The following is a 57,193-nucleotide window of genomic DNA, read 5'->3' as shown; positions in this document are numbered from 1 at the left end:
TGCGACGCTCGCGATACCGGTATCCAATTCGGCTACCGGATCGGCACTCTCACGCACCTTGGTATCGATACCGGTCGCCTTCACCACCGCGGCATAGATGTGCGCAAGCACCCGATACTGCGGGTCATTTGTGGTCACCACCGTCAAATACGGTGCGGGACCATGATTGTCCGAACACGCGGCGAGTACGGACACCGCAGCCAGCAGCCCCGCTATCCACCCGCGAACCTTGAACATCGACGGCTAGCGGGCTAGTCGCTCTCGTGCGCGACAGCCTGGACCGCGGCGGCCACGGCGGGTCCGACGCGCGGATCGAGCGGGCTCGGCACGATCTTGTTCGGTGCCAGGTCTGGTTCCACGACCGAGAAGATTGCTTCGGCCGCAGCCACTTTCATCCGCTCGGTGATCTTGGTGGCCTCGGCGTCCAGCGCCCCACGGAACACACCGGGGAAGGCCAGCACATTGTTGATCTGATTCGGGAAGTCGCTGCGTCCGGTCGCGACAATGGCGGCGTACTTGGCGGCCACGTGCGGGTGAATCTCGGGATCGGGATTGGAGCACGCGAAGACGATGCTCTCGTCGGCCATGGTCGCGATGAGCGCCTCGTCGACCTTTCCGGCCGAAACGCCCAGGAACACATCGGCACCCGCGAGCGCCTCAGCCTGTCCGCCGGTGAGACCACGCGGGTTGGTGCGCCCGGCAAGGTCTGCCTTGAACTCGTTGAGGTCATCGCGGCTGGAATGCACGATGCCCTTCGAGTCCAGCACCGTCACATCGGTAATGCCGTCGGCCAGCAGGATGTTGGCGCATGCGACGCCGGCCGCACCCGCACCGGAGATCACCACCTTGAGCGACTTCTGATCGCGGCCCAACACACGCGATGCGCCCATGAGCGCCGCCAGCACCACGATGGCGGTGCCGTGCTGGTCGTCATGCATCACCGGACAGTCCAGCGCCTCGATCACGCGCCGCTCGATTTCGAAACAGCGCGGCGCCGAGATGTCCTCCAGGTTGACCGCACCAAAGGTGGGGCGCAGCCGGATGAGCGTCTCGACGATCTCGTCGGGATCCTTGGTGTCGAGCACGATCGGGATGGAGTTGAGCCCGGCGAAGGTCTTGAACAACGCGCTCTTGCCCTCCATGACAGGCAGGGAAGCCGAAGGACCGATATCTCCGAGGCCGAGCACCGCACTGCCGTCGCTGACGACCGCGACCAGGCGATGCGCCCAGGTGTACTTCTTGGCCAGGCTGGGGTCGGCGGCAATGGCCCGCGATACCTGCGCAACACCCGGGGTGTAGGCGATCGACAGTGCGCGCTGTGTGTCCAGCGGCGACTTGAGCTCTACCGACAGCTTCCCGTCGATATGTGCTTCGAAAATCTCTTCATCTGTCACGACAACGTCGGATGCGGTCACAGCGGTGAGACTACTGGCCCCCACGAAAGTCACTCCTGGCGACTCTGGAACTGTGAGCGGCCCGTTACGCGCCTGCCACGAATCCACGCACCGACTCGGCGATCATCTGCACCGCGATGGCGGCCAGTAACAGACCCGCGACCCGGGCCAGGAGCATGATTCCGCCCTCCCGCAGCACCCTGATCAGCACCGTCGAGAACCTCAGCGTCAGATAGAGCACCAGGTGCACGCACAGGATCGCGGCGGCGATGGCCAGATACGTGCCCACCTGCCCCTGCGCTTGACGGACCGCGATGATGGTCGCCGCGATGGCTCCCGGCCCCGCCATCAGCGGGGTGCCCAGCGGGACAAGCGCCACGTTGACCCCGCTATCGGCGTTCTGGCTGGTGGCGCCGCCCATCAAGAGCGATAGGCCTGTGATGAGCAGCAGCAGGCCGCCCGCGCCCTGCAGCGCGGGCACACCTATATGTAGGTAGGTCAGAATCGCCTGGCCGCCGATCGCGAACATCGAGATGACGGTCAACGACACCGCCGGCGCCTGCCAGGCGGCGCGATGCCGTTCGGCGGCGGGCTGTCGGCCCGTCAGCGACAGAAACACCGGTACCGCACCCGGGGGATCCATGATGACGACCAGGGTGATGAACACTGAGGTGAACACCGCAATATCGAATGTCACGATTTCAGTGTCCCAGGCGGTCCCACAGGCTCGCGGGTTACCATCGCGCGGAACGGTTCCGCAGAACGATTGGTTGCGAGCAGGGAGCCCACATCATGGCGCGATTTCCGTCGGTCAATCCGTCGTCGTTGCGTTCACCTATCCGCGGCCGCGAACCCGAGACCGATGCCAAGCGCATCCCGGTCCCCCTCGCCCGCGCCATTGTCGACTGTGGTGTGTACGTCGACGGGGTCCGGCTGCCGGGCAAGTACACGCCCACCGCCGCGCTGGAGAAGGTGCGCTCGCTGGATCGCGGGTTCGTCTGGGTGGGTCTGCATGAACCCGACGAACATCAGATGGAGGCGGTCGCTCAGCCTTTCGGACTGCATCGGCTGGCCGTCGAGGATGCCGTGCACGCGCATAACCGTCCGAAACTCGAGCGGTACGACGACACTCTGTTCTTGATTCTCAAGACCGTGAATTACGTTGAACACGAATCTATCTCCTCCGCCCGCGAGATCGTGGAGACCGGCGAGATCATGATTTTCGTGGGCGGCGACTTCGTGGTGACGGTGCGCCACGGCGACCACAGCGGGTTGGCGAAGGTGCGCGCCCAGATGGATTCCGATCCCGATCACATGCGGCTGGGCCCGTATGCCGTCATGCATGCCATCGCCGATCGCGTGGTCGACTCGTACATGGAGGTCTCCGACCTCGTCGAAACGGATATCGACGCCATGGAGCAGAACGTCTTCTCGCCCCGCTCCAGCACCGATATCGAGCACATCTACATGCTCAAGCGCGAAGTGGTGGAGCTGCGTCGCGCGATCAGCCCGCTCACTGGAGCACTCAGCAAGCTCACCCAGGACCACAACGATCTGATCACCAAGGAAGTCCGCAGGTATCTGCGTGACGTGCTCGATCATCAGAGCCACGCCGCCGATCAGATAGGAAGCTATGACGAGATGCTCACCTCCCTGGTGAATGCGGCCCTGGGCAAGGTGGCCATGCAGCAGAACACCGACATGCGCAAGATCAGCGCGTGGGTGGGTATCGCCGCGTTTCCGACCATGCTCGCCGGGATCTACGGCATGAACTTCGAGCACATGCCCGAGCTGGCTGAGCCGGCCGCCTATCCGATCGTCCTGCTCGTCATGGTCGTCGTATGCACGCTGCTGTACCGGAACTTCCGAAAGAACGGGTGGCTGTAGCGCACTAGCTCGGCTGCGCGTGGGCGCGCGACGGATCCTTCACATCGATATCGGCCTGCTGCCATGCATCCCTCAACGCATCGGCGCCCTTGAGCCGTACCCAGGCCGCTTCGTTGGCGGTGATGGGTACCGCCACCAGAAAGCGCACCGGCGAGAGCGGTTCGGGTAACGGAAGATCCGGGATATCGCCGGTCTGCAGCAGCACCGCCGTGTACGCCTGCCGTGCCGGATCGTCCCAGAGCGGCTGCCCCAGATCGACCAACGCGTCCTCGGTGAGCACCAGCCCCTCCACCGCAGGCGAGGCGGCCAGCACCGCAAGAGATCGGGCCAGGCCGGGAAAGACATTGCCGCGCAGACTGATCAGCACTTCGGCGCGCGGGCCCAGCTCCTCGGAGGTCAGCATCTCCCCCGGGTCGGCCATGGGATACCGCGAGGCTCCCACGGAGACGAAATGCGATACCCCGGCGTCATCGGGACCGTAGCGCAGCAGCTCATAGGGTTCAGAGCCGAGAAAGGTGACCGAGGCCGAATCCGGTTCGCCCGCACCGATACCCGTGAAGTGATCGGCCAGATGCGCGCGTACCTGACGGACGATCTCGTCCGAATTCATCCCCGCGCCGGTCACTGCCCGGTAGTGCCATTGCCGGGCAGTGAAAGGTTCTCCCCGGATGCGGCATCGAAAACCACCAGCTTGCCGGTGTCGATGATCAGCTCGATGGGCTGCCCCTCCACGGCCTTGGACGCCGCGGAAAGCCTTGCCACGAATTCGTTCTCGTCTGCCCCAGCCGACCCTGCCTCCTGGGCCAGTTCAGCCAGCTCATCCGAATGAGCCGCGCCGCCCTCGGTGGTGAAGTGCACGTACTTGTCCGAACCCAGCGACTCCACCATGTCGGCGTTGACGGTGAGCGTCAGTCCGGTGATGCGCTTGTAGGTGTCGACCAATGTGGCGTCCTCGAACTGCTCGGGCCGAATCCCCACGATCACATCACTACCCAAAACGCCGGCCTTCTTGGCGGAAACGTTGGCGTAGACACTCGCCTCGAGTGTCACCTCGCCGAACGGCAGCTGCACACCGATATCGGTAAGCGTCGCGGGGAAGAAGTTCATCGCAGGAGATCCGATGAAACCGGCGACGAACAGGTTCGCCGGGGTGTCGTAGAGCTCCTGGGGAGCGCCGATCTGTTGCACCTTTCCGGCACGCAGTACCACCACGCGATCCCCGAGCGTCATCGCTTCGGTCTGATCATGCGTGACGTAGACGGTGGTGGTACCCAACCGCTTTTGTAGCCGCGCGATCTCGGTGCGCATCTGTACCCGCAGCTTGGCATCGAGATTGGACAACGGCTCGTCCATGAGAAACGCCTTCGGACTGCGCACGATCGCACGGCCCATCGCCACCCGCTGGCGCTGTCCTCCAGAGAGGTTGGCGGGCTTGCGATCCAGATAGTCGGTCAGATCCAGGATTTTCGCGGCCTCTTCGACCTTCGCGTTCACATCGGCCTTGCTCATCTTCGTCAGGGTCAGCGGAAAGGCAATGTTCTGGCGCACGGTCATATGCGGATACAACGCGTACGACTGGAACACCATGGCGATATCGCGGTCCTTGGGCGCCTTCTCGTTGACCCGCTCACCGGCAATCGTGAGCTCGCCCGAGGAGATGTCCTCGAGTCCGGCGATCATGTTCAACGTCGTCGACTTACCGCACCCCGATGGCCCGACCAGGATGATGAACTCGCCGTCGGCGATGTTCAGGCTGACGTCCTGCACCGCCGCGGAACCGTCCGCGTACGTCTTGGACACCTGGTCCAGCACAATCTCAGCCATCGCTAACCCTTCACTGCACCGGAGGTCAGTCCGGCAACGATCCGTCGTTGGAATATGAGCACGAAGATGATGATCGGCACCGTGATGACGATGGCGCCCGCGGCAATCGATCCGGTGGGCTCCTCGAATTGCGAACTGCCGGTGAAGTTCGCAATGGCGACCGGGGCGGTGATGGATCGGTCCGTGGCGGTCAGCGAGATCGCCAGCAGCAGGTCGTTCCAGGCGAAGATGAACACCAGGATCGCGGACGTGACGATGCCCGGTGTGGCCAACGGCGCGATCACCTTCCAGAAGGCCTGCGCCGGTGTGGCTCCATCCATCTTGGCGGCCTTCTCCAATTCCCAAGGGATCTCACGGAAGAACGCCGACAGCGTGTAGATGGCCAGGGGTAACGCGAAGGTGATGTACGGGATGATCAGTCCTGGCCAGGTGTCGAACAGGCCGACCGAGCGCTCGATGTTGAAGATCGGTGTCACCAGCGAGATCTGCGGGAACATCGCGATGAGCAGTGCCGCGCCGACGAGCGCCTTCTTCCCCGGAAAGTCCAGTCGAGCCACTGCGTACGCGGCCATGGTGCCCACACTGACGGCGATCACCGTCGCGATGAGCCCGATGCCGATGGAGTTCACCAGTGCCGAGGTGAACACGTTTCCGCTGAAGATGCTGCGGTAGTTGTCAAGCGTCACCGGCCATGGGAGGAACTTGCCGTCCTTGACCGTGGAGGTGGGTTTGAGCGACAGGCTCAGCACCCACAGCACCGGCACCAGCGCGTAACACAGCACCAACACATCGGCGATCACCCACCCCGACAGCTGCCGAGCGCGCGACGGACTTGTGCGGCTCACCGTCTTGCCCCTTCGTCATCGGCCGTCGGTGCGGCGGCACCGAAAACCTTGATGAAGATGAACGCGATGATGGCCACGCACAGGAAGATCAGGACACTGATCGCCGAACCAAGCCCGACGTTGAAGGCCTTGAACAGGTTGTCGTACCCCAAAATCGACACCGACCCCGTGTTGTTGCTCCCACCGGTGAGCACGTAGATGTTGTCGAAGATCCGGAAGGCATCCAAGGTTCGGAACAGCAGCGCCACGAGAATCGCCGGTTTCATGATCGGGATGGTGACGCGGATCAGTCTGCTCCAGCCGTTGGCACCGTCGACCTGGGCGGCCTTCAACAAGTCGTCTGGGACCAGCGCCAGGCCGGCCAGCAACAGCAGAGCCATGAACGGCGTGGTCTTCCACACCTCCGCCAATATCACCACCGCAAGCGATGGAATCTGTTGTGTCAGTGGCGCACTACCCGAAGGAAGAAGGTTCGCCAGATATCCCGTACCCGGAGTCCACGCGTAGTACCAGCTGTAAGACGCTGCGACGGTGACGATTCCGTAGGGGATCAGCACGGCGGTGCGCACCACGCCCTTCCCGAAGATCGTTCGATGCATCACCAGCGCGAGGGTCAGGCCGAGAACGAGCTCGATGACCACCGAAATCACCGTGATCGCAAGTGTGACCACCAGGGCGCTCCACCAATATCGGTCGGTCAACACCGTGACGTAGTTGTCGAACCACACCAACTTGCGGTCCTGCGGGCTGGCCAGGCTGTACTTCTGCAGGCTGAGCCAGATGGCATAGCAAATGGGGTACGCGGTAACCGCGAGCATGAGAAGCGCGGCCGGTGCGATCAGTAGGAGACCGAGACGCCGCTCGGACTTCTTCCCCGCCGAGGCGGCCTCTTTGACACCCGAACCGGTCACGGGATCAGCCCCCGTCCATCCACGGCCTTCTGCACCTGATCGGTGAGCAGATCGGCGGTGCGCTCGGGATCGATTCCGGTGATCGGCGCCAGCGCAGCCGAGACTCTTGTCGAGATGGCTTGGTAGTACGGGGACGCCGGACGCACCGCGGCGTTGGCGAGTTGCTCGCGGATGATTGCGTACGCGGGGTACTTGGCCTGGAATTCGGGATCGTCGTAGAGGGAGGAGTCCACCGCGGGGAGGCCGCCCTCGATTGCCGTCGCCTTCTGGTTCTCGCGGCTGCGCAGGCAGTTCAACGCCTCGAAGGCCTGCGCCTTGTAGCGCGTTGTCTTGGCGACCCCGATGTTCAGCCCACCGATGGTGACCCTGGCGGGCTGCCCCGCGACCGCCGCCGGAAACGGTGCGAAACCGAGTGCCGCACTGGTTGCCTCGTACGCGGCCGTGAACTGCTCGTCGTTCGGTTCGAAGCGTCCCGCGCCGCCGATCGCACCGGTCAGATCCGGGCGCCGATCCAGACGCAGGAACGGAACGCCGCCCTTGATCGCGTTCTCCATCATGCTGGCCATCACGAACGGCCAATTGATCTCAAAGGCGGCCTTACCTTGCTCAAAGGCCAAACGCGCTGTGCCCTCATCGGTCTGGGTAATCGAAGGATCGGCACCGTCTGCCGTCGCGATCGATTTGATGATCCGCAATGCGGTGACCGTGGCGGCGCGATGCTCCGGGGTATCGGTCAAGGTGACTCGCTTGCCGTCATCGCCCAGCACCGAGCCGCCTGCGCTGACCAGTAGGGTGTTGAACAACACCACCAGGCCCTCATACTGCTTGCCCTGCAACGCAATCCAACTAGGCCCGCCCGTTCGCGCGAAGCCCTCGGCTTCCTGCACCGTCTGATCCCACGTCTCGGGCGGTTCCGGAACCAAGTCCTTGCGGTACCAGAGCAGTTGGGTGTTGGTACTCAACGGGGCGGCGTACAGCTTGTCCTTCCAGCGGGCGCTGGCCAGCGGACCCGCGAGAGTGTCGCGCTGGGCGTTGGCGTCGGTGACACCCGCCGGATCGTCCGAAAGCGGCAGTGCCCAACCCGCTTCGGCGAACTCCGCGGTCCACACCACGTCCATGCCCATCAGGTCCAGGGTGCGATCGTTACCGGTCAATCGGCGAGCCAGCTGCAGCCGTTGCTCGTCGGCCCGCTTCGGAAGGCTCACCTGCCGGATGGTGAACCGCCCACCCAGTTCCTTGTTGCATCGCTGCGCAGCGGCCGTGAAGGTCCCCGCCTCACTGGACGGCGTGTAGAAGCGGATGACGATCTCGTCGTCGGAGCGAGCGCATCCCGTCAGCGAAGCCAGCGTCAGGCACGTGACGCCCAGCGCCACAGCCTTCCGTCGGAACCATCCGGCCGACGACTCCAACACGACCGCCTCCTGGTTCGTTGACGCGTCTCGGCACCTCCGTGTGCCGGTACGGCGGGCACACCCGTCCCGCGCGGCAACCGTAGAGCTAAAACCAGGTGACATGCAACATGTTCGGTGCGCGCGTCTCACCATCCGGGGCGCGGGCAACGCCGCAGGCCAACGCCATATGGCCCGCAGCCGAGCAGGCTCAGATAGCTAGCTTGGCCAGCATGTCGCGCGCGGCCTCTGCCTGCGCGGGCTCGCACAGCACGTCATAGCGTCCCGCGACCAGCTGCATGGTCGATGCGAAATCCCTTGTGCCCCTCGTCATCGCGTAGGGCACCGCGGCGGTGACCAATCCGAACACCAATCCGACGGTAAGTCCCACGACCAGCGAGCCGGCGAGGTTGGTGCTGAACATCCCCAGCACCAGGCCGATGAACAGGCCCAACCACGCTCCACTGAGCATGCCCCCGCCGAGCACCTTGGGCCAGGACAGTCGGCCGGTCACCCGTTCGACCTGCATCAAGTTCACGCCGACGATGGTGACGTTCTCGACCGGGAATTGCTGATCGGACAAGTAGTCAACGGCGCGCTGAGCCTCCGCGTACGTCGGGTACGAACCGATGGGCCAACCTTGCGGTGGCGTCGGCAAAGACAGGGAAGAAGACAACGGGGAACGCGGTGACGTCGAGCGCTGTGGCTGCCCGGGTGTGAGCGGTTGTCCCACGAGTTCGATCCTCCTGCAGAAGTCGGTAATGCACGGTAACGCGCTAGCTGGCACCCATTTAACGCCCGACGGCACCGGATGGTGCCCCTTTGACCGCGACCTGCGACTTTCCACCCGCAGCTCGGCCAGAAACGTCCTCGATACGCTAGGTTTGCGCCATGACTACCCCGGGCAACGAACCCTCCGGCACCGGCCCCGACGCCTCGTCCGGATACGAGTATCCGCCCCTGGAACAGTCCGCGCCTCCGGCCGATGCCGCTTCCTCGGCCAGCCAGGTGCCTCCGAGCATTCCCCCGGCGTGGGAGACGCCCGGACCTCCCCCGTCCTACCCCGCCTATCCGACCGCTCCTCCCGCTTATCCCACGGCTCCGCCGCCGTATCCGACGGCACCGCCGGCATATCCGCAATACGGCCAGACGTATCCCCCGTATCAGTCGGGACAGCCGGGCCCATACCCGCCGCCGGGTTACCCCGCTGCCGGTGGCTATCCCGGATACCCGGCGCCCGGATACGCCGACCCGTACGGATACGGCGCCTACGGGCAGACCGGTGGCGGTACCAACCCGCTGGCCATCGGTTCGTTGATCGCGTCGATCGTCGGCGTCTTCTGCGGCATCGGATCGATCGCCGGAGTCATCATGGGCTTCATCGCGCTCAATCAGCTGAAGAACTCACCGCAGGACGGCAAGGGTGTCGCCATCGCCGGGATCATCATCGGTGCCGCGGTGATCGTGTTCTGGGTGTTGATCATGATCATCGGCGTCGCCTCGGGCGGCAGTTCGAGTTCGTACTAGCCCGTCGGGGGCTCAAACGGGGGTGCCTGTCGCGCCATACCCGCAGCACGGCCCTTGCCGGCGATTACCAGGGCCATCTTGCGGCTGGCCTCGTCGATCATCTCGTCCCCGAGCATCACCGCGCCACGTGCGCCGCCTGCCACCGAGGTGTGCCACTCGTAGGCGTCCAGGATGAGTTCGGCCCTGTCGTAGTCCTCCTGGCGCGGGCTGAAGATCTCGTTGCCGGCCTCGACCTGGGCGGGGTGCAGCACCCACTTCCCGTCGAAGCCCAGCGCGGCCGAACGACCGGCCGCGACCCGGAAGGCATCGACGTCGCGCACCTTGAGATAGGGGCCGTCGATGGCGTCGACGCCGTGGGCACGCGCGGCAACCAGGATGGTCATCAGCACGTGGTGATACGCCTCGCCGTCATAGCCCGGAGGCTGCTCCCCGACGACCAGGGTGCGCATGCCAAGGCTGGCCATGAAGTCGGCGGGGCCGAAGACCAGCGACTGCACCCGCGGGCTCGCCGATGCGATCGCATCGATGTTGGTGAGTCCTTCGGCGTTCTCGATCTGCGCCTGGATACCGATCGCGCCCACCTCGAGTCCTTGTGAACGCTCAACCTGGGTCAGCAGCAGATCCAACGCCGTCACATGCGAAGCGTCCACCACCTTGGGCAGCAGAATGTTGTCGATGTTGCCGCCGGCCCGCGTGACAACCTCCACCACATCCGCGTAGGTCCACTCGGTGGTCCAGTCATTGACGCGCACCGATCGCAGCTGGCCGGACCATCCCGGCGCATTGAGAGCATCGACGATGCGCTGACGCGCCTCCACCTTGGCCGGTGCCGCCACGGCGTCCTCAAGGTCGAGGAAGATCTCGTCCGCGGGAAGGGTTTTCGCCTTGTCGATCATCTTCTGGCTGCTGCCCGGAACGGCCAGAGTGGTACGGCGCGGACGGTAGGTGGGAGCTGTCACAACTAGCCAGCGTAAAGCGCCACGTTATGCGGTGGCGCGCCTCCCGTACCGCTCCTTGGCTTCGGCGGGAGTGACGGTGACGGGACGCACGGGCGTCTTGCCGGTGTGGAAGTCACGCAGGGTCGTTGCCGTCATGGGTAGCTTGGCGAATCGCGCGATGGAGTCTTCCACCGCGGGAACGCCGGCGATCGACATGGCTGCCGATACCAACGGCCGGTACGCGGCGTCGACGATCCCCGGCTGATCGAATTGACCCAGCTCCCGCATCCAACGCGGCAGTGTCGCGATGGTCGCCGGTGCCATCATTCGACTGACGGCCCAGAACCGCAGATTGCTGCCAGAGCGCGGGGTGCGCAGCAGTTAGTGCATCGCGTGCTGTGCCCGCTCGGAGGTACACAGCGCGGGACGCATCTGAGCGAAGTACTGACGCACCTCGTCACGGGACCGGGGAACGTCGGCCGGGTTGACGGTCTGCAGCTCGGCGGCGATCACGCACTCGGACCAGTAGCGGTCCTCCTCGGCCTGGCTCAACGGTCCAGGACCGAACATCTCGTAGCACTTGAGCACCGAATGCCAGCCGGTGACATGGATCCAGAGCTGCGAGGCCGGATCATTGGCGCTGTACCGCTTGCCGGTCACCGGGTCGGTGCCTTTGGAGCGAGCGTGAACCTTCTGCAGGTGCTCGGAGGCCTCAACGGCGGTTCGTGAATCGGCGGTCGCGACGATGAGGAAGTAGGCCAGGGTTCCATCCATCCGTCCTCGCGGATCCCGATAGATGCCCGCCGAGTCGGCCACGGCGGCGGCCAGATGGGGCTCGAAGTGCTCGAGCACCACCGAGCGCTGAAACCCGATGAGTGCGGTGGGACTGGTCCACACCTTCCACGTCGGTGAATCCGGTCCGAAGAATCCGTAATCCTCGCGGGGACGATCGGAGCCGAGCTCCCAGCGGACGGCGACATCTGGTGAAGCGGTCATACTGCAACGCTATCAATTGATTACTTTTACGTCCAGACACTGACTGTAAGTCAGATTGATCGCGGTCCATGCGGTCCGAGATAGCCACTCGCCCATTTTCGCCTCGGTGCCCGGACCGAACTCGCCATGGTCAGGGGAGATTCGTCGGCGATCCGAAATTCGCTGGGGTTTGCCCATTTTGCAACCGGACCGACATCTCGCCGGTATGGTTGCTCCGGTTCACATCGGTCACATCCGTCACGACTGCATACGTCAGAATGGGTGCCGGCAGATTGGGACCACAGCGAATGAGCAAGGGCCCGAGAGATAGGGGCGCAGTGGAGCTTCCGGGTTGGGTTGCGTCGTCGGTCAAGCATGCCCGTGATGCGGCGCTCCGCGTCGCGGGTGCTCCCGTGCCCTGGCTTCGGGTCGGCGGACTGAGCGCCTTGGTGGTCGTCGGCTCTGCCGTGGCCGCCAGCAGCGCACAGGTCAGCGGGCAGGCCGTGGTGCCCATTCCCGTCCCGCTGGCCTCGGTGGCCGCCGTGCAGGCGGATATGGGTCCGCTGAACCTGGTGACCGTGATGCGCCCGCCGATGCAATACCGGGTGGCGCCGAGCGCTGCGATCGCACCGCCGCCGCCGGGGATCGTGATGGCCCCTGGAGGACTTGGCATCCCGAAGATCGCATTGGACGCCTATCAGAACGCCGAGCGGATGATGGCCAAGGCCACACCCGGTTGCGGAGTGAGCTGGAACCTGCTGGCGGGCATCGGCCGGATCGAATCGGGCCACGCCAACAACGGCGCCACCGACGTGAAAGGCCGCGTGGTCCGGCCCATCTACGGACCGAGCCTGGATGGCACCCTCCCGGGTAACGAGGTCATCGTCGACCACGAGCAGACCCGTACCCAAGGTGCGCAGGTATACGTCCGAGCCATGGGGCCCATGCAGTTCCTGCCGAGCACCTGGAACCATTACGCCTCCGACGGCGACGGCGATGGAAAGGCCGACCCACAGAACGTCTTCGACGCGAGCCTGGCCGCCGCCCGCTATTTATGCAGCGGCGGATTGAATTTGCGGGATCGCTCCCAGGTGATGTCATCCATCCTGCGCTACAACAATTCGGTGGCCTACGCGCAGAATGTGCTCGCCTGGGCCGCTGGTTACGCCACCGGGGTCATCCCTCTCAATCTGCCGGCGCTGACCGCCGCCGATGTCGCACCCGAGCGCAAGGCTCACCTGGGCGGCGGCGAGTCACGTGGGCTTGGGCCGGGCTCGGCGACCGACGTCGCCGGACTGTCCCCCAACGATCCGCTGGCCCAGCTGCCGATCCTCACCCCGCTGACACCGGACCGGGTCGGCGTCGTGGGCCCACCCGCAGCCGTCACGCCGGCACCCGAGGCGCCCCAGGCACCGTGCGTGTTCTTCTGCGCACCGCCCCCGCCGGCCGAGCCTTTCAACCCGTTCGCACCGCCGCCGCCGGCTGAACCCTTCAACCCGTTCGCACCGGCCCCAGCGCCACAACCGTTCAACCCGTTCGCCCCGCCCCCACCGCCGGTGGAGCTCGGGCCGGCCCCCGGACCAGCACCGGGACCGGCAGCGCCAAAGCCGTAAACCGCACGCCCTAGACTCGGGTAGTGACATCCGAGCTCACCACGGCCGTGCGCAGTGCACTCGCCGGGGTTATCGATCCCGAACTTCGCCGCCCCATCACTGAATTGGGGATGGTCAAGGACATCACCTTCGACGACGCCCACAACGTCGAGATCGGGATCTACCTCACCACCTCCGGATGCCCGAAGAAGGCGGAGATCTCCGAGCGGGTAACCCAGGCCGCTGCCGACGTCGATGGCGTGGGCACCGTGCGCGTGCTGCTGGATGTGATGAACGACGAGCAGCGCACCGAACTGCGCAAGCAGCTGCGTGGCGATAGCGCCGAGCCCGTCATTCCCTTCGCCCAGCCCGGGTCGCTTACCCGCGTGTACGCGGTGGCGTCCGGAAAGGGCGGCGTCGGAAAGTCCAGTGTGACCGTCAACCTCGCGGCGGCAATGGCGGCCAAGGGGCTCTCGGTCGGGCTGCTCGACGCCGATATCTATGGCCATTCGGTACCGCGCATGATGGGCACCTCGGATCGCCCCACTCAGGTGGAGCGGATGATCCTGCCCCCGGTCGCCCACGATGTGAAGGTCATCTCCATCGCCCAGTTCACTCAGGGCAACACCCCGGTGGTGTGGCGCGGGCCGATGCTGCATCGCGCCCTGCAGCAGTTCCTGGCCGATGTGTTCTGGGGAGACCTGGATGTGCTGCTGCTGGATCTGCCGCCGGGTACCGGCGACGTGGCGATCTCGGTGGCGCAGCTCATTCCCGGTGCCGAGATTCTGGTGGTCACCACACCACAGCAGGCGGCCGCCGAGGTGGCCGAGCGTGCGGGAGCGATCGCGACCCAGACACGTCAGCGCATCGTCGGCGTCGTGGAGAACATGTCCTGGCTGGTGCTGCCCGACGGCACCCGCATGGAGGTATTCGGATCTGGCGGCGGCGACGCCGTCGCCGAGAGCCTGACCCGGGTGGTGGGTACGAAAGTGCCACTGCTCGGCCAGATTCCGCTGGACCCGGCGGTACGTGAGGGCGGCGACGACGGACTGCCCATCGTGCTCAGTCAACCGGATTCAGCTGCGGGCCAGGCACTTCGGGCGGTCGCCGACAAGCTGTCGACACGTAGCCGTGGACTGGCGGGCATGTCACTGAACATCGACACCGCCCGGCGCAACTAGGTCGCGTCGGCGTCGTAGCGAGTCGGACCGGGCTCTCCCGGCTTGGCGAGATCAGGGTTGACCACGGGCGTCGGCGCCGGTTCCGACACCGCCTTCTTCACGTCTTCAAGCGGCTTGGTCAACGAATCGAGCACCGAATCATCGCCGTCCAGAAGGTGTTTGGTGATGACGGCACGTGGCGTCATACCGCGTAGCTTCTGCAACTCGGCAAGCGGCTTGCGCACGTCGTCGAACTCCGGCCCAAGCTCCTCACGCAGGGAGGCCGTCGCGCCACTGGCGTAGTCACGGACCTTGCGCAGCGACTCAGTGGTCCACTGAATCGCCCCCGGCAGCCGCTCAGGACCAAGCACCACGAGCCCCACGACCAGCAGGACCAACAGCTCCCCCCAGCCGACACTGCCGAACATCAGGAACCGTCTGGGCCGGGAGTAACTTTGAGCTCGACGGGGCGCCCCTGACGCAGCACCGTGATGGTGGCTTCCTGTCCAATCTTCAGCTGCCGCACCGCGACCACGAACTCGTCGGCGTCGGCCACCGTCCGGTTACCCACCTTGACGACGACATCGTTCTCCAGCATGCCGCCCTTCTCGGCTGGACTGCCGGCCTTGACGTTGGCCACCTCGGCGCCGGTAGCGGTCGCATTGCTCACCGTGCGGCTGCTGATGCCCAGCGTCGCGTGCACGATCTTGCCGTCGCGGATCAGCGACTGCGCAACCTCGGCGGCCTCGTTGATCGGGATGGCGAATCCGAGACCACTTGAGCTGTCGCTCAACGACTTTCCGGCTGTGTTGATCCCGATCACCTGGGACTTCATGTCAATGAGCGGACCACCGGAGTTTCCGTGGTTGATGGCGGCGTCGGTCTGAAGCGCATCGATCACGGTGTCGGTATCGCTGCCCTCACCCGAGAGCGGCACCGGGCGGTGCAGCGCGCTGATGATGCCGCTGGTCACCGTGCTGCGCAGACCCAGCGGTGAGCCGAAGGCAATGACCTCGGCACCGACGGCGACCTTGTCCGAGTCGCCCAGACGCGCCACGGTCAGGTTGTCGACGTTGTCCACCTTCAGCACCGCAATGTCCGTCTTGGGGTCACGACCCACAAGGTTGGCGGGCACCTTCTTGCTGTCGTTGAAGATGACCTCGATCTTGAACTTGCCGGGGTTCTTCGCGGCATCGGAGATCACGTGATTGTTGGTGATGACGTAGCCCTTGGGATCGATGACGACCCCCGAACCCTGGGCAACCTCATCGTCAGAGCTGGCCTCGATGGTCACCACTGCGCTCTTGACGGCGTTGGCAACCGCCGTGAAGCGCGACTCATCGGGCTGGGTGCTGTCGTCGGTGGTCAAGGTGACCTTCGAGGTCGTGAAGGCCTGCACCACCTCAGCCGTCTTGCGGCCCACGATGCCGCCGACAAGGCCGATCAGCAGCGCGATCGCCGCAAGGACGGCCAGGGCCGGGATGGACACCCGACCTCCGAAGAGGACCTCGCGGACGCCCAGCTTCGGGGCGGGCGTGCCGTCAAGCGCGACGGGTGCCTTGGTGACCGCGGGCCTGCCCAGTTGGACCTGCGCGGTCGGGTCGCGCCACGGATCCTCAGCGGCATCCGGGCCCTCGTCGACGGCGTTGAGCTTGCCGGCATCGGCGGGATGGCGTTGCAGGGAAGTTGTGGCGTTATCGGGCCGTCCGAAGGCCTGAGCGAGCACGGGGTCGGGCGGACCCACCCGCGGCGTGTACTCCCCCTGGTCTCGATACTTGTCCGCCCCCTGGAACGAACCGGATACCCCCGAAGGACGGCCGAAAGCCCGCTGCGAAGCCGGATCGACGGGCGGCCGGTCAACCGGGCGCGGCGCCAACCGGGGGGCGGTGTCCTGATGTGCGGTCACCGGCCCACCCTACCGGCGCTTACGACGACGACGCACCTCATCACTGGCTAACGCGGGCGGCAAGTCGCCCTCATGTGAAGACGATGAAGGCGGTGCGGCCTCATGCGGGATGTGCGGGATCTGGCTGAGCAACCCGAGCAACGAAACCGGCACCCGGATGCCCCCGGAATCACGCAGTGCGCTGCGTGCTTGGCGCTGCGCGTCGATCTCCAGCGCGCATTCGGCGCACATCGACAGGTGATGCGCCGCGCGTAGGTGCGCGCTCATCCGGAGCTCGCCATCCACGAACGCGGCTATCGCCTCTGTGGACAGATGCTCGGTCGATCCGAACTGGCGCGGGGCACCCACTGGCGCCTCGCTCTGCGAGGCGAATGGGGACGGCAGCCGCGAGAACGAGGAGAAACTCGAGAACGCTCGCCGGAACGAGCCGCTATCCACCACGGCGACGCTCCCTTCGGTCCGGTACGGCCGACGGACTCGTGCCGACCTAACTCGAAGATAGCGCGCGAATGTACTCATTGCGTACCAACCTGCACCAATGGTGTTGCGCTACTCGGCGGCCGCGAGTGCGGACGTCGAGGAGTGCGCAGCCAGATACTCGCGGATGGCCTGGCGGCCGCGGTGGATGCGGCTGCGGACGGTGCCGAGTTTCACATCCAGGGTGGCGCCGATTTCCTCGTAGGACAGACCTTCGATGTCACACAGAACCACTGCGGCACGGAACTCGGGTGCCAGCGAGTCGAGCGCGGCTTGCAGATCGGCACCCAGCTGGGCGTCGTGGTAGATCTGCTCGGGATCCGGGTCGGTCGCCGGGACGCGGTCGTAATCCTCGGGCAGCGCCTCCATACGAATACGGCCACGGCGGCGCACCATGTCGAGGAACAGGTTGGTGGTGATGCGGTGCAGCCAACCCTCGAAGGTGCCGGGCTGGTAGTTCTGCAGCGAGCGGAACACCCGAATGAAGGTCTCCTGAGTCAGATCCTCAGCGTCTTGCTGGTTGCCCGACAACCGGTAGGCCAGCCGGTACACGCGATCGGCATGCTCACGAACCAGCTCGTCCCAAGACGGCATGGCTGCCTGGTCTCCGGTGGCATCGAACACTGCGGTCCCGGACAGTTCGGCGGGATCGGTAGCCTCGACGAAGTCGGTGTATTCGGCCGACTCGCTGATACGCGTAAGGGAAATCGCGTGTTCCTCCTGTTCGCTTGTGGCGGCCTCACCCCCGATGGGGAAGCTGTCAGCCTGCTCAACCCGGATGCCATGGGTGTTATTCCCAGATAGACGCGGGGCACTCGGGCTCTCGTTCAGGATGGATCGCGACATGTGAATGACCTTCTACCACCGAGGTGTGGGCCACTTATGAGCTAACTTAACTCTTCCTGAGAATGCGGTCTCGATCCGATCTCGCCAGGGGATTCGGGACAAGAAACCCGTCACATCCTCGATGAGTTCGGCGTGTCGCGGGACAGATCCACTCCCGCTCGACAGGATCGAACCGTGACCAGCAGCGCAGATCGATCCCGCGTCGAGGCGATGGTCAGCCACGCCGAGGGCGCCATCTCCGAAGACGATATTGTCGCCGCCGCCCGGGAACGTGCCGTTGACCTGGGCGCGGGTCCGGTGACGCCCGCTGTCGGCGCACTTCTCAGTGTCTTCGCACGCCTTTCCGGCGGCAAGGCCGTCGTCGAGGTCGGTACGGGTGCGGGTGTCAGCGGCCTGTGGCTGCTCTCCGGAATGCGCGAGGACGGCGTGCTGACCACCATTGATCTGGAGCCTGAGCACCAGCGCAGTGCCAAACAGGCGTTTTCGGAGGCGGCCATCGCTCCGTCGCGCACCCGGCTGATCGGTGGGCGCGCCCAGGAGGTCTTGCCACGGCTGGCCGACGAGTCGTACGACCTGCTCGTCATCGATGCCGCGCCGGCCGATCAACCCGAGTTCCTGGCCGGTGGCATTCGGTTGCTGCGCCCGGGCGGAGCAGTGGTGATCCACGGGGTATCCGCGGGCGGGCGCGCAGGCGACCCCGCGGCCAACGATCCCGATGTGGTCGGAGTCCGCGAGGCCGCACGCATCATCGCCGATGATGGCCGGTTCACCGCGGTGCTGATCCCACTGGGCGACGGCCTGCTCGCCGCCACCCGCGACTGACACAGAAACCGTAGTTTCGGCGACGCCTTTCGCATCGTTTTCGTCAAAACCCCCATCTCGCACGGGCTAGATCCTTGACGTCAGACTGAACGTGTGTTTAACGTACTAAACATGCGTTCAGTCGATGACCTCACCGCCGCCGCCCGCATCCGGGATGCCGCGATCAAGTTGTGGGGTGAGCAGGGACTGAACACCAGCGTGCGAGCGATCGCCGAAGCCGCTGGAGTGAGCCCCGCACTGGTTATCCATCACTACGGGTCCAAGGACGGGCTCCGACAGGCGGTGGACGAATACCTGCTGGAGTACATCCGCTCGGAGAAGTCGCGCACGCTGACCTCCAACGACCCCAAGGTCTGGCTCGACGCCATCGACGAGATCGAGACGTTCGCGCCGATGGTCAGGTACCTGCTGCTCAGTGTGCAATCGGGCGGCGAGCCCGGCCGCGCATTTCTTCAGCACTCCATCGAGAACGCCGAGGCATACCTGGACGACGGAGTCCGCGCGGGCACGATCAAGCCGAGCCGCGATCCCAAGGGCCGGGCGCTGTGGCTCTCCTTGAACGGCGTGGGCGCGCTATCGATCTACGTACAGATGTACCCCGACGACGACCTGGGCACGATCTTGCGCCGCTACTCCGATGAGCTGATCTTCCCCGCCATCGAGGTCTACACCGAAGGCCTGATGACCGACTCCACCATGCTCGATGCGTTTGCAGCACAACAGGAAAACTCTCGCAACGGAGGAGACTCGAAGTGATGTATTCCAACCTCGCGGTCGAAATACGCGGCCTCTCCATGTCATTCGGGAAGACCAAGGCACTCGACGGACTCGATCTGTCGGTCGCCCACGGCGAGGTGGCGGGCTTCCTCGGCCCCAACGGCGCGGGAAAGTCCACCACCATTCGGGTACTTCTGGGCCTGCTGCGCGCCGACTCCGGCACCGTGCAGCTCCTCGGCGGCGATCCGTGGGTCAACGCCGTCGATCTCCATCGGCTCATCGCCTACGTGCCCGGGGACGTCACGCTGTGGCCCAACCTCACCGGCGGACAGGCGATTGACTTCCTCACCAGAATGCGCGGCACCGAACATATTTCACTACCGAGGCGCAACGAACTCATCGAGCGTTTCGAACTCGACCCCACCAAGAAGGCACGCACCTACTCCAAGGGCAACCGTCAGAAGGTGGCGCTCATCGCGGCGTTCTGCTCCGACGCCGAACTGTTCATACTCGACGAGCCGACGTCCGGCCTGGATCCGCTGATGGAGACGGTCTTCCAGGAGTGTGTGGCCGACGTGGCCGCACGAGGCTGCGCGGTGTTGCTGTCGAGCCACATCCTGGCCGAGGTGGAGAAGCTGTGCCACCGGGTGACCATTGTTCGCGCCGGACGCGCGGTGTTGTCCGGCTCCCTGGCCGAGCTGCGCCATGTCATGCGGACATCCGTGACGGTACGCACACTGGCCAATCCCGCTGGACTCAAGTCTATTCCACAGTTGCGCGACCTCACGATCGGCGGCAATCGAGCCTCGTTCACCGTGGATCGCAGCGATCTGGACCGCACCATGGAACAGCTGGCAAGCCTCGGGATCGTCGACCTCACGGTGGCACCGGCATCACTCGAAGAGCTCTTCATGCGCGAGTATCAGGGCGTACCGCGATGAGAAGCGACTTCGCAACGCTCCCCATACGCCGGCCGATGTCGGACGGCACCCCGAAGCATCCGTTGACCGGAACCGGCACCCTGATCCTGTTGGCACTGCGCCGCGACAGGTTCCGGATCTGCATGTGGGTCGGCTGGCTGACTCTGCTGATGACCTACACCCCACTGGCGTTCGCGTCGATGTATCCGACGTCCGCCGACCGGATGGCCCGCGTCACGATGATGAAGACCCCTGCCGGAATCATCATGGGCGGGCCAAACTTTGGCATCAACGAAACCGATTTCGGCGTCATGGTCGCCAACGAACTGATGACCGTCATGATCGCCGCCGCCGCCATCATGTCCATCCTGACGGTCATCCGGCATACCCGCGCCGAAGAGGAATCCGGCGGCGCCGAGCTGGTCATGTCGGCGGTCGTCGGCCACCAGGCACGCACCTACGCGGCGCTCATCGTGGTGGCCCTGATGAACGCCGTTCTGGCCCTGGCCATGACGATCGCGTTGTCCGCCGCGGGGTTCGACGTCGCCGACAGTCTCGGAATCAGTCTCGGAATCACCGGAGCCTTCATGGTTTTCGCCGGTATCGCGGCGGTCACCTCCCAACTGTGGCGCACCTCCCGAGCCGCCAGCGGTGTCGCGATGGCGTCACTGGCGGCAGCCGTCGTGATCCGCGGACTCGGCGACATCATCGACAACACAGGCAGCACACTGAGTTGGTTCTCGCCCCTGGCATGGGCCCAGCAGATGCGCCCCTTCGTCGATCTGCGCTGGTGGCCCCTCCTCCTACTGGCGGGCACCACCGCGGCCCTGATGCTCGCCGCGCACGCGCTCGAGGGGCACCGCCAATACGACGCAGGGGTGCTGCCCTCACGCGGCGAGAACGCCAATGCCCCCGAGATCAGGTCCGTCTTCGGGCTCAACCTGCAACTGCAACGCGGGCTGATCGCCGGATGGGCGGCCGGAATCTTCTTGAGCGGTATGGCATTCGGGTCGATGGCCAAGAGTCTGCGGGATTCGATCGACACCAACCCGCTGTTGACGCGCGCATTCCAGGCCCACGGACTGGACAGTATCTTCGCCACCTTCAACCAGGTGCTCGCCATCGCGGTCACCGCGTACGTGGTGTCGGCGGTCGTAAGGCTCGCCAAGGATGAACAGAGCGGCATCACCGAAGCCGTGCTGGCGCGTGCCGTATCCCGCTGGAACTGGCTGCTATCGGCGGTCGCGGTGACGCTGGTGGGCAGTGCGATTCTCATGCTGATCGCCGGCCTGGGCAGTGGACTGGGTGCGGCGAGTACGTTGCACAATCCGGATTTGGTGTGGCGCCTCACGCTCGCCGCATTGGCACAGATTCCCGCCCTGCTGGTGATCGCCGGTATCGCCGCTCTATCAGTTGCACTGCAGCACAGCTGGATTGGTTGGTTCGTGGTGGCATTCTCCGTGGGCATGCTGTACGCAGGCATCCTGCAGCTGCCGTCCTGGATTGTGAGGTTCTCACCGGTGATGCGGGTCAGCGCGCCGGTCGAGTATCCGTGGTTGACCATGTTCGTCCTCATTGTCATCGGCGCCGGGCTTATCGCAGCCGCGGGCGAGATGTACCGCCGTCGTGACGCCCTCTGAGAAAGGAAGATCATGAAAACTGGTGCACAAGCTCTTGTCTCGGGAATCATCGCCCTCGCCGTCTTCGGCGCGGCACTGTTCTGGCCCGCGGGAACGTTCGACTACTGGCAGGCCTGGGTGTTTCTGGCGATCTTCGCGATCAGCTCCACGATTTCCTCGGTCTACTTGGCCAGGACGAATCCCGAGGTGCTGCAACGTCGTATGCGTGGCGGTCCCATCGCGGAGACACGCTTGATACAGAAGCTCGCGGTCACGGTGCTGTTGAGCTCCTTCCTGGCCCTGGTCGTGGTCAGCACCTTCGATCACCGGTTCGGCTGGTCTCAGGTACCGACCTGGCTGGTCATCGTCGGGGAGGCGCTGGTCATTGCCGGGTTGGGTGCCGCCACGCTGGTGGTGGCCCAGAACCACTATGCGGGAGCGAGTATCACCGTCGAGTCCGGGCAGACCGTCACCTCAACCGGCCTGTACGCACTGGTGCGCCACCCGATGTACACGGGCTCACTGGTGATGATGGTGGGCATACCGTTGGCCCTGGGTTCGTTCTGGGGCCTGCTCGCGGCGATTCCCGCATTCGGTTCCCTGGTGGTGCGGATTATCGACGAAGAGAAGATGCTGCGCCACGACCTCCCGGGCTACGACGAATACACCGAGAAGGTTCGCAGCCGTCTCGTGCCACTGGTGTGGTGAGAGGCTAGATCCACACACCCTTGCCGACGGCGACCACGCCGCCCGCGCTGACGTTGAAACGCTCTCGGTCGCGCTCGATATCGACGCCAACCTGTTCTCCGACACCGACAACCACGTTCTTGTCCAAAATCGCGTGCCGCACCACCGCACCACGGCCCACCCGCACCCCGGGCATCAGCACGCTGCCCTCCACCACGGCGCCGTCGTCGATGACGACATTCGAGGACAGCACCGAGTTGCGCACGGACCCCGCCGAGATGATGCTGCCGGCACCCACCACCGATTCCTGCGCGGAGCCGCCGTTGACGAACTTGGCAGGCGCCAGGTTCTCCGACTCGCCACGGATGGGCCAGCGCCGGTTGTACAGATTGAACACCGGGTGCACCGACACCAGATCCATGTGTGCGTCGTAGAACGCGTCGAGGGTTCCGACGTCCCGCCAGTACGCGTGATCGCGTTCGGTGGCACCGGGCACCAGGTTGGTGTTGAAGTCGTAGACCGCGGCCCGGCCGTCGGCCACCAGCCGGGGAATGATGTCACCGCCCATGTCGTGGTCGGAATGGTCGTCCTCGGCGTCGGCACGAATGACGTCGATCAATTCCTTGGTGGTGAAGATGTAGTTCCCCATCGACACGAACGCCGCGTCGGGATCATCCGGTGTGCCCGGAGGATCCGCGGGCTTCTCGACGAACTCACGGATGCGGCCGGTGTCGTCGGCGTCGATACAACCGAAGGCGCTCGCCTCGCTACGGGGCACCCGGATACCCGCCACGGTCACCCCGGCACCGCTGTCGATGTGGAAGTCGAGCATCTGCTCGGGATCCATCCGGTACACATGGTCGGCCCCGAACACCACGATGTACTCGGGATCCTCGTCGAAGATCAGGTTCAGCGACTGATGGATGGCATCGGCGCTCCCGGTGTACCAGCGCGGACCGAGGCGCTGCTGGGCAGGAACAGGGGTGATGTACTCCCCCGCCAGACCCGACAGTCGCCAGTTCTGCGAGATGTGCCGGTCCAGCGAGTGCGATTTGTATTGGGTCAGAACGCAAATACGCAAGAACCGCGCGTTGACCAGGTTGCTCAGCACGAAATCGATGAGGCGATAGGCACCGCCGAAGGGCACCGCCGGTTTCGCGCGGTCGGCGGTCAGTGGGTAGAGCCGCTTGCCCTCACCGCCGGCAAGCACGATCCCCAGAACGTGTGGCGATGCCCTCATAGCAATCAACCTATCGGCACTCGGCAGAAGCGGCCAGCGGTACACCCCCGGCGGGCCTGCGGTCGTCGGGGCCACCTACTACGGTCGTGGCTATGACGGAGGGTCTTCACGCGCGCGACTCATCCCCGACGCGGGTGGCAATGATGACGCGGGAGTACCCACCCGAGGTGTATGGCGGGGCCGGTGTTCACGTCACCGAGCTGGTGGCTCAGCTGCGCACACTGTGCGATGTCGAGGTGCACTGCATGGGCGCACCCCGCGAGGGCGCCTTCGTGCACCGGCCCGACCCCGCGCTGGATGGTGCCAATCCCGCCTTGACGACCTTGTCGGCCGATCTGGTGATGGCCGCAGCGGCGGCCGGCGCATCGGTGGTGCATTCACACACCTGGTACACGGGTCTGGCGGGACATCTGGCCAAGCTGCTGCACGGCATCCCACACGTTTTGACCGCACATTCCCTGGAGCCACGTCGCCCGTGGAAGGCCGAACAGCTCGGCGGCGGGTACCGGGTGTCCTCGTGGGTGGAACACACCGCGATACACGCCGCTGACGCCGTCATCGCGGTCAGCAGCGGGATGCGCGAAGACATCATCGCGACCTATCCCGATTTGGACCCAAGTCGGATCCATGTGGTGCGCAACGGAATCGACACCACCACCTGGTACCCGGTTGATCCAGCCGAGGCGATCGCCCAACCGGGCTCGGTTCTCGCCGAACTCGGCGTGGATCTGGACCGCCCGATTGCCGTGTTCGTCGGCCGCATCACCCGGCAAAAGGGTCTCGCGCACCTGGTGTCCGCGGCACACCGCTTCTCCCCCGAGGTGCAGTTGATCTTGTGCGCCGGAGAGCCGGACACTCCCGAGATCGCCGAGCAGATCACCGGTGCCGTGACCGAGTTAGCCGCGGCACGGCCCGGAGTGCACTGGATACGCGAGTTCCTCCCCATCCCCAAACTGCGAGAAATACTTTCCGCGGCAACGGTGTTTGTATGCCCGTCGATCTACGAACCGCTGGGCATCGTCAATCTTGAGGCCATGGCATGTGGCACAGCGGTCGTGGGATCGCGTGTCGGCGGCATCCCCGAGGTGGTGATCGACGGTGTCACCGGAGCGCTGGTGGCATACGAGAGCAGCGAAGCCGCGGCCTTCGAGGCAGGGCTCGCCGATGCGGTCAACGCGTTGGTCGCGGACCCGGCTCGCGCCACCGAGTTTGGAAATGCCGGTAGGGCGCGATGTATCGAAGAGTTCTCGTGGGCGCATATCGCGGACATGACGCTGCAGATCTATCAAAAAGTCTGCGGCTAACGCCCGAGGCAAGGCCTAGCTGGTGACGTTCTTGAGTTCGTCGCCGAGTGCGGCAGCCTCATCGGGGGTCAGCTCGACCACCAGGCGACCGCCACCTTCCAGTGGCACGCGCATAACGATCCCGCGCCCCTCTTTCGTAGCCTCGAGAGGACCGTCGCCGGTTCGGGGCTTCATGGCCGCCATCGTGTGCTCCCTCCAAATTCCAGCCAAGGGTGTTCGGCATCTCCGACCATTGTTCCCTATCTGAGCTGCCGTTTCACTGAACCATTCTTCCCTATCGCGGACATCTGGGGACAGCAGACCCTCAACTGGACCTTCCGGAGGGGGCGGTTTCGACTCGCGGAACCCAGCAGGAGCGCACATGATCGTCGACCATCCCGGTGGCCTGCATCAGGGCATATGCCGTGGTAGGACCCACAAAACGGAACCCCCGACGTTTGAGTTCTTTGGCCATCGCCGTGCTCTCCTCGGTCACTGCGGGCACGTCGGAAAGACGTTGCGGCCGGGCGCGGCGTTTCGGCGCGAACGACCACAACAGGTCCGAAAGATCGGTGTCCAGATCGAGGACGACCCGGGCATTGGATATGGCCGACTCGATCTTGGCGCGGTTCCGCACGATGTCGACGTCGGCCATCAGCCGCGTCACGTCCTTGTCGTCATACCGGGCAACCTTCTCCGGTGTGAAGCCGTCGAACGCACGGCGGAACCCCTCACGTTTGCGCAAGATGGTGATCCACGCCAGGCCGCTCTGGAAGGCCTCCAAGCACAGCCGCTCGAACAACGCGTCACGCCCGTACAGCGGGCGTCCCCACTCGTTGTCGTGATAGTCGGCGTACAACGTCGACCCGGGCGGGTCGGCGGCCCAGGAACAGCGCGAGGGCTCCTTATTCGGCATTGGCTTCGATACCGGGCCGGGCGCCCCGCACCTCGTCGAGCTCGGCACGCAGCTCGTCGATCTGGCGGGCAAGCCGGTCCAACACCCAGTCGACCTCGCTGGCCTTGTACCCGCGGAACACCAACGAGAACTTGACGGCATCCACATCGGCACCGGCCACGTCATCGGCGGGCAGGACTGTCGCGGTGGTGCCCTTGGGCAGCGCAGGCAACTCCTCCCCGCGGCCGAAGAGTATCGAGCCCAGCACGAACAGCACGGCGGCCACCGCGACGAGAACCAGCAGATACGTCAGTGCGAACGTCACGACACTGATCTTGCCAGCGAGGTGTGACATCGCGACCTACCGTGGGGCCATGACCTCCTGGCAAGAGTTCACCGAGCTGGCTCCGAACATCGCCGACGTCTTCACCCGCCGCCACACCGCGACGCACAATCTGTGTTTTCTCTCGACGCTGCGCCGCAGTGGCGCCCCGCGGATCAGCCCGATGGAACCCCGAATCTTCGAGGGCAGGCTGATCGTCGGCGGCATGCCCGCCACCGCCAAGCTCGCGGACCTTGCCCGCGACCCTCGCTTCGAGCTGCACACGGCCACCACCGACACCCGCATCAGCCAGGGTGACGCCAAGGTCTGGGGCACCGTGCACGACGAGCAGGATCTCGACCTGCACGCCGCGTTCGCCGAGCATCTCTACGCCACAATCGGATTCGATCTGCGCGGGCGCCGCTTCGCGCCGTTCTACGTCGCGGACATCGAGGGAGCCTCCGCCGTGCGACTCGACGACGACCACATGATCGTCACCGTCTGGTCCGCCACCGAAGGTGAGCGCGAGGTCCCGAAGACCTGAGACTCAGCGCAGGGTGTTCATCGGTGGACGATCCTCCAGCGACACCGTGGAGCTGCGCGGCGTGAACCCGTCGCCGTCGGCGAAGAACTGGGTGATGCCCACTCCTGAGTCGGGAATCCCGCACCGCGACAGCATGCTGGCCATCACCTGACGACTCATCACCCCGAGCTCGACCAGCGGCCGGTTGCGGTGGCTGCGCACACCCAGGTTCACCTGGGCGATGGCATTGAGTCCCAGGCGGTCGTACGTGTCGATCAGTAGACCGATCTCGACGCCGTATCCGGGTGCGAAGGGCACTGACGACAGCAGCTCCCGGGTGCCGGCGTACTCACCGCCCAGCGGCTGCACCACGCAACTCAGCTCGGGCCGGAGTGCGGCGAGCATGGGCCGGGCCACCAATTCGGTCACCCGCCCACCACCATTGGCATCCTCGGAGCCGCTGACCTTGAGCGGACGCCGGTAGAAGCCCTTGACCAAGTGGACACCCTGACCCAACAACAGCGGGCCGAGCAGGTGCGGCACGAACATCGGATCGGGGTCGATCAGATCGGAGTCGACGAAGGCGATCACGTCGCCGGTGGTCGCGGCCACCGACCGCCACAGCACTTCGCCCTTGCCCGGATTGGGCGGCACCTCAGGCAGCGCCTGTTCGCGGCTGACCACGCGCGCACCCGCGGCCACGGCCCGGATCGCGGTGTCATCGGTGGAGCCCGAGTCGAGGACGATCAGCTCGTCCACCAGACCGCCCAGCAGCGGGCTGATGGTGTCGACGACCGCGGCGACCGTCTCCTGCTCGTTGAGCGCGGGCAGGACCACCGAAACGGTGCGGCCCTTCTTCGCGGCGATGAGCTGCTCGACGGTCCAATCGGGCCGATTCCAACTGTGCGTTTCCAGCCAGCTCGGATCGATACCGACTACTCCGTCTAGTTGATGGGTCATGCCAACCCCCTCACTGTTCGCGCCGGCGGGCGGGTTCCGACGATGGAGCCCACCATTTCCAGCGTGCGGCGTGTGGGGCCGACTTCATGCACCCGGAACATGCGGGCACCGGCCGCCGCCGCCAGCGCGGTGGCGGCGAGAGTGCCTTCGAGTCGTTCCGTCAGTCCCACACCAAGAGTCTCCCCGATGAAATCCTTGTTGCTCAATGCCATCAGCACCGGCCACCCGGTATTAACGAGATCGTTTACGTGGCGCAACAAAGCGAGCCCGTGGAAGGTATTTTTGCCGAAGTCATGCGTCGGATCGATCAGAATCGAGTCCTTCGACACCCCCGCAGCCACCGCGCGTTCGGCGGCCGCGGTCACCTCGGCGATGACCGCATGGACGACACCGTCCACCTCGGTCCCGTAGTTCACCCGATAGGGCCGGGTACGCGGCACCGCGCCACCGGTATGTGAGCAAACCAGTCCGGCGCCATGGGCAGCCGCCACCGCCGGTAGCTCGGGATCGGTGCCGGCCCAGGTGTCATTGATGAGATCGGCGCCTGCCGCGCAGGCCTTCTCCGCAACCTCGGTACGCCAGGTGTCGATGCTGATCAGCAGGTCAGGATGAGCACTGCGCACCCATTCGATGAAGGGCACCACCCGCGCTATCTCGGCCTCCGCGTCGACGTTCTCGCCCGGGCCGGCCTTGACGCCGCCGATGTCCACCACATCGGCGCCGTCGGCCACCGCTTTGTGCACAGCGAACTGGGCGGCTTCGTCGGTGAAGGTGGCACCTCGGTCGTAGAAGGAGTCCGGTGTGCGGTTGACGATCGCCATGATGAGGGCACGATCGGTGCGGACGGGCCGTCCACAAAACGTCTCATGCACGCCCTCATTGTGCAGGCCAGCGCCTCTGCGGCTACACCGAGTGGGACACGTGGGCGAGATTTTCCTCGGTTTCCCGCCCACGTGTCCCACTCGGCGAGCGAAATGACTTGCGGGCCTATGCAGTATGGGCGCATGGGCGCACATCGATTCCTGGTCACCGGATCCTCGGGCCATCTCGGAGAGGCGCTGGTCAGCACACTGCGCCGGGGCGGCGCCGACGTCGTCGGCATCGACATCGCGCCTGGCCCGGTCACGGACATCGTCGGGTCGATCGCCGACCGCGCGGTTATCACAGAGGCGATGGCCGGGGTGACGTCGGTGCTGCACACCGCAACCCTGCACAAACCGCATGTGGGCTCGCACACGCGGGCCGACTTCGTCGAGACCAACATCGACGGCACGCTCGCACTCCTGGAAGAGTCCGTCGCCGCGGGCGTGACCGGATTTGTCTACACAAGCACCACCAGTGCATTCGGACATGCCTTGGTAGGCGCCGAGGTGGCCGCCTGGATCACCGAGGACGTGGCACCGGTACCCAAGAACATCTACGGTGCCACCAAGACCGCCGCGGAAGACATCGCGCATGTGGTGCATCAGGACTGCGGGTTGCCGATCATCGTGCTGCGCACCTCGCGATTCTTCCCCGAGCAGGACGACAACGATGCGGTCCGGGCGCGCTACTCCGATGAGAATGCGAAGGCCAACGAATACCTCTATCGCCGGGTGGATCTGGCCGACGTCGTCGAGGCACACCTCCTGGCGGCCGAACGCGCGCCCGACATCGGCTGGGCTAAGTACGTGGTCTCGGCGACAACGCCTTTCTCGCGCGCCGATATCGCGCGGCTGCATACCGACGCACCGACGGTGGTAGCACAACACTTCCCCGAGCAACCCCATCTGTATGCGGCACACGGCTGGACGATGTTCCCGACGATCGACCGGGTCTACGTCAACACCAGAGCCCGCACCGAACTGGGCTGGACGCCACGCTACGACTACGGACACATCCTCGATTGCCTTTGCCGCAGAGGCGGATTTCCGCAGCCCCTTGGCGCGCGAGATCGGAGCCAAGGGCTACCACAACGAACCGACCGGCGTGTACACCGCGGGCTAGCCTGCTACTGAGATCTCCACGTAGCGACGCAGGAAGGCGCTCTCGTCGAGCCGTTTGCGTCGCATCCAGCTGGTCACCTCCGCATTGCATTTACTCGCATTGCAGGACGGGCAGGCCGGCACCACGTTGGACAGCGTGTACCGGCCACCGCGGGAGATCGCCTGTACGCAGTCACGTTGCAGCGCTGTTCCCGTGGCGCCGCAATAGGCGCAGCCACCCCAGGCTTTCACGAGCGTCAGCCACTGCTCATCGGTGAGGTCGTTGTCGGCAAGCTTCACCCGACGTTGACGGCGCCGCGAGGCGCGCACCCGTCGACTGACTCCCACGGTGGAACAGTAACCCGCCGAAGGGCTATGCCTTGGGACGCTGGCCGCCCGCAACCTCGCCGGCGTACTCCGGGTAGAACGGGACATAGCCCTCGGCGCGACCGGCGAGCACGTACAGCGGATCGGTCACGGCCTCCCCGTATGCCTGCTCACGCAGCTCCACCTTGCGGCTCTTGAAGGTGGTGGTGTGCTCCAGGGTGTCCACGATCCTGACGAAAAGCGGCATCGCATAGGCGGGCAGGTACTGGTACACGATGTCGCTCAATGCCTTTGGATCGAACTCGGCACCGTCGTGCAGCTTGATGGCGGTCATGCCGGCGCGGCCGTCCGTACCCGGAACCTCGACGCCGAACACCGTGGCCTCCTCGATGGCGTCGGCGTGGTCGAGTGCACCTTCCACCTCCGTGGTCGCGACGTTCTCGCCCTTCCACCGGAAGGTATCACCGAGTCGGTCGCCGAAGGCCGCGTGTCCCCAACCCAGGTTGCGCATCAGATCGCCTGTGTTGAACCAGGTGTCGCCCTTCTTGAAGGCGTCACGCACCAGCTTCTTCTCCGAGGCTGTCGGATCGGTGTACCCGTCGAACGGCGCCAGGTTGGTGACCTTGCTGATCAGCAGACCGGCCTCGCCCGCTCCGACCTTCGTCAGATGGCCTTTCGAGTTGCGGAGCGGTTCTCCGGTCTCGATGTCGTACTTGACGTAGGCGATGGGCATCGGGCAGATACCGACGGTGCGGTCGATGTTGAGCGCGTTGACGAACGCGGTGTTGGACTCGCTGGCCGAGTAGAACTCGCAGACCCGCTTGATGCCGAAACGGTGGGTGAACTCGCCCCACAGCTCGGGCCGCAGTCCGTTTCCGATGATGACGCGCACCTTGTGCTGGCGGTCGGTGGGCTTGGGCGGCTGGTTGAGCAGGTAACGGCACAGCTCGCCGATGTAGATGAATGCGGTTGCGCGGCTGGCGATGACCTCGTCCCAGAAGCGCGAGACCGAGAATGACTTGCCGATCGCCAGTGTGGCTCCGGCGTTGATGGTGGTCGATACCGCGAGGGTCAGGGCGTTGTTGTGGTACAGCGGCAGACAGCTGTACAGCACGTCGTTGGGACGCAGCCGCAGTGCCATGTCGCCGACTCCGGACATGCCGCGCAGCCACCGATAGTGCGTCATCACACTGGCTTTGGGCAGGCCGGTGGTTCCGGAGGTGAAGATGTAGAACGCCCGGTCCTTGGTCATCACCGCGTCGGTGGCGGCGGGATTGGTGGTGGGCGCGAGCACCGAGGCCCGGTCCAGCTCGTCGCCGGTGAGCAGGGAGATCACGTTGGCGCCGGATTCGTTGATCGGTTCGACGAAGTCGGCCTCACTGATCAGCAGTTTGGAGTCGAGCAGTCCGATGCTGTGTGCCAGGACGTGTCCGCGCTGGTTGTAGTTGAGCATTCCGGCGATGGCACCGAGCTTCACGGTGGCGAGCATCAGCAGCACGGTCTGCGGCGAGTTGCGCAGCATGATGCCGACGACGTCACCGCGGCCCACGCCGTGCGAGGCCAGCGTGGCGGCGTACCGGTTGGCGGTGGCGTTCGCCTGCGCGTAGGTGATGTCGGTGCCCTCGAACCGCAGGAAGACGCGGTCTGCGTGCTTGGCGGCGCGCTCGGCGAAGAGCGCGCCGATCGACCAACGTCCCTTGGGGTTGGACTTGACACCGCTGATGATGCCGCGCGCCAGAATCGGCAGGTCCCAGGCCATGCCCGGCAGCTGCGCCAATACCTCGGTCAGGTGAACCCGATCCCGGGGATTCGACGGAATGGCGCTGCTTGCGGACATCTAGTTCTCCCTGTTCCTTACCGCCCAGTAGGCAATGGCTCACCGCATTGTTGACGAACGACCCAGCCCCGTCAATCCGTTGGCCTGCATGCGTCGAGGGCGGCGGCGATATCGGTGTGCACCAGCAGCCTGTCCCGCGCGTGTGCAGCCACGTAGCCCTTGTCCTGGAGTTCATCGAGCCAGCGCAGCAGCCCCGTGTAGTGACCGTCGGGGTCCAGCAATACCACCGGCTTCTGGTGCAACCCCAGGTAGCCGGCGGTCCAGGTCTCGAAAACCTCTTCCAGAGTGCCGATCCCGCCGGGCAGGGCGATGAAGGCGTCGGACCGGTCCTCCATGATCTGCTTGCGTTCGCGCATGGTGGTGGTGACGACGAGCTCATCGGCGTCGGTATCGGCGACCTCTCGATGCACGAGTGTCTTGGGGATGACCCCGATGGTGCGTCCGCCGGCGGCTCGCGCCGCCTGCGCCACGGCGCCCATGGCCGAGACGTTGCCGCCCCCGGACACCAGCGTCCATCCGCGTTCGGCGATGGCGGTGCCCAGACGAGTGGCTAGATCCAGCAGTTCCGGGTGGCGGGGGCCCGACGCGCAGTACACACAGACCGACAAGCTCATCGGTGACTTCCCTTCCCGTTGACCGCCTCAGCCTGCACGATGGCCTCCACCGCCTCGTCGACGCTGTCGGTGACCGAGAGCAGTGCGATGTCCTGCTCACCGATCTTGCCCGCGGGCAGCATCGTCCCGCGGATCCAGTCGAGCAGGCCCGACCAGTACTCGGTACCGAGCAGGATGATCGGGAACCGTGTGACCTTGCGGGTCTGCACCAGGGTGAGCGCCTCGAAGAGTTCGTCCAGGGTGCCGAATCCACCGGGCAGACACACGAAGGCCTGCGCGTACTTGACGAACATGGTTTTGCGGACGAAGAAGTAGCGGAAGTTTATGCCCAGGTCCACCCATTCGTTGAGGCCCTGCTCGAACGGCAGCTCGATGCCCAGGCCCACCGAGTAGCCCCCCGATTCGCTCGCACCACGGTTCGCGGCCTCCATGGCGCCCGGTCCGCCGCCGGTGATGACGGCATACCCCGCCTTGACCAGGGCGACACCCAGCTCCCGCCCGAGCTGGTACTCGGGTGAGTCCGGCTTTGTTCTGGCCGAGCCGAAAACCGTTACCGCTTTGGGGGTTTCCGCGAGTGCATCGAATCCCTCCACGAACTCACCCTGAATACGCAGCACGCGCCACGGGTCGGTGTGCGTCCAGGTGGTGGTGTCGCGGGTGTCCAACAGACGTTGATCGGCGGTGGTGTTCTCACACCGATCACGACGCAGTTGAACCGGTCCGTGCAGTTGAGGTTCGGTACTTTCTGGCACGCCGCCAGCCTAGGGGCCGCGGGCAAATCAATTCCCGCGGGACAGCTCACCCAGTAGTGCCAGCGTGCGCGCCTCGTCTTTCGGTCCGCCCAACTCGGTGTGGCTTGCGAACACTTCGGTGGCTCCCGCATCGAAGTATCGCCGCAGCTCGCCGGCCACATGTTCCTCGTCGCCGATGATCGCCAACTCGCCGGTATGCCGAACCCCCTCAGCATCAAGCACTTTCCGATACGACGGGATGCTCTCGTAGAACGCCATGTCCTCGATGGCAAGCGCCCGGACCCGTGCCGCATCGGAGGTGACGACGACGGCGACACCGGCGATGACACGCGGACGTGGCCGCCCGGCCCGCTCGGCGGCCGCATCGATGACGGGAACGATCTCCCGGCTGAGCGCTCGCGGACCGGCATGCAGCGGAATCGTGCCGTCGGCCAGCTCACCGGTGACCCGCAGCGCTTGTGGGGCCATGGCCGCGACCAACACGGGGATGTTCTCGCCGCCTGGCTGCGCCGTGGTGAATCTCGGTGCGACCGTGAGGGTCTCACCGTGAAAATCAGCAGTTCCGGTGTCGAGCAGCTGCCGGAGCGTGGTGAGGTACTCACGTAGGCGGCGTATCGGCTTGTCCACGTGCAGGCCATAGCTCGGCCCCTCGATTACCGGCGCGCCGAGCCCCAGCCCGAGTTGAAATCTCCCGTGGCTGGCGGCCTGGGCGGTCTGCGCGGCCGCCGATACCTCGATGGGGTGACGCGGGTTGATGGGAATCACCGAAACCCCCACAGTGCTGAGCTTTTCCGGGGGTATCGCCTGCCCGATCACCGCGGCCACGGTGATCGCGTCATAGTGATACATCTGCCCCAGCCACAGCGTCCGGACGCCGGCATCGGTGACTTTGCGCCCGTGCGCGAGGAACGCATCGACCAGGTTGGTGTCGGTCTGAACGCTGAGAGGTCGGCCGATCGCCACTCCGAGTTTCACGTCTCGGCCAACCCCGCGCGTTCCGGTGGCTATTCCCCGCAGAATCAGCGCGATGATTTCCCGCGCAGCTGAATTCCGATAAAATCGCATCTTGTGTTGATTAGCCGCCATCTCACCGGAGTGATGTCGCTGAGCGGCGGGCAGCGCATCGACCGCCACTGGCACGAGGTACATCAGATTGTGTATCCAGCCTCCGGTGTCATCGCAGTGACGACGGACGACGGCACCTGGATCGCACCCCCGAACCGCGCGCTGTGGATACCCGCCGGCGCCGGTCACGAACATCGCTTTTACGGCCCCACCGAGTTCCATTCCGTGGCCTTCGATCCGGAGAAATACCCGGTGGAACTGAAAGCTCCGACTGTCATCGCGGTGTCCCCGCTACTGCGGGAGCTGATCATCACGTGTTCGGTTCCCGGCGACCTGCCCCAGGAGGAGGTCACGCGGCTGGAGGTAGTACTCATCGACCAGCTGCGGCGCAGCCCGGAGCAGGCGCTGAAGTTGCCCATCCCGCGTGATCAGCGGCTGGCCGAGGCGTGTGCGCTGGTGGAGGCCGACCTGACACAGGTGTGGACCGTGACCGAACTGGGGCGGCGGGTAGGTGCCAGTGAGCGCACGCTGACCCGGTTGTTCCGCACCGACATGGGCATGACGTACCCGCAGTGGCGCACCCAGATCCGTCTTCATCACGCGTTGCGACTGCTCGCGGAGGATCGGCCCGTCACCTACGTCGCGCACCAGTGCGGTTGGGGCACACCGAGTGCGTTCATCGACGTATACCGGCGCATCCTCGGGCAGACACCGGGAACCTACGCCGCACCCGTCACGCGCTGAGGTAGCGCCGCAGTACCGCGGCCACGTCGGTGATCTGCTGTACCGGAACGTGTTCGCCTCGGGTATGCGCCAGATTCGGGTCACCCGGCCCGTAGTTGACCGCGGCGATCCCTCGTGCCGCGAACCGGGACACATCGGTCCAGCCGTACTTTGCGCGCACCACTCCCCCAGCCGCGCCGATCAATTCGGCCGCGGCCGGGCGGTCCAGGCCAGGCAGTGCCCCGGCCGCGGCGTCGGTCAGTTCGATGTCGACGTCGAGTCCGTCGAAGACCTCCCGCACGTGGACGAGCGCCTGTTCGGGGCTGCGGTCGGGGGCGAACCGGAAATTGACGGTGACGGCGGCCGCGTCCGGGATGACGTTCCCGGCAACTCCACCATCGATCCGCACCGCGGACAGCCCCTCCCGGTATTCGCAGCCGTCGATGTCGACGATGCGCGCCCGATATGCGGCGAGCCGGTCCAGGACGGCACCGAGCTTGTGAATAGCGTTGTCCCCCAGCCAGGATCGCGCTGAATGCGCGCGGGTGCCCGCGGCCCGGATCACCACGCGCAGGGTGCCCTGGCAACCAGCCTCGATCAGACCGGCGGTGGGCTCGCCAAGGATGGCAAGGTCGGCGTCGAGCCACTCGGGTAGTTCGCGTTCGATGCGGCCCAGTCCGTTGGCCGAGGACTCGATTTCCTCGCAGTCGTAGAACACCAGTGTCAGGTCGACGCGGGGCGTCACGGTGGCGGCCAGGTGCAGGAAGACGGCATCACCGGATTTCATGTCCACGGTGCCGCACCCGAACAAGATGTCGCCGTCCTCGCCCCGTTCCCAGTGGCTCGGCACGTTGTCGGCGGCGGGCACAGTGTCGAGGTGTCCGGCCAGCATCACCCGGGTGTTGTGACCGTAATCGGTGCGGGCCAGCACCGCGTTGCCGTTGCGTATGACCTCGAATCCGGTCGTCTGTCCCCGCAGGGCAACCTCGACGGCGTCAGCGATCAGCGCTTCGTGCCGGGACTCACTGGGAATGTCTACCAGGGCAGCCGTCAGGGCTATCGGGTCACCAGCGAGTTCGAGCGCCACCGATTCAGGCTAGCGTGTACCCCGTGAGCGGAGCAGTAGCACTTGGCCTGGCGACCATCGCGGCGGACGGATCGGTACTGGACACCTGGTTCCCGGCGCCCGAGTTGACCGACGCACCCGGCACCCCGGGTACCGAGCGAATCGACGCAGCAGACGCGCCCGCAGAACTGGCAGCGCTGGTCGGGTCCGACACGGACCGCGGCGTGGAGAAGGTGTTGGTACGTACCACCATTGGCTCGCTCGCCGATAAGCCCGCCGACGCCTATGACGCCTACCTGCGCCTGCATCTGTTGTCGCACCGGCTGGTCCCACCGCACGGTGCCAGCATGGACGGGCTCTTCGGTGTACTCACCAACGTGGTGTGGACGAACTTCGGCCCGTGCGCCGTCGAGGGTTTCGAGACGGTGCGCGCGAAGCTGCGTGCCCGCGGTGTGGTGACCGTGTTCGGCGTCGACAAGTTCCCGCGCATGGTCGACTACGTGGTGCCCACCGGCGTGCGTATCGCCGATGCCGACCGGGTGCGGCTGGGTGCGCACCTGGCCTCCGGCACCACCGTCATGCACGAAGGATTTGTGAACTTCAACGCGGGCACTCTGGGCGCGTCGATGGTGGAGGGCCGCATCTCGGCCGGTGTCGTCGTGGGTGACGGCTCGGACGTCGGTGGCGGCGCGTCGATCATGGGCACCCTGTCCGGTGGCGGCAGCCAGGTGATCTCGGTGGGCCAGCGCTCACTGCTGGGCGCCAACTCTGGTGTGGGCATCAGCCTGGGCGACGACTGCATCGTCGAGGCCGGGCTCTATGTCACCGCCGGCACCAAGGTCGCCACCCCCGACGGTAAGACCATCAAGGCACTGGAATTGTCCGGCACCAACAATCTGCTGTTCCGGCGCAACTCGCAGACCGGTGCGGTTGAGGTGGTGTCGCGTGATGGCGGCGCGTTCGAGCTGAACGCGGCGCTGCACGCCAACTAGTTCCGGCGCCGGCCGTACAGATCGCGCAACAGCGCGATCTCCGCGCCGTGGTGCAGCAATTCGCGATTGATGTGCAACGCCAGCGTCAGAAACGGCTTGTCGGCCCACGGGCCTTCGGCCGGCCCGACCGGTAGTGCCATTGCCGCGTCGTCCTTACCGCGCACTCCGTCGAGCCATGCCGCATACAAGACATCAAGGCGCTGCAGGGCGTCGGCCGCGGTGACCGGGTAGTCGTAGGTCAGGTAATCGATGGCCGGTCCGGCCCAACTCTCGGGGAAATGACTGGTGATACGCGCCCCGAGTACGCCCACGAGAATATGACCGAACCGCCAGGAGATGGTGGTGACCGGCGCGGGTTCGGGCGGTGGAGCGGCGAATTCGATCACATAGTCGCCTGATCCGCCCTGCAGCGGAGTCGTCGCGGTGCCGCGTGGCCGCAGACTCCAGCAGCCCTGCACCGGTTCCCAGAAGTATTCGTCGTCGGTGAGCCCGTCGAAGCGGGGCCGCAGCTGGGAGGTCCAGTGCCAGTTGATCTGGTCGACGACTTCCGCGGTCACGTCCATGTGATCAGCTCCTTCTTCAGGACCTTCCCCATGGCATTCCGAGGCAGTGCGTCCACTCGCCGGACCTCGCGGGGACGCTTGTGCACCGAGAGCTGTTGTGCCACGAAGCCGATGACGTCATCTTCCACCACATCACCGACAACGTAGGCCACGATGCGTTGCCCCAGATCGTCATCGGGAACTCCCACCACCGCGACCTCCACGATCCCGGGATGGCCCAGGAGCACGGTTTCGATTTCACCGGCACCTATGCGATAGCCACCCGATTTGATCAGGTCGACCGATTCGCGTCCGACGATCCGGTGCATTCCGTCGGCGTCGACGACGGCGACGTCTCCGGTGCGGTACCAGCCGTCGTCGGTGAGTACCTCGGCCGTCTTCTCCGGCAGGTTGAGATAACCGCTGAACAGCGTGGGGCCCTGAACCTGCAGCTGGCCAACGGTTTCCCCGTCATGAGCGGCAGCGCCGCCGTCCTCTGCCAGCAGCCGAGTCCGCACCCCGGTCAAGGGGTGACCGACCCAACCTGCGCGCCGCTCTCCGTCGACACGCGTGGACAGCGTGATGACAGTCTCGGTGGCGCCGTAGCGTTCGATGGGGGCATGTCCGGTGAGCGAGCGCAGCTCGTCAAAGACGGGCACCGGCAGTGGCGCACTACCGGACACCAGTAGCCGCGCCGAAGACAGTGCACGAGCACAGGATTGGTCGGCCGCTACTCGCGACCAGACCGTCGGCACACCGAAGTACAACGTGCCAGGGGTCGCGGCGTATGCCTCAGGCGTCGGTTTGACGGTGTGTACAAACCGATTTCCCACACGCAACGATCCAAGCAGGCCTAGTACCAACCCGTGCACGTGGAACAGCGGGAGCCCATGCACCAGAACGTCATCGGGTGTCCACGCCCACGCATCGGCCAGTCCGTCCAGGCTGGCCGCCAATGCGCGCCGACTCAGCTGTACGCCTTTCGGCGCACCGGTTGTCCCCGAGGTGTACACGATGAGTGCGGTCGACTCTGGGCGAGGTTCGGAGTATTGATGCCAGGAACGCGCGTGGCGGCGCACCGGCACGTGCGGCAATCCCTCTGGCTCGTCCGGTGTTTCACCCAGCCATGCGATGGCCCCGCTATCGGCCAGGATGTGGCGGCGTTCGGCCACCCCGACGTCTGCCGGCACCGGCACGATGGGGACTCCGGCGATGAGTCCGGCGATGACGGACAGCACCGTATCGATACTCGGACGCGCCAGCACTGCGATCGGACCCGAGGCGCCACCGATGCGTTCGGCTGCTGCCGTTGCCGCACCTACCAGGTCACCGCGACCCCAGCTGTCCTCGCCGATACGAACAGCGTCCGCGAGATCGGGCGACTTGGGGTGAAGGGACGTCAGCAGCATGAGGCCAGCCTAGGACGCGACCCCGCTATGGGGCCGCGAGACATGCCTAGCCCCCGGAAAGCAGCGCGCGCAGGAAGAAGGTCATGTTGGCGGGCCGCTCGGCGATGCGCCGCACAAAGTACCCGTACCACTCCTCACCGAACGGCACGTACACCCGCACGTGGTGTCCCTCACCTGAGAGGCGGCGCTGCTCGGCATCGCGAATCCCGTACAGCATCTGGTATTCGTAATCGCCTGGTCCCCTGCCTGTCTCGCGCGCCATCAGGTTGGCCGCATCGATGATGGCGGGATCGTGTGAGGCCACCATCGGGTAGCCGTCACCCTCCATCAAGACGCGCAGGCAACGCAGGTACGCGACACCGACGTCCTCGGGGTCTCGATACGCAACGGATTCGGGCTCGTCATAGGCGCCCTTGCACAATCGAATGCGCGAGCCCGCACCGGAGAGATCGACACAATCGGCATACGTGCGTTTCAGATAAGACTGCAGCACGGTACCCAGCCACGGGAAGTCGGTGCGCAGCTCACGCACGATACCCAGGGTCGAATCGGTGGTGGTGTGATCCTCGGCATCAACGGTGACCCATACCCCGGCCTGATCGGCCTTGGCACACAACAGCTGTGCGTTTTCCAGGGCTATCTGTTCGCCACCGTGCGGCAACGCCTGCCCCAGCGCGGAGAGTTTCAGAGAGATCTCCAGCGGCCGCACCCCGGTATGCACCGTGTCGCTGCGCTGTGCCAGGGCATCCAGCAGCGAGAGGTACGCCGACACCGTACGGGTGGCCTGCTCTATATCGGTGGTGTCCTCACCCAGGTAATCAATCGAGATGAACCGCCCCGAGTCCAGCAGTGCGGTACCCGCCGCAAGAACATCGTCCTCGGATTCACCGGGGACGAAACGGCGCACCACCTGTCGCGTCAACGGCATACGTTCGGCCGCGTGCCGAAGCCGCGCAGACCTACTGGCCGCCAGAATGGCGGGTCTGGCTGTTTTGCCGAACCACTCAGCCATCCTCACGCTCCATGTGGGGGTATCCGTATTCCGTTGGAGCGTCGAATGTTTCCTTGATGGATCGCGGCAGCAGCCAGCGCTGCAGATTCAGCGGCGATCCGGCCTTGTCGTTGGTACCCGATGCCCTGCCGCCACCGAAGGGCTGCTGGCCGACGACGGCGCCGGTGGGCTTGTCGTTGATGTAGAAGTTACCGGCCGCGAAGCGAAGCCGGTCGCTGGCCGCCTGAACGGCTTGGCGGTCGTCGGCGATGATCGCGCCGGTAAGCGCATAGCGAGAACCGGTGTCGACGGTGTCGAGGATGCGCTCGTAGTCGTCGTCGGGGTAGACGTGCACCGCCAGGATCGGGCCGAAGTACTCGGTGGAGAACGCCTCGTCGGTCGGATCGTCCGAGAGCAACACCGTGGGTCGGATGAAATATCCTTCGCTGTCGTCATATTCGCCGCCCGCCGCGATCGTCACCCCGGCGCTCTTGGCGCGATCGATGGCGGCGGCGTTGCGCTTGAACGACTTCTCGTCGATGACGGCACCGCCGAAGTTGGCGAGGTCGGTGACGTCCCCGTAGGTCAACGCGGAGGTGGCATCGAGGAACTCATCGCCCATCTGGTCCCACACCGACCGGGCCACGAAGGCGCGAGAGGCTGCCGAACACTTCTGCCCCTGATAGTCGAAGGCACCGCGAATAAGTGCGGTACGCAACACGTCTGGACGAGCTGAGGTGTGCGCGACGACGAAGTCCTTGCCGCCCGTCTCACCGACAAGCCGAGGGTAGGTGTTGTACCTGTCGATGTTGGTACCGACCTCACGCCACAGGTGCTGGAACGTGCGGGTGGAGCCGGTGAAATGGATACCCGCCAGACGCGGATCGGCGAGCGTCACATCCGATACCGCGATGCCGTCTCCGTTGAGCAGGTTGATGACACCGGGCGGCAACCCGGCGGCTTCGAGGAGTTCGAGGGTGAAGTGCGCGGCGAAGGCCTGGGTGACGGAAGGCTTCCACACCACCGTGTTACCCAAAAGTGCTGGGGCCGTAGGAAGATTTCCAGCGATAGCGGTGAAGTTGAAGGGAGTGATGGCATAGACGAAGCCCTCGAGGGGGCGGTACTCCATCCGGTTCCACGCGCCACCGCCGCTACTGGGCTGTTCAGCGAGGATGTGCCGGGCGAACTGCACGTTGAACCGCCAGAAGTCGGCCAGCTCGCAGGCCGAGTCGATCTCGGCCTGATAGGCGGTCTTCGACTGCCCGAGCATGGTGGCGGCGTTCAGGGTGGCCCGCCACGGACCGCACAACAGATCGGCTGCCCGCAGGAACACCGCCGCCCTGTCATCGAAAGACAATGCCGCCCAATCATTCTTCGCGGCGACCGCGGCCTCTACCGCGTCAACGGCTTCGGCATGACCTGCGTTGGTGACGGACCCCAGCACGGCACGGTGGTTGTGTGGCTGCACCACATCGATGCGTTCGCCCTCACTCATTCGGCGAACGCCACCGATCACATGCGGCAGATCGATGGGCGAGGCACTCAGCTCACCCAATGCCGTCGTCAATCGGTCGCGTTCGGGAGTGTTCGGGGCGTACGTGAGCACCGGCTCGTTGACGGGCGCCGGCACGTTGGTGATGGCATCCATGCATCAAGCATCGTCCTGTTCCCCCATGACTGTCGAGGAATCTGGACAATGCGCAACGAAACCTCAGGTAACACCGAAATCCGGCGGGACGTTACGTGTGGTAGTTCGGGTCGTCGACGGTCAGTCGGCCAGGCGCGCGATCGCGGCGTCGATCCGCTCATCGGTCGCGGTGAGGGCCACCCGCACATGCTCCTTGCCCCGGGGACCGTAGAACCGTCCGGGGGCCACCAGAATCCCGCGCTGGGCCAGGTATGCCAGCGCGTCGTCACAGGAGTCACCCCGCGTCGACCACAGATACAAGCCGGCCTCGGAGTGGTCGATCCGGAATCCGTTGCCGATCAAAGCCTTCGAAAGCTTGTCGCGGCGAATCTCATAACGGGCGCGCTGATCACGCTGATGCTCGTCCTCGCTCAGCGCCGCGGTCATCGCCGCCTGCACCGGCCCCGGCACCATCATCCCGGCGTGCTTGCGCACTGCGAGCAACTCGCCGACCACCGAAGCGTCACCCAACACGAATCCGGCCCGGTACCCCGCCAGCGATGAGGTCTTGGATAGCGAGTGCACGGCCAACAACCCGGTAACGTCGCCATCGCAGACCCGCGGATCCAGAACCGACACCGGCTCGGCGTCCCATCCAAGGCCGAGGTAGCACTCATCGGACACCACGAGGGCGCCGCGTTCGCGTGCCCACTCGACGACCTTGCGCAGATGCTCCACCGGCAGCACCGCCCCGGTGGGATTGCTGGGCGAGTTGAGGTAGATCAGTGCGGGACGCCGCGGGCCCAGTTGGGTCAGCGAGTCCGCGCGAACCGTGGGCACACCGGCCAGCCGGGCGCCCACTTCATAGGTCGGGTACGCCAACTCGGGGATGACGATCAGGTCGTCGCTGCCCAACCCGAGCAGGGTCGGCAGCCACGCGATGAGTTCCTTGGTGCCGATGACCGGCAGCACGGCGTCGTCGGCAAGCGGAAGCACGCCGTATCGCCGCGACACCGCGTCGCGGATTGCCTGGCGCAACACGGGCGTACCGGCCGTCGCCGGATATCCGGGAAGATCGCCGGCCGCGGCCAATGCCTCGCGAATGACCGGGGCCACACTGTCCACGGGGGTTCCGACGGAAAGGTCAACAATCCCTTCGGGGTGCGCCGCAGCGGTCGCCTTCGCACCGGCGATGGTGTCCCACGGAAACTCCGGAAGCCGGGACGAGACCCGCAGCCGGGACTCAGACGACAAGTTCAGTGTCCCTCACCCATGGGTGGAAGCTCCTTGACCGACGGCGGGTCGTACTCGGTCTTGCCTACCTTCGCGGCACCGCCCGGCGACCCCAGGTCGACGAAGAAGTCGGCGTTGCCCTGGATGTAACCGGTCCACTGATCCGGCACATCGTCCTCATAGAAGATGGCCTCCACAGGGCACACCGGTTCGCAAGCACCGCAGTCGACACATTCGTCGGGGTGGATGTAGAGCATGCGCCCACCCTCGTAGATGCAGTCGACGGGGCATTCCTCAATGCATGCCTTATCCATAACGTCGACGCACGGTTCCGCGATCGTGTAGGTCACGAAGGTTTCCTCATTTCCTGCGCTGATGTCCAGTTCATGGGTTGCGGCAAGTATCCCGGTCCATAGATGTGCCCCGCGACACAGGCTGACCTAACTCGTCAGGGAGATCTAGCCGTATCTGTCGGTTACAGGTACTTAGCTTAACGTTTAACTTGACTTGCCGCCAGCAGCCACGCTCAGGCCCTGGGCAGGAGGCGTGTGTCACGTGGCATGCCGCTGCCGATCGCGCTCATCGGGCGCGTGCCGTTCGGGTGAATCAAGGTCGGCCAAGTGGCCCGTGTCGGCGTGGGCGTGACCACCCGCCCGCCAGGCCCGTTATCGCCGAAGATGACGACACCGCCTGAGGAAATTGCTTCGGGGGCAATGCAATCCGCGTATTCACCGGGGTGGAGGCGACTGGCCTGCACGCCCCCGTCGATGCAGTCGGCGGCATATCGCCCGGTAAACGCTTGATCCGCCGGGCCAGCGCACGGTTCGGCGATCACCCGCATCACGGACAACTCCCCGAAGCGCCGCACCCAACTAGATGTTTAAGACAGTCACCGTTACCGGCCGCGACACTTAACTGGCCAGTTGTATGCAGACTGTTGCACTGCAACAAGTTGCATAGGGGTCAGGTTTCATGTCAGCATGCTGCCGTGGCACTCACCCACGCGATCCTGTTGTCCCTGGCCGAGCAGAACGGGTCAGGTTACGAGCTCACGAGCCGATTCGACCGGTCGATCGGCTACTTCTACAGCGCCACCCACCAGCAGATCTATCGCACCCTGCGCCGCATGGAGGACGACAGCTGGCTGCGCTGCACCGTCGTCGACCAAGAAGGACGGCCCGCGAAGAAGGTCTACGACGTCGCAGAGCTCGGCTTTCGCGAGTTATCCCGGTGGGTCAACAGCTCCGAGGGCACCGATATGCGCGATCTGGCCCTCAAGGTCCGCGCCGGCACCTACGGCGATATCGACATGGTGGTCGAGCACATCCGCGTCCAACGCGATACGCACCTCGTCATGCTCGACAACTACCGCGAAATGGAAAAGCGCCAGTTTCCCGCTCCGGATCAGCTCACCGGCGCGGCCCTGCACCAATATCTCGTCCTACGCGGCGGTGTCCGCATGGAAGAGGGATTCACCGATTGGTGCGACGAAATGATCACTTCCTTGTCCACAGCCCGGACTGAAAGCGAGAATCATGAGTAATCCATATCCAACCCTGTTGTCCCCCTTGGACCTTGGCTTCACAACGTTGAAGAACCGAGTCGTCATGGGATCCATGCACGCAGGACTCGAGGATTTCCCCTGGGATACGCCTGCCCTGGCGGCCTACTTCGCCGAGCGCGCCAAGGGCGGCGTCGGCATGATCATCACCGGCGGATACGCCATCAACCGTGCCGCCTGGCTCAAGCCGCTGGCCGGAAAGCTCACCACTTCCCTTGAGGCTTACCGGCACCGCATTGTCACGAACGCGGTGCACAAGAACGGCGGCAAGATCATCGTCCAGCTCCTGCATGCGGGCCGCTACGGATACCACCCGTTCTCGGTGAGCGCGTCGAACAAGAAGTCCCCCATCACGCCGTTCAAGCCGCGCAAGCTGAGCACCAAGGGTGTCTGGCAGACGATCGAAGACTGGGCACACAGCGCCAAAATGGCCAAGAAGGCCGGTTACGACGGCGTCGAAATCATGGGTAGCGAAGGCTATTTCATCAACCAGTTCCTCGCGCCCTACACCAACAATCGCACCGACGAGTTCGGCGGCAGCCCGAAGAACCGACGCAGACTGGCCGTCGAGGTGGTCAAGGCCGTCCGCAAGGCGGTCGGCCCGGAGTTCATCATCTGCTATCGACTGTCCATGGCCGACTATGTGCCCGATGGCCAGACCTGGGATGAGATTGTGGCTCTGGCCAAGGAGATCGAGGCCGCCGGTGCGACGATCATCAACACCGGCATCGGCTGGCATGAGGCGCGGGTGCCCACCATCGTCACGTCGGTGCCACAGAACGCGTTCGTGGACCTCTCCAACAAGATCGCTCAAGAGGTCCACATCCCGGTGATGGCATCCAACCGGATCAACATGCCGCAGTCCGCCGAACAGATCCTCAACGACGGTCAGGTGCAGTTGATTTCGATGGCCAGGCCGCTGCTGGCCGACCCGGACTGGGTCAACAAGGCCTCGGCCGATCACGCCGATGAGATCAACACCTGCATCGCCTGCAACCAGGCCTGCCTGGATCACTCGTTCGTGAACAAGAAGGCCAGCTGCCTGCTGAACCCTCGTGCCGGCAACGAGACGACACTCAAGCTGCTGCCGACCCGGCATGCCAAGAAGATCGCCGTCGTCGGCGCGGGCCCAGCCGGGCTCGCGGCCGCCGTCACCGCCGCCGGACGCGGACACAAGGTAGTGCTGTTCGAGGCCAACTCCGAGATCGGTGGCCAGTTCGACATGGCACGCAAAATTCCCGGCAAGGAAGAGTTCAATGAGACCATCCGGTACTACACGACGATGCTCAAGAAGTACGGCGTGACCGTACTTTTGAACAAGAAGGTGGATGCGCAGGAGCTGATCGCCGGCAAGTTCGACGATGTCATCCTGGCGACCGGGGTCAAGCCCCGGGTTCCGGCCATCCCCGGTATCGACCACCCGATGGTGCTCTCGTACCCGGAGGTGATCAAGCAAATCAAGCCCGTCGGCAAGCGTGTCGCGGTGGTCGGCGCGGGCGGTATCGGCTTCGATGTGTCCGAGTTCCTGACAATCGATGAGTCACCGACGCTGAACCTCAAGGAATGGCGCGCCGAGTGGGGCATCTCCGAGGAGCGCGACTCCCGCGGTTCGCTCACGAAACCCATTCCGGCTCCGGCGGTTCGCGAGGTCTACCTGTGCCAGCGCAAGAAGGGATCGCTGGGCAAGGGCCTGGGCAAGACCACCGGCTGGGTGCACCGCGCATCGCTCAAGGCCAAGAAGGTCACCGAACTGGCGGGGGTCAACTACGAGCGGATCGACGATGCCGGGCTGCACATCAGTTTCGGTGAGGAGCGCAAAGACCCACGGGTGCTCGAGGTCGACAATGTGGTGATCTGCGCGGGCCAGGAATCGGTGCGCGACCTCGACGACGTGTTGAAGGAAGCCGGGGTCGAAGCCCACGTGATCGGTGGCGCGGCGCTGGCCGGTGAGCTGGACGCCAAGCGTGCGATCAAGCAGGGCACCGAGCTGGCCGCCAAGCTGTAGTCCCCCAACTGCCGACGGGACCTACCGATATCCGTTGCACCAGCGGTGCGGATGCATCTGGCGGCACGCCCTCCAGATGTCGTTCGGGTCCGTCGTGGTGGTACTCGGTGGCGCGTCGGTTGTGGGCGTGATCGCCGGTGCCGGGAGGTAGGTGGTTGCGGTCACCGTTTCCGTGACCGTCTCCGTCGACGAGGTCAGGGGCGAGGACGACGGGGACGGGGACACCGACGCAGACGTCGAGGGTGTCGTCACCGACGTGATGGGGACAAGTGGTGGCGCCGTTGTCTTCTGGGGAACGAGAAGCAGAAACCCCAGAGCGATCAGCGCCAGCACTCCGGCCGCGGCGGCTATCGCAACGATCCAGACCTGACGGGATGTGCCCCGGGACGGCGGGGCCACTGGGAGCAATTGCGTGGGCTCGTCTCCGCCGTCGCTCCAGGCCCGCACCGTGTCTTCGTAGGACGGCATTCCTCGGCACCTCCGTGACTGTCATCGCTCGATCTGCTACCGAGCCGATGGCGCCGGATGCCGCCACGCTAGTGAGCGATTCTGAGGTGCCGCTGAGATGCAGCTGCCAAATACTTGGACGATTCGCGGGGGTCAGCGCGTCGCCGTGCCGGTTGGATTTTCCAGCTTCCCGTCTCCGATTCCAACACCGGGCTTCACTCCACCCGGCACCCCGGCGCCGTCCACTACCCCGGCCGAAATCCTGGGCCCCCGCGCGGGGCCCGACATCAGCACCGGCAGTTGAGTACCGCGCGAGGGACGCAGCGCGGGCAGCTGACCGGGCACGAAGACCGGGTTGTAGGGCGCCGGAATGGGCGGTGGCGGAGCCGCGGCGACAGGCGAGGCAAGGCCAACCGCGATTGCCGCCACAATCGTTGCTACACAAAATATTCGGATCATGGTGTTACTCTTTCAGTCATGCCACGTGGGTCCTCCAGCTGCCCGGCGTTCATACCGGCGCCTATTCGGGCGGTGTACCCGGAGTCGACACCGGCGGAGATCCGGGTGCCACGCGGCGTTGCCGGGGACAGCCCAAAGGGGGGTTGCGCCGCGGTCGCCGCATAGTTGGGTGTCCCACCGGGCACGGCCACCGGCACCGCAGGCATGGGGTTCACCGGCGGCGGGTCCGCCATGACCGGCGGCGCCCACAACAAGGACGTTAATACCGTTGTGGCACAGACGAATTTAATCATCAGATCTTGATCGGATCGCCATAGATCGCGAACTCGGTGTAACCGGTCTCGGTCGACGCGCGCAGCGAGGCGAACGAACGGATCGTCACGTCACCACCGCAGGCATCGGCCTTCACGTGCACGTTATCCAAGTCCAGCGCGCCCGTACCACCGTGGGAGAGAACCATGTTGGCCATCGGAAGATTGACGATGACGCCCGGCTGCACCACGGTTTGAACGAAACCGCCGACTCCCGCGCTACCTCCGACTCCCACCGATGGTGTGGGTGCCACACCAAGACTCACCGACGGTGCGATGCCCGCCGATCCACCAAGCTGCAAGCCCGAGGACACATCCGATTGGCAACCGAGCTGATATCCGATGACAAAGAGGCTGTCGGTGATGGGGTTGGCGCCACCGGAGGCCGTCGCGGTTCCCGACAAGGTGATGAATGCCTCGCGCGAGTTGGTTGCCGCAGCCAGGTTGGGAACCACGTTGACCCGTTCGTTGTCGAGTCTGATCTGCAGTTGCCAGCCATCCCGGGTCGTCCGCGAATATGACTGCGGCGCCATCTCTCTGGGCTCTGCACTAGCCGGGGCTGCGACCATGAACCCAAGCATGGCAACGATGAAAACTTGTCGCTACGAGTCGGATGGTCACGCACATCACGATGCCCAAACCGGCCACCGGAGTTAACCCACCGCGATCCAGTCAGTCAGGTGCGCGCAGAGACCGTCAACTTAGCGGAACCCATCGCAGTCGCGGCGCGGATGCAGTTCGTGACACAACCGGCCTTCTTCCGGACGTGTCGGCACCACTTCTGTCGGCGTCACCTCTGTCGGCGCGACCGGCGCGGGCGTCTCCACCACCACCGTGGTTTCGATAACGGTGGTGACCACCGTCTCCGTCGGCGGCACGACGGGCACCGAACTACTTGGCACACGCGGATGTTCGGTCGTCGAGGTCACCGGGGCCGGGGTCACCGGCTCCTCAACCTTATCCACCTCCAGCAGGGCCAGAACCAGCGCCGCCACAATGGCCAGGCCCGCCGCCGCGCAGACGATCCACACCCAGCGCCACGAGCGATTGCCCACGGAAATCTCGGAGTCGTCCGCCTCGGAGTACGCAGCGGCAGGCGGATCCAACGGCCGCTGGGCAGTCGGCGGCATCGACTCCTCGTCGGGCGGGAATTCGGTCATCAGGGCACGAGGCTACCGCCATCAACGGCGGCCCACTGCCGAAATCCGTACTCGCGCTCAGGCCGCGGACGGCCGCCGTGCGTAGGTGGTGGTGCGTTCCACTGCGGGGCGTCCGATGCCGTCGGCGATTTCTTCCAGCTCGGCAATGGTCTTGGCGGATCCGTGTTCGGAGCCGGCCATCCGGGAGATGGTCTCCTCCATGAGGGTGCCGCCCAGATCGTTGGCGCCACCTTCGAGCATCTCCCGCGTGCCGTCGATACCGAGCTTGACCCAGCTGGTCTGGATGTTGTGGATACGCCCATGCAGCATGATGCGTGCCAGCGCGTGCACCGCCCGGTTGTCGCGGTTGGTGGGCCCGGGGCGCGCGGCACCCGCCAGATACAGCGGTGCGCTCTGATGCACAAACGGCAGCGGTACGAACTCGGTGAATCCGCCTGTACGGTCCTGAATTCCGGCGAGAACACGCAGATGCGCCACCCAATGTTTGGGGGTATCCACGTGCCCGTACATCATGGTGGAGCTGGACCGCAGCCCCACCTCGTGTGCGGTACTGATGACATCGATCCATTCCGACGCGGGCAGCTTGCCCTTGGTCAGCACCCACCGAACCTCGTCGTCGAGGATCTCGGCGGCGGTACCCGGAATGGTGTCCAGACCTGCGGCGCGCAGTTCGGTCAACCACTCACGAACGCTCTGGCCGCCCTTGGACGCACCGTTGACGATCTCCATCGGGCTGAAGGCGTGCACATGCATGCTGGGCACCCGCTTCTTGACCGCGCGCACCAGATCGGCGTACCCGGTGACCGGCAGCTCCGGGTCGATACCGCCCTGCATGCAGACCTCGGTGGCACCGGCGACATACGCCTCCCAGGCGCGGTCCCCCACTTCCTCGGCCGAGAGCGAGAAGGCGTCGGCATCGCCCTTGCGCTGCGCGAAGGCGCAGAAACGGCAGCCGGTGTAGCAGATGTTGGTGAAGTTGATGTTCCTATTCACCACATACGTGACATCGTCGCCGACCACGTCCGCACGGATCGAATCAGCCAGTGCGGCAACAGCATCCATAGCTGGGCCCTCGGCGGTCGCCAACGCCAGGTACTCGTCGTCGCTGCAGCCGGCCGGATCTCTCTCGGCAGAGCGCAGCGCCGCCAACACGTCGCCGCTCACCTTTTCCGGCGCCCGCGCATTCAGCTCACGAACATGTTCGCGGATGGACTCCCAGTCCCCGAAGGCGCTCGCCAGATCGCTACGGGTGTCGGTATTGCGGCCCTCCGAGTCGATGGCCGCGTGCAGGTCTACCCGGCCCGTGGACTCCCAGGTCTCGTCGGGCTCCTGCCAGGGCAATCCCGTCGGCGAAATATCGAGGGCGTAACCGGTTTCCGGGTCGGCCAGGGCCTCCACGTGTCCACGTACCCGCGGGTCGATCCACGCCGCCCCGGCCTGCACGTACTGCGGGTGCGCGGTGAGCCGCTGCACCAGGTCGTATCCGGCCTCGGCGGTCACGTCGGCGAGATCGTCTACCGCGGGCCAGGGGCGTTCGGGGTTGACGTGGTCGGGCGTGAGCGGCGAGACACCGCCCCAGTCGTCCACACCCGCCGCGATAAGCGCGAGGCATTCGCTGCGGGACACCAGGTTTGGCGGCGACTGCACCCGCATCTTCGGGCCGAGCACCAGCCTGGTGACGGCGATGGTGGCCAGGAAGTCGTCGATATCGGCATCGGGAGTCGACTTCATCGCGGTGTCCGGCTTGGCCCGGAAGTTCTGCACAAGCACTTCCTGCACGTGGCCGAACTCTTTGTGCACCTTTCGGATCGCGTGAATGGTCTCGGCCCGTTCGGTCAGGTTCTCCCCGATGCCCACCAGCAGCCCGGTGGTGAAGGGGATGGACAGCCGACCGGCGTCGGTCAGCGTCCGCAGCCGCACCGAGGGGTCCTTGTCGGGGCTGCCGTAGTGCGCCTCGCCCCGCGTCTCGAACAGCCGCCGCGACGTGGTTTCCAGCATCATCCCCATCGACGGCGCCACCGGCTTGAGCCGCGCCAGCTCGGACCACGTCATCACGCCCGGGTTCAGGTGCGGCAGCAGCCCCGTCTCTTCCAGCACCCGGATCGACATGGCCCGCACGTAATCGAGCGTGGTGTCGTATCCACGCTCATCGAGCCACTGCTTGGCCTCCGGCCAACGGTCCTCGGGCCGATCGCCCAGCGTGAACAAGGCCTCTTTGCAACCCAATTCAGCGCCGCGACGGGCAATGTCCAGGATCTCGTCGGGCTCCAGGTACATACCCTGGCCCTGCGCGCGCAGCTTGCCCGGAACCGTCACGAAGGTGCAGTAGTGGCACTTGTCGCGGCACAGATGGGTAACCGGAATGAACACCTTGCGTGAATAGGAGACCGGCAGACGCCCGGCCGCGCCGAGACGCCCGGCCGACTCCAGCCCGGCATCGCGCACGCGCGACGCACTGGCCATCAGATCGACAAGATCGTCTCCCCGCGCGGTCAGCGCGAGAGCGGCCTCATCGACGTTCAGCGTCACGCCGTCGCGGGCGCGGCGCAGCACCCGCCTCAGCGCGGGCGATGAGCCACCTGCGCGAGCGGCATCCGGAACAGAAGATGCCGCTTTCGGCGAGGGAAAGGCGGGATTCGGCAGCGGCGTTACGTCGTCGGGCACGTTTGTACAACCGTCGGTCACCCCCAGATCATCCGCCCGTACCAAAAGCCCCACCACTCGGGGGTTCATCAACGGGACCACGCTGCGAAAACACCCGGGATGGCTAGGCTGATCTTCGTGAGTCTTACGAGAACGCTCAAGCAGAAACTTCCGTTTCTGCGGTATTCGTTTCTGCGTGCGGTGTTCGGCGGGCTGAACGTCATGCGCACTGGTCAGATGGGCGACGGCCGCGAAGAGGCCACCGCCGAGCACGTCATCGCCACCGCCCCGGCCGGGGATGTCGACGCCGCGATCGACGCCATCGACAACTTCGCGTATGACCAATCGATTCTGATGAATGTCGGCGACGAAAAGGGCCAGCTGCTCGACGCAGCCGTCAAACGCGCCAATCCCAAGATCGCGCTGGAGCTGGGCGCGTACTGCGGGTACAGCGGGCTACGGATCGCGCGTGCGGCTCCCGGCGCCAAGTTCTTCTCCATCGAGAAGTCGGGGGCCAACGCCTCGGTGGCACGTCGAGTCTGGGCACACGCCGGGCTGGCCGACCGCACCACCTGCCTCACCGGCACGGCCGACGACGGCACCACCTTGGACACACTGACCAAGGACTACGGGTTCACCGAGGGTTGTCTGGACTTCGTGTTCATCGACCACTGGAAGGACGTCTACCTGGACGACCTGCAGCGGCTGATGGAACGGGGCTGGCTGCATCCGGGGACGATCGTGGTCGCCGACAACGTTGGCTTCCCCGGCTCCCCCAAGTACCGCGCGTACATGAAGGAGCAGCAGGGCAAGCGCTGGCAGACCATCGAGCACGAGACCCACGTCGAGTACCAGACGTTGGTGAAGGACTTGGTCCTCGAGTCGGAGTACTTGGGCTAGACGTTCGCCCTACGTAGGACATACGCCGCGGGCAGCACGCCGAACACCAACAGCAGCACGGGCCCGAACCCGGTGAAAACCACGTCACCGCCGGGCCCGCCGAACAAGAGCAGCGTCGTGGTCGCCACGAATGCCCACAGCGGTGCCCCCGACCATCGCGTCGACGGTGCCCATTGCAGCGCGCACCACACCAGCACCACGTTGAGGACAGCGCTGATGACCAGGCCCAGCGGAACAAGAACCCCGCCAAAGCGCGTGTTGAGCAGGGCAGCGCCGAAAATGGCGCTGATGATGCCGTCGACAATGAGCGCGGTCAGAACGAACGCGCGCAGATAAACGTTCAGACGTCTAAATCGGGACGGAGTCGAGCTGGGCCACGAGTGAGCCGACGACCCATTGGAAGTTGTCCAGCCGGTCTTGCCAATGCTGCTGGTTGGGGTCCAGGTCCGGATCAGGTGGCATGGATCGAGCTTACAACTCGATGCCGGCGAACAGATCTGATTCCCATCCGGTGTCGACACCGGCCACACCACGCACCAGCACAAAATGCTCGATGTCCCCGAGGGGCAACGCGATCAAGTTCGACAGCGCCAGCGAGGTCCCGTCCTCGGAGACGGTGAGCTGGGTGGCATGCGCGCGCAATGCGGCCGCCTTGGCGTCGCGATAGGCCGAGACGTCGATGGCGGCGCTGATCTGCTCGTCGGCATAGGTGGGTATGACGTCGAGGGGGGCGGGCTCACATCCCGGAGGCAGCTGCCTCATCGCGGCGAGTCCCGCGCTTAGCGCATTGGTAGCGATGACGGTCCAGTACAGCTTGGCCACCTGCCAGGAGGCCTGCTCGACCGCGGCGGTGGTCACCGTGTGTGCCTGGATGTGGTCGGGATGCCCATATCCCCCGAAGGGGTCGTAGGTGATGACGACGTGTGGGCGGTGTTCCTCGATCAACCGCGTCAGTTCCGCGACGGCATCGTCGATGTCGGCGCCGGCGAATGCCCGCGGATGCAGCGGCCCGGTGTCGGCCATGCCGGAGTCACGCCAGTGCCCCGCACCGCCGAGGAAAACGGGCTGCTCGATGCCCAGGTGTTTCAACGCGGTAGACAATTCAGCGATCCGGTACCCGCCGAGTTGATCGGCGTGGTCAACGGCGAGCTGTGCCCAGCGGTCGCCGATCACCTCGCCTTCCTCACCGAGGGTGCAGGTGACGACCTTGACGTCCGCACCTTCGGCGGCATACCGCGCGATGGTTCCGCCGGTCGTCAGGGATTCGTCGTCGGGATGGGCGTGGACGAGCATCAGGCGGCGGGTCATGGGCGGGTCTTCTTCCACTCTCCTGCCGTGGCGACGATTCCCACCGGAACCGCACCGGTCAGCTCGACGTTCTGCACGCTGGGCCCGGCGGCGGCGATGGTGGTGTCCTGCATGATCGGCAGCACCGTTGCCATCTTCCACAATTGAGGCTCGGCCTGATCGACGACCTTGCCCACATCGGCCTGCCCGGTGAGCGCGGCGTCGATGCCGGCCTGCAGTCCCTCATCACACAACCCGGTGAGATTGCTTGGGGCGCGAACGGATTCTTCCCGCGACGGTGGCGACGGCGTATTGCTCGCCGGTGGCGGGGGCGGTGTGGTGGTGCGAGTCTCGGGCAGCTTGCTCGATTGCAGCGCCGGACAGCCGTAGCGGGAGGCCAGCACAGTGGCGAGGTCTCCGCCCGACTGGTGCCAGCCGACGATGGCGTCGACGCGGCCGTCCGGAATCGCCTGGCCGTACAGCGTGGGCGGATCGAGGGCCAGGACACTGGCCCGCACTCCCGCGTTGCGCAGTTGGTCGGCGGCGGTGTTGGCGACGGCGACCGATGTCGGATCGTTGGCGGCGGCGCCGATCACCAGGCTCAGCGGTTCGCCGTCCCGGGTGATCTGTGGCGGGCCTGCCGGAGCACCCGGTGCCGGCGGTACCTCGACGGCTTCGTATCCGGCTTCTTTGAGCAACGCGAGGGCCGCGTCGCGGGTGAGAGCGGTAGGCGCGGTGGGCTTGTATCCGGGGTCCGAGGGAGAACGCACCTGTGCCGCCGCCAGAGTGACGGCGTTGTCGTTGCCCGCGGCCACCGCGGCCAGTAGCCCGACATCCAACAGTCCGAGCAGCCCGCGGCGCACCTTGGCATCGGCGAGCGTCGGCTGTCCGGCCCGCAAGGTCAGCTGCAAGGTGCGCGGCGCGACGATGCGTGCGGTGCGCACGCCGGGGATGTTGGACAGCTGAGCGAAGGTCACCGCACTGCCGTGTACCTGGGCTACCTGCGTGTCCCCGTTGCGAATGGAATCGGCAAGCACCGTGGGGGCGCCTGCACGACGGAACAGGATTTCGTCGGGAACCGCGGGCTTGGCCCAATACCGGTCGTTGCGGGCAAGCAGGATCTCGTCCCGCTGGGGGTCGATCGCGTCGACCCGGAAGCGTCCTCCGGACGCGGGCATCGACTTGACCAGGCCGGAGGCGAACCCGCCCGGAATGTCCTTCACGATGTGCGCGGGCAGCAGATCGGTGAACAGCTCGCGCCAGGCCGGGTACTTGTGGTCGAAGGTGACGACCACACGCTTGCCGCCGTCACGCGACTGCACGTCGGTGATGTTTCCGTAGCCCGCCGGGTCGACGGTCCCGGGTTGAACGAGCATCTGCTGCCACAGGTAGGAGAAATCGTCGGCGCCGATGGGTGCGTTATCGGTCCACTGCGCCTCGGGACGGATTGTGTAGGTGACCGTGAAGGGTTCCTGGCTGGTCTCCTCGGCGGATACCAGCAGCGTCGGGTCCAGCTCCCAGCGTGAGCCGGTGGTGGTCGTGGAGTCGGGCACCGGGCGGAAGGCACTGGGCAGCACCAGCGAGCTGATCGCGGAGTTCACCGGCGACTGATCCGACAGCAGGTGCGGATTGAATCCGGCACCGATCGAATCGATACCCACCACGATCTGCTCTTTTTTGGGCGGTGGTGGTGTCGTGGAGCTGGTGGTTTCGCTGCCCTGCACGGCCGGAGGCGCGCTGACGGAGCAGCCTGCGAGCAGCACCACACCGAGTACTGCGCACAGTCGCACGCGCGGTGACTCGATCGGCATGAGGACCAACCTTATCGGTGGGGTGCCGTGCGGTGCCCGCGGCAACCGGTCAGGGGGTCACGATCGCAAAGTCGGGATCGGGCTGATCGAGCACGGCGACCAACCGCGCGAATCCGGTCACGTCGCCCTCCACGGTGATCTCTCCCGAAGCGACAAGCTGTGCCGGGTCCGTGCCGTCCAGCAGAACCTTGATGAGGATGGGCCGAGTAAGCGTGAAGGTCACGTCGGCCGCACTGATGTCTGCGGGCCGGTCATAGTGCACCAACACGCCGTTGCGCAGCTCCACGCGGTGCACGCGATCCTCATCGGTGAAACGCCAGTCGCTGACGACGTGCTCATCCCAGGCCTTGGGGCCGTTGATGCGCAGTGAGAGCGCGTCGAACACCTGATCCACCGTCAGCGCCGCCACCACCGAGGGCGAGCCGACGGCCATCGGAGTCCCGACGTTGCCGTGAGACAGTTCGTAGGCGCCCATCAGATAAAAGTTGCGCCAGGTGGCGTTCTCCGATCCGTAACCGAGCTGTTGAAAACAGCTGGCCTGCAAAGCCTTAGCCGCTTCGTTGGCCGGGTCGGCGAAGATCACGTAGTTGATCACCTGGGCCACCCACCGATAGTCCCCCTCCTCAAAGGCGATGCGGGCCTTGCGTAGTACTTCCTCGGCACCACCCATGAACTCCACGTGCCGCTGCGCGTTCGCGACCGGCGGATGCTCCCAGAGGTGCGCCGGATTGCCGTCGAACCAGCCCATGTAGCGCTGGTAGATCGCCTTGACGTTGTGGCTGACCGAGCCGTAGTAACCGCGCGCGTGCCACGCGTGGGCAAGAGCAGGGGGAAGCTGCAGCGATTCGGCGATCTCGGAGCCCACCAGCCCCTGGTTGAGCTGGCGCAGCGTCTGATCGTGCAGGTAGGCATACAAATCACGCTGCAGGGCAAGGTATTCCACCAAACGTTCGGTCCCCCAGGTGGGCCAATGGTGCGAGGCGAACACCACGTCGGAGGCGCGCGCGTACAGGTTGATGGCCTCGGTGATGTACCGCGCCCACACGTGCGGATCACGGACCAATGCGCCGCGCAAGGTCAGCAGATTGTGCAGAGTGTGTGTGGCGTTCTCGGCCATACAGAGCGCGCGGCGCTGCGGGAAGTGGAAATTCATCTCCGCGGGCGCCTCGGTGCCCGGAGTGAGCTGGAAGACCATGCGCACCCCGTCAACGGTCTCTTCCTGCCCGGTATGGGTGATGTCGAGAGTCGGCGGAATCAGCGTGACGGTGCCGATGGAATTGGTTTGGCCAAGGCCGGAGCCCACCTGTCCCAGCGGTCCTCTCGGCAGCACGGCACCGTACATGTACACGGCCCGACGCGTCATCGCGGTTCCCGCATAGACGTTCTCCGCTACCGCATGTTCCAGGAATCCCACCGGCGCCAGGACTGGGCAGTGACCCGCCGCGACATCCTCCGCGCTCACCACGCCCAGAGCGCCCCCGAAATGGTCGGCGTGGGAGTGGGTGTAGATCAGCCCGGTCACCGGCCGATCGCCACGATGACTTCGATAGAGCGCCAACGCGGCAGCGGCGGTCTCCGCGGAAACCAGCGGGTCGATCACGATGACTCCGCGCTCACCCTCGACGAGCGTCATGTTGGAGATGTCCAGGCCCCGCACTTGGTAGATGCCCTCGGTGACGAGGTACAGCCCCTGCCTGATATTCAGGCCACACTGCCGCCACAGGCTCGGATGCACCGACGCCGGGCAGCTGTCACGCAAGAACCCGTAGGAGTCGTTGTGCCACACTGTTTTTCCGGAAGCATCGGTGA

58 protein-coding genes and 2 pseudogenes (2 of these 60 only partly in view) are annotated in these 57,193 nt (G+C 65.3%); 17 read left to right on the top strand and 43 right to left on the bottom strand.

Annotated elements, in window-relative coordinates; translation table 11 throughout:
- The 3 genes from MSTE_RS06625 to MSTE_RS06615 form a co-directional block, all read right to left on the bottom strand.
- Positions 1-237, bottom strand: the start of a protein-coding gene (locus MSTE_RS06625; protein WP_096499912.1) for a glycine betaine ABC transporter substrate-binding protein. It extends 624 nt beyond the left edge of the window; the window shows 237 of its 861 coding nt (coding positions 1-237); it begins with the start codon at positions 235-237; its stop codon lies off the left edge, out of view.
- Positions 238-251: 14 nt separating this feature from the next.
- Positions 252-1,394, bottom strand: coding sequence for an NAD(P)-dependent malic enzyme (locus tag MSTE_RS06620; protein WP_193442079.1), 1,143 nt, complete (start codon positions 1,392-1,394; stop codon positions 252-254).
- An 85-nt stretch (positions 1,395-1,479) separates the two neighbouring features.
- On the bottom strand, positions 1,480-2,091 hold the full coding sequence (locus MSTE_RS06615; protein ID WP_070920300.1) for a MarC family protein: 612 nt from the start codon (positions 2,089-2,091) through the stop codon (positions 1,480-1,482).
- A gap of 95 nt (positions 2,092-2,186) precedes the next feature.
- On the opposite strand from MSTE_RS06615, the gene corA reads away from it, so the two are divergent.
- Complete coding sequence (gene corA / locus MSTE_RS06610) at positions 2,187-3,281, top strand: magnesium/cobalt transporter CorA (protein WP_030094819.1); 1,095 nt, start codon at positions 2,187-2,189, stop codon at positions 3,279-3,281.
- 4 nt (positions 3,282-3,285) lie between these two features.
- On the opposite strand, the gene MSTE_RS06605 is transcribed toward corA, so the two are convergent.
- The 6 genes from MSTE_RS06605 to MSTE_RS06580 all read right to left on the bottom strand — a co-directional run bounded on the left by MSTE_RS06605 (position 3,286) and on the right by MSTE_RS06580 (position 8,982).
- The gene (locus tag MSTE_RS06605; RefSeq protein ID WP_096505542.1) at positions 3,286-3,891 is read right to left on the bottom strand and encodes a suppressor of fused domain protein; all 606 of its coding nucleotides are present in this window, start codon (positions 3,889-3,891) and stop codon (positions 3,286-3,288) included.
- Between the two features lie 11 nt (positions 3,892-3,902).
- Entirely contained in the window at positions 3,903-5,105 is a 1,203-nt protein-coding gene (locus MSTE_RS06600; protein ID WP_096499908.1) for an ABC transporter ATP-binding protein, read from the bottom strand.
- 2 nt (positions 5,106-5,107) lie between these two features.
- The gene (locus MSTE_RS06595) at positions 5,108-5,917 is read right to left on the bottom strand and encodes a carbohydrate ABC transporter permease (RefSeq protein ID WP_408645910.1); all 810 of its coding nucleotides are present in this window, start codon (positions 5,915-5,917) and stop codon (positions 5,108-5,110) included.
- Positions 5,918-5,946: 29 nt separating this feature from the next.
- On the bottom strand, positions 5,947-6,861 hold the full coding sequence (locus MSTE_RS06590; RefSeq protein ID WP_096499904.1) for a carbohydrate ABC transporter permease: 915 nt from the start codon (positions 6,859-6,861) through the stop codon (positions 5,947-5,949).
- Positions 6,858-8,273: an ABC transporter substrate-binding protein gene (locus MSTE_RS06585; RefSeq protein WP_096499902.1), complete on the bottom strand. Its 1,416-nt coding sequence runs from the start codon at positions 8,271-8,273 to the stop codon at positions 6,858-6,860. Before MSTE_RS06585 ends, MSTE_RS06590 begins: the two co-directional genes overlap by 4 nt.
- 187 nt (positions 8,274-8,460) lie before the next feature.
- Positions 8,461-8,982: a general stress protein gene (locus MSTE_RS06580; RefSeq protein ID WP_030094813.1), complete on the bottom strand. Its 522-nt coding sequence runs from the start codon at positions 8,980-8,982 to the stop codon at positions 8,461-8,463.
- A 158-nt stretch (positions 8,983-9,140) separates the two neighbouring features.
- Here MSTE_RS06580 and MSTE_RS06575 point away from each other — a divergent pair, with 158 nt between their 5' ends.
- Positions 9,141-9,776, top strand: a complete 636-nt coding sequence (locus MSTE_RS06575; RefSeq protein ID WP_096499900.1) for a DUF4190 domain-containing protein — start codon at positions 9,141-9,143, stop codon at positions 9,774-9,776.
- Here MSTE_RS06575 and MSTE_RS06570 read toward each other — a convergent pair.
- Positions 9,773-10,735, bottom strand: a complete 963-nt coding sequence (locus tag MSTE_RS06570; protein WP_096499898.1) for an HpcH/HpaI aldolase/citrate lyase family protein — start codon at positions 10,733-10,735, stop codon at positions 9,773-9,775. The two genes, MSTE_RS06575 and MSTE_RS06570, sit on opposite strands and share 4 nt — an antisense overlap.
- 24 nt (positions 10,736-10,759) lie before the next feature.
- Positions 10,760-11,710: pseudogene (locus MSTE_RS06565) on the bottom strand (oxygenase MpaB family protein).
- 317 nt (positions 11,711-12,027) lie between these two features.
- On the opposite strand from MSTE_RS06565, the gene MSTE_RS06560 reads away from it, so the two are divergent.
- Both MSTE_RS06560 and MSTE_RS06555 read left to right on the top strand, forming a co-directional pair.
- Positions 12,028-13,302 carry a lytic transglycosylase domain-containing protein gene (locus tag MSTE_RS06560; protein WP_096499896.1) on the top strand — a complete coding sequence of 425 codons (1,275 nt, stop codon included), beginning with the start codon at positions 12,028-12,030 and terminating at the stop codon, positions 13,300-13,302.
- Between the two features lie 23 nt (positions 13,303-13,325).
- Positions 13,326-14,462 carry an Mrp/NBP35 family ATP-binding protein gene (locus MSTE_RS06555; protein ID WP_096499893.1) on the top strand — a complete coding sequence of 379 codons (1,137 nt, stop codon included), beginning with the start codon at positions 13,326-13,328 and terminating at the stop codon, positions 14,460-14,462.
- Here MSTE_RS06555 and tatB read toward each other — a convergent pair.
- The 4 genes from tatB to sigE form a co-directional block, all read right to left on the bottom strand.
- Positions 14,459-14,869, bottom strand: coding sequence for a Sec-independent protein translocase protein TatB (tatB, locus tag MSTE_RS06550; protein WP_096499891.1), 411 nt, complete (start codon positions 14,867-14,869; stop codon positions 14,459-14,461). The genes MSTE_RS06555 and tatB overlap by 4 nt on opposite strands.
- Complete coding sequence (htrA, locus tag MSTE_RS06545; RefSeq protein ID WP_057963883.1) at positions 14,869-16,347, bottom strand: serine protease HtrA; 1,479 nt, start codon at positions 16,345-16,347, stop codon at positions 14,869-14,871. The genes tatB and htrA overlap by 1 nt, the downstream gene beginning before the upstream one ends.
- A 9-nt stretch (positions 16,348-16,356) precedes the next feature.
- Entirely contained in the window at positions 16,357-16,788 is a 432-nt protein-coding gene (rseA, locus tag MSTE_RS06540; protein WP_096499889.1) for an anti-sigma E factor RseA, read from the bottom strand.
- 108 nt (positions 16,789-16,896) lie between these two features.
- Entirely contained in the window at positions 16,897-17,670 is a 774-nt protein-coding gene (sigE, locus tag MSTE_RS06535) for an RNA polymerase sigma factor SigE (RefSeq protein WP_096499887.1), read from the bottom strand.
- Between the two features lie 132 nt (positions 17,671-17,802).
- Here sigE and MSTE_RS06530 point away from each other — a divergent pair, with 132 nt between their 5' ends.
- The 5 genes from MSTE_RS06530 (at position 17,803) to MSTE_RS06510 (ending at position 22,456) form a co-directional block, all read left to right on the top strand.
- Positions 17,803-18,492 carry an O-methyltransferase gene (locus MSTE_RS06530; RefSeq protein ID WP_331712880.1) on the top strand — a complete coding sequence of 230 codons (690 nt, stop codon included), beginning with the start codon at positions 17,803-17,805 and terminating at the stop codon, positions 18,490-18,492.
- 111 nt (positions 18,493-18,603) lie between these two features.
- Positions 18,604-19,248, top strand: a complete 645-nt coding sequence (locus MSTE_RS06525) for a TetR/AcrR family transcriptional regulator (protein ID WP_057968214.1) — start codon at positions 18,604-18,606, stop codon at positions 19,246-19,248.
- Complete coding sequence (locus tag MSTE_RS06520; protein ID WP_096499885.1) at positions 19,245-20,150, top strand: ABC transporter ATP-binding protein; 906 nt, start codon at positions 19,245-19,247, stop codon at positions 20,148-20,150. Before MSTE_RS06525 ends, MSTE_RS06520 begins: the two co-directional genes overlap by 4 nt.
- Positions 20,147-21,769: an ABC transporter permease gene (locus MSTE_RS06515; RefSeq protein ID WP_096499883.1), complete on the top strand. Its 1,623-nt coding sequence runs from the start codon at positions 20,147-20,149 to the stop codon at positions 21,767-21,769. Before MSTE_RS06520 ends, MSTE_RS06515 begins: the two co-directional genes overlap by 4 nt.
- A gap of 12 nt (positions 21,770-21,781) precedes the next feature.
- Positions 21,782-22,456 carry a methyltransferase family protein gene (locus MSTE_RS06510; RefSeq protein WP_096499881.1) on the top strand — a complete coding sequence of 225 codons (675 nt, stop codon included), beginning with the start codon at positions 21,782-21,784 and terminating at the stop codon, positions 22,454-22,456.
- 4 nt (positions 22,457-22,460) lie between these two features.
- Here MSTE_RS06510 and glgC read toward each other — a convergent pair whose 3' ends face one another.
- Positions 22,461-23,675, bottom strand: coding sequence for a glucose-1-phosphate adenylyltransferase (gene glgC / locus MSTE_RS06505; protein ID WP_096499879.1), 1,215 nt, complete (start codon positions 23,673-23,675; stop codon positions 22,461-22,463).
- A 92-nt stretch (positions 23,676-23,767) separates the two neighbouring features.
- On the opposite strand from glgC, the gene glgA reads away from it, so the two are divergent.
- Positions 23,768-24,979, top strand: coding sequence for a glycogen synthase (gene glgA / locus MSTE_RS06500; RefSeq protein ID WP_096499877.1), 1,212 nt, complete (start codon positions 23,768-23,770; stop codon positions 24,977-24,979).
- Between the two features lie 15 nt (positions 24,980-24,994).
- Here glgA and MSTE_RS06495 read toward each other — a convergent pair whose 3' ends face one another.
- The 3 genes from MSTE_RS06495 to MSTE_RS06485 all read right to left on the bottom strand — a co-directional run bounded on the left by MSTE_RS06495 (position 24,995) and on the right by MSTE_RS06485 (position 26,178).
- Positions 24,995-25,162: a DUF3117 domain-containing protein gene (locus MSTE_RS06495; protein ID WP_005059648.1), complete on the bottom strand. Its 168-nt coding sequence runs from the start codon at positions 25,160-25,162 to the stop codon at positions 24,995-24,997.
- 121 nt (positions 25,163-25,283) lie between these two features.
- Entirely contained in the window at positions 25,284-25,874 is a 591-nt protein-coding gene (locus MSTE_RS06490) for a DNA-3-methyladenine glycosylase I (RefSeq protein WP_096499875.1), read from the bottom strand.
- Positions 25,864-26,178, bottom strand: a complete 315-nt coding sequence (locus tag MSTE_RS06485) for a DivIVA domain-containing protein (protein WP_096505540.1) — start codon at positions 26,176-26,178, stop codon at positions 25,864-25,866. Before MSTE_RS06485 ends, MSTE_RS06490 begins: the two co-directional genes overlap by 11 nt.
- 49 nt (positions 26,179-26,227) lie before the next feature.
- Between MSTE_RS06485 and MSTE_RS06480 the strand changes: the two genes are divergently transcribed.
- Entirely contained in the window at positions 26,228-26,719 is a 492-nt protein-coding gene (locus tag MSTE_RS06480; protein WP_096499873.1) for a pyridoxamine 5'-phosphate oxidase family protein, read from the top strand.
- A 3-nt stretch (positions 26,720-26,722) separates the two neighbouring features.
- Here the strand turns inward: MSTE_RS06480 and MSTE_RS06475 are convergent, their stop codons facing one another.
- Positions 26,723-27,658, bottom strand: a complete 936-nt coding sequence (locus MSTE_RS06475; protein ID WP_070922612.1) for a glucosyl-3-phosphoglycerate synthase — start codon at positions 27,656-27,658, stop codon at positions 26,723-26,725.
- Positions 27,655-28,530 carry a dihydropteroate synthase gene (folP, locus tag MSTE_RS06470; protein WP_096499871.1) on the bottom strand — a complete coding sequence of 292 codons (876 nt, stop codon included), beginning with the start codon at positions 28,528-28,530 and terminating at the stop codon, positions 27,655-27,657. The genes MSTE_RS06475 and folP overlap by 4 nt, the downstream gene beginning before the upstream one ends.
- Positions 28,531-28,662: 132 nt before the next feature.
- On the opposite strand from folP, the pseudogene MSTE_RS06465 reads away from it, so the two are divergent.
- Positions 28,663-29,644 (top strand): annotated as a pseudogene (locus MSTE_RS06465) (NAD-dependent epimerase/dehydratase family protein).
- Here MSTE_RS06465 and MSTE_RS06460 read toward each other — a convergent pair.
- The 5 genes from MSTE_RS06460 to MSTE_RS06440 form a co-directional block, all read right to left on the bottom strand.
- Positions 29,641-29,970, bottom strand: a complete 330-nt coding sequence (locus MSTE_RS06460; protein ID WP_096499868.1) for an HNH endonuclease — start codon at positions 29,968-29,970, stop codon at positions 29,641-29,643. The pseudogene MSTE_RS06465 and the gene MSTE_RS06460 overlap by 4 nt on opposite strands.
- A 25-nt stretch (positions 29,971-29,995) precedes the next feature.
- Complete coding sequence (fadD6, locus tag MSTE_RS06455; protein WP_096499866.1) at positions 29,996-31,786, bottom strand: long-chain-acyl-CoA synthetase FadD6; 1,791 nt, start codon at positions 31,784-31,786, stop codon at positions 29,996-29,998.
- A gap of 71 nt (positions 31,787-31,857) precedes the next feature.
- Positions 31,858-32,400: an LOG family protein gene (locus MSTE_RS06450; protein WP_096499864.1), complete on the bottom strand. Its 543-nt coding sequence runs from the start codon at positions 32,398-32,400 to the stop codon at positions 31,858-31,860.
- A complete protein-coding gene (locus MSTE_RS06445) occupies positions 32,397-33,152 on the bottom strand; it encodes an LOG family protein (RefSeq protein WP_096499862.1) in 756 nt (251 codons plus the stop codon). Before MSTE_RS06445 ends, MSTE_RS06450 begins: the two co-directional genes overlap by 4 nt.
- 27 nt (positions 33,153-33,179) lie before the next feature.
- On the bottom strand, positions 33,180-34,127 hold the full coding sequence (locus MSTE_RS06440; RefSeq protein WP_096505538.1) for a TIGR03564 family F420-dependent LLM class oxidoreductase: 948 nt from the start codon (positions 34,125-34,127) through the stop codon (positions 33,180-33,182).
- 93 nt (positions 34,128-34,220) lie between these two features.
- Between MSTE_RS06440 and MSTE_RS06435 the strand changes: the two genes are divergently transcribed.
- Positions 34,221-34,961: an AraC family transcriptional regulator gene (locus MSTE_RS06435; protein ID WP_096499860.1), complete on the top strand. Its 741-nt coding sequence runs from the start codon at positions 34,221-34,223 to the stop codon at positions 34,959-34,961.
- Here the strand turns inward: MSTE_RS06435 and dapE are convergent.
- Positions 34,951-36,027, bottom strand: a complete 1,077-nt coding sequence (dapE, locus tag MSTE_RS06430; RefSeq protein WP_096499858.1) for a succinyl-diaminopimelate desuccinylase — start codon at positions 36,025-36,027, stop codon at positions 34,951-34,953. The genes MSTE_RS06435 and dapE overlap by 11 nt on opposite strands.
- Before the next feature lie 23 nt (positions 36,028-36,050).
- Between dapE and dapD the strand changes: the two genes are divergently transcribed.
- Positions 36,051-36,998, top strand: a complete 948-nt coding sequence (gene dapD, locus MSTE_RS06425) for a 2,3,4,5-tetrahydropyridine-2,6-dicarboxylate N-succinyltransferase (RefSeq protein WP_096505536.1) — start codon at positions 36,051-36,053, stop codon at positions 36,996-36,998.
- Here dapD and MSTE_RS06420 read toward each other — a convergent pair.
- From MSTE_RS06420 to fdxA, 6 genes are all read right to left on the bottom strand, one after another.
- Complete coding sequence (locus MSTE_RS06420) at positions 36,995-37,561, bottom strand: DinB family protein (protein WP_096499856.1); 567 nt, start codon at positions 37,559-37,561, stop codon at positions 36,995-36,997. The genes dapD and MSTE_RS06420 overlap by 4 nt on opposite strands.
- Complete coding sequence (locus MSTE_RS06415) at positions 37,552-38,949, bottom strand: acyl-CoA synthetase (protein ID WP_096499854.1); 1,398 nt, start codon at positions 38,947-38,949, stop codon at positions 37,552-37,554. Before MSTE_RS06415 ends, MSTE_RS06420 begins: the two co-directional genes overlap by 10 nt.
- 46 nt (positions 38,950-38,995) lie before the next feature.
- On the bottom strand, positions 38,996-39,961 hold the full coding sequence (locus MSTE_RS06410; RefSeq protein ID WP_162291385.1) for a proline dehydrogenase family protein: 966 nt from the start codon (positions 39,959-39,961) through the stop codon (positions 38,996-38,998).
- Positions 39,954-41,588 (bottom strand): L-glutamate gamma-semialdehyde dehydrogenase, encoded by a 1,635-nt coding sequence (gene pruA, locus MSTE_RS06405; protein WP_096499850.1) that lies wholly within the window; start codon positions 41,586-41,588, stop codon positions 39,954-39,956. The genes MSTE_RS06410 and pruA overlap by 8 nt, the downstream gene beginning before the upstream one ends.
- Positions 41,589-41,708: 120 nt before the next feature.
- Positions 41,709-42,803, bottom strand: a complete 1,095-nt coding sequence (gene dapC / locus MSTE_RS06400) for a succinyldiaminopimelate transaminase (protein WP_096505535.1) — start codon at positions 42,801-42,803, stop codon at positions 41,709-41,711.
- 20 nt (positions 42,804-42,823) lie between these two features.
- Positions 42,824-43,150 carry a ferredoxin gene (fdxA, locus tag MSTE_RS06395; RefSeq protein ID WP_078289378.1) on the bottom strand — a complete coding sequence of 109 codons (327 nt, stop codon included), beginning with the start codon at positions 43,148-43,150 and terminating at the stop codon, positions 42,824-42,826.
- 638 nt (positions 43,151-43,788) lie between these two features.
- On the opposite strand from fdxA, the gene MSTE_RS06385 reads away from it, so the two are divergent.
- Both MSTE_RS06385 and MSTE_RS06380 read left to right on the top strand, forming a co-directional pair.
- On the top strand, positions 43,789-44,343 hold the full coding sequence (locus MSTE_RS06385) for a PadR family transcriptional regulator (RefSeq protein WP_096499846.1): 555 nt from the start codon (positions 43,789-43,791) through the stop codon (positions 44,341-44,343).
- Positions 44,336-46,366: an NADPH-dependent 2,4-dienoyl-CoA reductase gene (locus MSTE_RS06380; protein WP_096499844.1), complete on the top strand. Its 2,031-nt coding sequence runs from the start codon at positions 44,336-44,338 to the stop codon at positions 46,364-46,366. Before MSTE_RS06385 ends, MSTE_RS06380 begins: the two co-directional genes overlap by 8 nt.
- Positions 46,367-46,387: 21 nt before the next feature.
- Here MSTE_RS06380 and MSTE_RS24915 read toward each other — a convergent pair whose 3' ends face one another.
- The 6 genes from MSTE_RS24915 to MSTE_RS06350 all read right to left on the bottom strand — a co-directional run bounded on the left by MSTE_RS24915 (position 46,388) and on the right by MSTE_RS06350 (position 51,407).
- On the bottom strand, positions 46,388-46,834 hold the full coding sequence (locus tag MSTE_RS24915) for a hypothetical protein (RefSeq protein WP_157997647.1): 447 nt from the start codon (positions 46,832-46,834) through the stop codon (positions 46,388-46,390).
- A 132-nt stretch (positions 46,835-46,966) separates the two neighbouring features.
- A complete protein-coding gene (locus MSTE_RS06370; protein ID WP_096499840.1) occupies positions 46,967-47,272 on the bottom strand; it encodes a hypothetical protein in 306 nt (101 codons plus the stop codon).
- Positions 47,269-47,565: a hypothetical protein gene (locus MSTE_RS06365; RefSeq protein WP_096499838.1), complete on the bottom strand. Its 297-nt coding sequence runs from the start codon at positions 47,563-47,565 to the stop codon at positions 47,269-47,271. Before MSTE_RS06365 ends, MSTE_RS06370 begins: the two co-directional genes overlap by 4 nt.
- Positions 47,565-48,164 (bottom strand): MspA family porin, encoded by a 600-nt coding sequence (locus tag MSTE_RS06360; protein ID WP_096499836.1) that lies wholly within the window; start codon positions 48,162-48,164, stop codon positions 47,565-47,567. Before MSTE_RS06360 ends, MSTE_RS06365 begins: the two co-directional genes overlap by 1 nt.
- 120 nt (positions 48,165-48,284) lie before the next feature.
- On the bottom strand, positions 48,285-48,743 hold the full coding sequence (locus MSTE_RS06355) for a hypothetical protein (protein WP_096499834.1): 459 nt from the start codon (positions 48,741-48,743) through the stop codon (positions 48,285-48,287).
- Positions 48,744-48,800: 57 nt separating this feature from the next.
- Positions 48,801-51,407, bottom strand: coding sequence for a bifunctional FO biosynthesis protein CofGH (locus MSTE_RS06350; protein ID WP_193442056.1), 2,607 nt, complete (start codon positions 51,405-51,407; stop codon positions 48,801-48,803).
- A 117-nt stretch (positions 51,408-51,524) separates the two neighbouring features.
- Here MSTE_RS06350 and MSTE_RS06345 point away from each other — a divergent pair, with 117 nt between their 5' ends.
- Positions 51,525-52,286 (top strand): O-methyltransferase, encoded by a 762-nt coding sequence (locus tag MSTE_RS06345; protein ID WP_046255588.1) that lies wholly within the window; start codon positions 51,525-51,527, stop codon positions 52,284-52,286.
- Here MSTE_RS06345 and MSTE_RS06340 read toward each other — a convergent pair.
- From MSTE_RS06340 to MSTE_RS06325, 4 genes are all read right to left on the bottom strand, one after another.
- A complete protein-coding gene (locus tag MSTE_RS06340) occupies positions 52,283-52,618 on the bottom strand; it encodes a hypothetical protein (RefSeq protein ID WP_096505531.1) in 336 nt (111 codons plus the stop codon). The genes MSTE_RS06345 and MSTE_RS06340 overlap by 4 nt on opposite strands.
- A gap of 139 nt (positions 52,619-52,757) precedes the next feature.
- On the bottom strand, positions 52,758-53,579 hold the full coding sequence (gene mshB / locus MSTE_RS06335) for an N-acetyl-1-D-myo-inositol-2-amino-2-deoxy-alpha-D-glucopyranoside deacetylase (protein WP_096505529.1): 822 nt from the start codon (positions 53,577-53,579) through the stop codon (positions 52,758-52,760).
- Positions 53,580-53,590: 11 nt separating this feature from the next.
- Complete coding sequence (locus MSTE_RS06330; protein ID WP_096499832.1) at positions 53,591-55,384, bottom strand: ABC transporter family substrate-binding protein; 1,794 nt, start codon at positions 55,382-55,384, stop codon at positions 53,591-53,593.
- A 49-nt stretch (positions 55,385-55,433) separates the two neighbouring features.
- Positions 55,434-57,193, bottom strand: the 3' portion of a protein-coding gene (locus MSTE_RS06325) for an alkyl/aryl-sulfatase (protein ID WP_096499830.1). It continues 133 nt past the right edge of the window; 1,760 of the gene's 1,893 nt are visible here — the last part of the coding sequence; its start codon lies beyond the right edge, outside the window; its stop codon occupies positions 55,434-55,436.

Source organism: [Mycobacterium] stephanolepidis, from assembly GCF_002356335.1.
Lineage (GTDB): Bacteria > Actinomycetota > Actinomycetes > Mycobacteriales > Mycobacteriaceae > Mycobacterium > Mycobacterium stephanolepidis.
Note: the sequence above shows the minus strand (reverse complement) of the source record. Positions and strands in the feature narration are given on the sequence as shown.

What these genes read in the sequence shown, in the direction of transcription:
- corA (WP_030094819.1), top strand. Translation starts at nt 2,187, where the DNA reads ATGGCGCGATTTCCGTCGGTCAATCCGTCGTCGTTGCGTTCACCTATC.
- MSTE_RS06605 (WP_096505542.1), bottom strand. Translation starts at nt 3,891, where the DNA reads ATGAATTCGGACGAGATCGTCCGTCAGGTACGCGCGCATCTGGCCGAT.
- MSTE_RS06600 (WP_096499908.1), bottom strand. Translation starts at nt 5,105, where the DNA reads ATGGCTGAGATTGTGCTGGACCAGGTGTCCAAGACGTACGCGGACGGT.
- MSTE_RS06575 (WP_096499900.1), top strand. Translation starts at nt 9,141, where the DNA reads ATGACTACCCCGGGCAACGAACCCTCCGGCACCGGCCCCGACGCCTCG.
- tatB (WP_096499891.1), bottom strand. Translation starts at nt 14,869, where the DNA reads ATGTTCGGCAGTGTCGGCTGGGGGGAGCTGTTGGTCCTGCTGGTCGTG.
- sigE (WP_096499887.1), bottom strand. Translation starts at nt 17,670, where the DNA reads ATGTCGCGATCCATCCTGAACGAGAGCCCGAGTGCCCCGCGTCTATCT.
- MSTE_RS06525 (WP_057968214.1), top strand. Translation starts at nt 18,604, where the DNA reads ATGCGTTCAGTCGATGACCTCACCGCCGCCGCCCGCATCCGGGATGCC.
- MSTE_RS06515 (WP_096499883.1), top strand. Translation starts at nt 20,147, where the DNA reads ATGAGAAGCGACTTCGCAACGCTCCCCATACGCCGGCCGATGTCGGAC.
- MSTE_RS06510 (WP_096499881.1), top strand. Translation starts at nt 21,782, where the DNA reads ATGAAAACTGGTGCACAAGCTCTTGTCTCGGGAATCATCGCCCTCGCC.
- glgC (WP_096499879.1), bottom strand. Translation starts at nt 23,675, where the DNA reads ATGAGGGCATCGCCACACGTTCTGGGGATCGTGCTTGCCGGCGGTGAG.
- glgA (WP_096499877.1), top strand. Translation starts at nt 23,768, where the DNA reads ATGACGGAGGGTCTTCACGCGCGCGACTCATCCCCGACGCGGGTGGCA.
- MSTE_RS06495 (WP_005059648.1), bottom strand. Translation starts at nt 25,162, where the DNA reads ATGGCGGCCATGAAGCCCCGAACCGGCGACGGTCCTCTCGAGGCTACG.
- MSTE_RS06490 (WP_096499875.1), bottom strand. Translation starts at nt 25,874, where the DNA reads ATGCCGAATAAGGAGCCCTCGCGCTGTTCCTGGGCCGCCGACCCGCCC.
- MSTE_RS06480 (WP_096499873.1), top strand. Translation starts at nt 26,228, where the DNA reads ATGACCTCCTGGCAAGAGTTCACCGAGCTGGCTCCGAACATCGCCGAC.
- MSTE_RS06475 (WP_070922612.1), bottom strand. Translation starts at nt 27,658, where the DNA reads ATGACCCATCAACTAGACGGAGTAGTCGGTATCGATCCGAGCTGGCTG.
- fadD6 (WP_096499866.1), bottom strand. Translation starts at nt 31,786, where the DNA reads ATGTCCGCAAGCAGCGCCATTCCGTCGAATCCCCGGGATCGGGTTCAC.
- MSTE_RS06450 (WP_096499864.1), bottom strand. Translation starts at nt 32,400, where the DNA reads ATGAGCTTGTCGGTCTGTGTGTACTGCGCGTCGGGCCCCCGCCACCCG.
- MSTE_RS06420 (WP_096499856.1), bottom strand. Translation starts at nt 37,561, where the DNA reads ATGGACGTGACCGCGGAAGTCGTCGACCAGATCAACTGGCACTGGACC.
- MSTE_RS06415 (WP_096499854.1), bottom strand. Translation starts at nt 38,949, where the DNA reads ATGCTGCTGACGTCCCTTCACCCCAAGTCGCCCGATCTCGCGGACGCT.
- MSTE_RS06410 (WP_162291385.1), bottom strand. Translation starts at nt 39,961, where the DNA reads ATGGCTGAGTGGTTCGGCAAAACAGCCAGACCCGCCATTCTGGCGGCC.
- pruA (WP_096499850.1), bottom strand. Translation starts at nt 41,588, where the DNA reads ATGGATGCCATCACCAACGTGCCGGCGCCCGTCAACGAGCCGGTGCTC.
- MSTE_RS06380 (WP_096499844.1), top strand. Translation starts at nt 44,336, where the DNA reads ATGAGTAATCCATATCCAACCCTGTTGTCCCCCTTGGACCTTGGCTTC.
- MSTE_RS24915 (WP_157997647.1), bottom strand. Translation starts at nt 46,834, where the DNA reads ATGCCGTCCTACGAAGACACGGTGCGGGCCTGGAGCGACGGCGGAGAC.
- MSTE_RS06370 (WP_096499840.1), bottom strand. Translation starts at nt 47,272, where the DNA reads ATGATCCGAATATTTTGTGTAGCAACGATTGTGGCGGCAATCGCGGTT.
- MSTE_RS06365 (WP_096499838.1), bottom strand. Translation starts at nt 47,565, where the DNA reads ATGATTAAATTCGTCTGTGCCACAACGGTATTAACGTCCTTGTTGTGG.
- MSTE_RS06360 (WP_096499836.1), bottom strand. Translation starts at nt 48,164, where the DNA reads ATGCTTGGGTTCATGGTCGCAGCCCCGGCTAGTGCAGAGCCCAGAGAG.
- MSTE_RS06355 (WP_096499834.1), bottom strand. Translation starts at nt 48,743, where the DNA reads ATGACCGAATTCCCGCCCGACGAGGAGTCGATGCCGCCGACTGCCCAG.
- mshB (WP_096505529.1), bottom strand. Translation starts at nt 53,579, where the DNA reads ATGCTCGTCCACGCCCATCCCGACGACGAATCCCTGACGACCGGCGGA.
- MSTE_RS06330 (WP_096499832.1), bottom strand. Translation starts at nt 55,384, where the DNA reads ATGCCGATCGAGTCACCGCGCGTGCGACTGTGCGCAGTACTCGGTGTG.